This is a genomic window from Rhizobium sp. UBA1881 (genome assembly GCF_002338015.1).
Classification (GTDB): Bacteria; Pseudomonadota; Alphaproteobacteria; order Rhizobiales; family Rhizobiaceae; genus Rhizobium.
In genome coordinates this window covers 64,552-108,310 of sequence record NZ_DDHH01000194.1, presented here as the reverse complement: position 1 = coordinate 108,310, position 43,759 = coordinate 64,552, and the positions used below count along the sequence as shown (strand labels likewise).

Below are 43,759 nucleotides of genomic sequence, written 5' to 3'. Positions count from 1 at the left end.
TCGCGGACATAGGCGGTGAGCACCGCAAACGCCGCCGCCGCCCAGCCGAGCCCCGGCGCCCCGATGCCCGCCCCTGCCCCGACGAGGATCAGGATGTCGGCAACCCGGTCCGGGAATTCATTCCAGAACGGCCCATCGGCTGCCCCCTTCCCGCCCTCGACCGCGACCATGCCGTCGAACAGATTGCAGAGCAGCCGCAGCTGGCAAAACAGTGCAGCTGCGACGAAGAAGGGCGCCTGCGCCCAGCCCGTCCGATATCCCGACAGAAAGAAGGCGCTGCCGGCGAGTGCTGCCGCGATCATGCTTGCCTGCGAGATCTGATTGGGCGTGACGGATTTCGACGCCAGCCATTGCGCAATCGAGCGTGCCCAGTGTGTATCGCGGCTCGCCAGCGGCCTGCGGTCACCTGTTTCGGTCATGCCCGCTCCCCCTTCCGGTACAGTGAGTAATTGTAGATCGCCGCATAGCTGGTCGAGACCGCCAGCGGCAGCGCGATCGTCTTCATAATTTCAGGCGTGCCGCTCAGCGCATGGATGGTCGCCAGGACGGCGCTGGACGCCAGGCAGGCAATGAGCGGCGGCGCCCAGAGGGCTTGCGTTCCATTCATCCGGCGTGACAGCTGCTCGACCGCGGTCTTGAGAAACAGTGTCAGGCAGGCCGACAATGCGCCCTGGACGAGGCCGGCAAGCAGGAAGCGGCCGGGCGGGTAATCCCGGTTTGCAAACATCGCCCAGCCGCCCATGGCGCAGAAGGCGAATGCGACATGGATGATGCTGTTGCCCGCGATACGACGCAGCCTGGTCGTCATGTGGCCGACCACCAGTAGCGGACGAGATGGAAGAAGATCGGTGCGGAAAAGACGACGGAATCGAGCCGGTCGATCAGGCCGCCATGGCCTTCGATCAGGTTGCCCCAATCCTTGACGCCGCGGTCGCGCTTGATCGCCGACATCACCAATCCGCCGAAGAAACCCATCATGGTGATGACGAAAGCCAGCAGCCCGGCCTGTAAGGGCGTGAACGGCGTGATCCACCAGAGGCCGGCGCCGATCAGCGTGGCGCTGGCAACGCCGCCGACAAAGCCCTCGACAGTCTTGGAGGGCGACAGCTTCGGCGCGATCTTTGTGCGGCCGAAAAGCTTGCCCCAGACATATTGGAGCACGTCGCTCAGCTGCACGATGATGACCAGAAAAGCGATGAGCAGCACATTGCGGCCCTCATAGCCCGGAATATCGAGCGTCAGCAGCGCCGGCACGTGGGAGGCGCAGAAGACGCAGATCATCAGCGCCCATTGCACCTCCGCGATCCGGTCGAGAAAGCGCTCGGTGTCGCCGCGCAGCACCGAGATGATCGGCATCAGCAGGAAGGCATAAACGGGAATGAAGATTGCGAAGATGCCGTATTGCTTGGTCCAGAGCAGGAAATACTGCAGCGGCAGCACGACGAAGAAGGCGGTCGCCAGCGCCCAGTGATCGGCGCGCTTCGTGTGCGTCAGCGTGATGAACTCGCGCAGCGCCGCAAACGAGCAGAAGCCGAAGAGGATAAGGATGCCGACTCGGCCGATCATGAAGGCGATGCCGATCAGGATCGCCATCACCCACCACGCCTTGATGCGTGCGTTGAGGTTCTCGATGGAGGCATTGGCGCCATCGGGCGAAAGGCGGCGCTGCAGGATATAGCCGATCGCGGATGCGACGACGAGCACCGCGAGGATGCCGAGCACGAGCGTGAGGAGGTCGGAATTGGCCGTGTTCATTCGCTACCGCCTGGCTGTTTTGGAGAGAGATCGAGAAGGGCCGTCCGCGCCCGGTCGAGAAAGGCCTGCTTGTCTTCGCCTGCATGCATGTGCATCGGCTCTCCGAAGGTGACGGTGCAGATCAGCGGGATCGGAACGATCTCGCCTTTCGGCATGACGCGGTTGAGATTGTTGATCCAGACGGGGACGAGGCGGATATCCGGACGCACTGAGGCGAGATAAAAGAGGCCGCTCTTGAACGGCAGCAGCGACGCGTCCGTCAGATTACGGGTTCCCTCGGGAAAGAGAATGAGCGACGAGCCGGCATCCAGCGCATTCGCCATCACCTCGATTGGATCGCTGGTCCGCTTGTCGCGCTCCCTCTCAATCAACACGGCGTCGAACACATCGCTGCCAATAAAGCGGGTGATCGCGGATTTCAGCCAGTATTCGGCGCCGGCCACAGGGCGCGTTGACCGCCGTAAGCGGGGCGGAAGAACCGCCCAGACCAGAATGAAATCGCCATGGCTCGAATGATTGGCGAAATAGATGCACGTGTCCGTTGTCGGGCCGTCGCTTTTCCAAATGGCGCGCACGGCCGTTATGGCGCGCGCAAACAGAACGATGGCCGTCGCCACCGGCCCCGCGATCATCTTCCGTACCAAATCGATCCCCCATCCACCTGACACATATAAGATGTGTAGCCGTGTTTAAGGCGGATCAAAAGCCCCCGGCTTCGCGCAACCGTCGGCAGGTCGCGACCATACCGGCACAACGCGTCAGATGGTGGAGGAAAGCGTTAACCATGCTTCGGTAGGAATGGTGTCGAACACAACGGAACGAATCGATGTCGGTAAACACAAGCAAGAGTTTGAAGGCCATGACCACAAGTGAAATCGTCCTTTTTCCTGTGGCCTCGCGCGCCGGCGACATCGATCGTAGCGCCGCCGAACTCGAGCGCCTGCATGGTGCCGATGCCGTTCAGTACTGGAAGACCGAGTGCCGGCGTCTGGCGAGCGAACTCGAATCGCTCGGCCTGCCAGAAGCGGAAGTTCGCCATCAGGTCATGGTTTTCCAGACCGAGGTGCAACAGGCCCTCGTTCAGCGCTCGCAGTCGCGCGCGATTTCGCAAAGCCGCAGCGGTCGCGCGCTGAAGCGGTAAGCGGGCGAGGCATAGGCCCTGTTCTACGGCATGGCGATATGGAGCCGAAGCTGCTAGACGCAAGGCCAACCTGCCACGCGAAAAGGAACACGCGATGATCCAGCCAACGGCTTCGTTCAAGGACAATCTGCAACTGCTGCCGTCAGTCGAAGGCCTTGCTCGGATAGACCTTACCGACCCAGCCGGCGTCATTGTCGCGACGATCGAAAACCAGCCGGGCAAACAGGGATCGCTCGCGGTCTACCAATATCTGCAGCAATGCTTCGGCATCCTCGACAAGCAGACCGCAACCTACGCCCTAGACCTCTTCGCCGAGCACACCGACGACGCGAAAACCCGCCCCGGCGCCCATCCCAATATCGACCGCCTGCTCGATATCATCGGCGGCGCTGCGCCATTGGGCATTCAGCTTGTTGCGCAGTGACAAGCGTCATCCAGGCTAGGCCGCGAGTTTGATGACGAGCTGATGAAGCACGTGGGGTCGATGACGTCGCCTTTGGCGCGCCAGCGTCCTGTGATCTGATCTTGAGAATATTGACCTCGAACAATCGACAACCCGTTCGGCACGAGCTTGTCATCTATGTCTCAGGTGCGGATTTTTACCCACGTGTCCTGGTCGGACAAAAGAAATATGGCGGAGAGGGTGGGATTCGAACCCACGATACGGTTGCCCGTATGCCGCATTTCGAGTGCGGTGCTTTCGACCACTCAGCCACCTCTCCGCTTCGCTGGTCGGCGCTTGTTCGGCGCGGGCTGTCTCATAGCGAGAGTTTGGCGGGCTGGCAAGTCGTAATCTCAAGCCATTTCATCCTTTTGTCATCCTTTTACCTTGACAGTTTTTTTATGCTCGCGTATCTGCGCAACCCAATAGGTGTGGATAAGTCCGCGCCTTGTCTGTCCCGCGCCTGCGTGGGGCATCACCGGCAGCCAGAGTTCCTGGGCAAAAGCCCTGAAATCCCTGCTTAACATCGACTGATAAAAAGACGGCCACCTGTTTGATGCGGGTCGAGCCGGAACGAACATGAAAGGATAAAAAATGTTCGCAGTCATCAAGACCGGCGGTAAGCAGTACCGTGTGGCAGCAAACGACGTGCTGACCATCGAGAAGCTTGAAGTCACCGCTGGCGAATCGATCGAATTCACCGAAGTCCTCGTAATCGGCGAAGGCGCCGATGCCGCGATCGGTGCTCCCTTCGTCAAGGGCGCGTCCGTCAAGGCCGAAGTCGTCGAGCACAACCGCGGCAAGAAGGTCATCGCCTTCAAGAAGCGCCGTCGTCAGAACTCGAAGCGCTCGCGCGGCCATCGCCAGCACCACACCGTTGTCCGTATCACGGACATCGTGGCTGCTAAGTAAGATCACGGGACTTAAGGTTTAAAGGAGAACTCCAATGGCACACAAAAAAGCTGGCGGTTCGTCGCGCAACGGTCGCGATTCTGAATCCAAGCGCCTTGGCGTGAAGAAGTTCGGCGGCGAAGCCGTCATCGCAGGCAACATTATCGTGCGTCAGCGCGGTACGCAGTGGCACCCGGGTTCCAACGTCGGCCTCGGCAAGGATCACACGATCTTTGCTCTCACCGCCGGCAATGTGAACTACCGTACGAAGGCCAACGGCCGCGTATACGTATCCGTGATGCCGAAAGCGGAAGCAGCGGAATAAGCCGGTAGCGCTTTATAGCAGCCGGTGTCTCATCGACCCGGCTGAGCGTATCAGGTTCAGTCAAGACAAAAGGGGAGATGGGGCACCACCCATCTCCCCTTTTTCTTTACCCTCAAGGAGGACTGAACCATGCAAGGCGAATTGTTACGGAGAGACCAAAGGTCTCCCCGGGAAGACCAGCGGTCTTCCTTGGAAAGGCTGCGGCCTGAGCGGTTAAGGACCGATTGCCCTGTCTTACTGTCGGAAAGGCTCGTCATGCGCGCGCCCCACGAAGAAGACATCGACGCCCTTGCCCATCTCGCCAACAACGCCAAAGTCGCCACAATGGTGTCGCGCATGCCGCACCCGTATACGGCCAATGATGCCGCCGACTTCGTGCGACGCACGAAAAATGGCGAGATTGGCAAGTGCGTCTATGCGATTACCAAAGCCGAAAACGGCGCCTTTATCGGTTGCTGCGGGGTCGAGCCGCATCTTGACGGTCGTACCGTCGAGATCGGTTACTGGCTGGGCGAGCCTTACTGGAACCAGGGTTTCATGACCGAGGCCTGCCATGCGCTCGTCGACATGGTGTTTCGCACCCGCGAGGATGTCGATCAGATCGACGCCCGTTGCCGGGTGATGAACATCGCTTCGCGCCGCGTCATCCAGAAGTGCGGTTTCCAGTTCCAGGGATCGGGGCTTGCCGCCTCGCTGGCGCTTGGAAGCAACGTGCCGGTCGAATGGTACAGGCTCGACCGCAAGACCTGGATGTCGCTGAGAAGCTGGGGGAGCGTATTATGAGCGCGCTCAGCCTGGAAAGGCCAAGACCCCAGGTCGCCACCGCTGGCTCGCAGCCCGACATCAGGACCGAGCGGCTTTTCCTGCGATCGCACCGGCTGGGCGATGCCGATGCGATCGCGGAATCGCTATCCGATTTCGCGGTGACGCGGATGCTGGCACGGGTGCCTGCACCCTATGACCGGCAGGATGCGCTCGACTGGCTGGTGCCGGTCACGGCCGGCCGGCTGCCGGACTGGCAGATGGCGATCACCAATGGCGACGACGCGCATATCGGCGTGGTGTCGATCGAGCTTCGCCATGGTCGCTGGCATCTCGGCTACTGGCTGAACCGCTACTACTGGCGGCGCGGCTATATGAGCGAGGCGGTTTCCGCCACGCTCGAGCGCTTTTCGCGGCGCATGCCCGAGACCGTCGTGCATTCCGGTGTCTTCGCTGACAATCCGGCGTCGCTGAGGCTGCAGGAAAAGCTCGGCTTCCGCATGACCGGTTGCAGCGAGGTCTTCAGCTTCGCCCGCAACACGATGGTCACGCATGTCGAAACCATGCTGAAGCCCGGCGCGTTGCAGCAGAGCAAGAGTGCCTGATGAGAAACATGGAGGCGCCCCACATTCACCGGGGCGCCTTCTTCAATTGTCGATCTCGACCCAGACGGGGAAGTGATCGGACCCCATGGCCGAGGTGTCGATCTGTGCGGATTTTAACCGGCTTTCGAGGCCAGAACTGACAAAGACGTAATCGAGATGCATGCGCTTGCCATGATTTGCGGGATCCATCCAGCTGTAGCTGTCGGGCTGATAGGCGCGGAGCGCCTCGAGGGCGTCGACAGGCGTGCCGATGCGCGCCGTGCGGCCGTAATATCCGTCCTTTCGGCCCGCGAAAGCGCAGTATTCGGGCGATTCCGGCAGCATGTTGAAGTCGCCCATGACGAGATAGTCTTCGGGCAGCGGAAGCTCCTCGATCTCGAACTCGCGGGCGCCGGTCAGCGATCCGCCCTCGTGGGGGAAGGCGTTGATACGGTCGTTCAGATGCGCGAGTTGGCGGATGCGCTCGTCGCTGGAAACGTGATCGAGATGGACGGAGTAGACGCGCACCGCGCCGCCGGGAAGGTCGATGACGGCCTCGGTGGCGCTGCGCTGCAGGTTGAGCTTGGTGAGCGTCCGGCTGCGCGGCAGAAGCAGCGTGCGGGTCGACAGGATCGGCCAGCGCGACAACACCATGTTGCCGAACTGCATGCGCATGCTGCGCGGCGCGGGACTGCCGTCGATCTCCGCGACATGCAGGTCGCAGCCGGGTCCGTAGACCCAGAAATGGTCGGGGAAGAGGGCGCTAAGGTCGGCCACCATGTCGGCATATCGGTTTCGCGCGAAGCCGCGGGTGACTTCCTGGAGCGCGATGATGTCGGCGCCGGCAAGGCTGTCGGCGATTCGTTTCAGATCGTACGTGCCGTCGAGACCGAAGCCGTACTGTATGTTATAGCTCGCAAACCTAACGATAATCTTTGACCTCCGGCTGAACGGCCTATATCGATCAGGCCAAGACGGGCGTCCAATGACACCGAATGATGGAAGTAAAATGAAATTTCTCGACGAAGCAAAGGTCTATATCAAATCCGGTAGCGGCGGCGCGGGTGCCGTGTCGTTCCGGCGCGAGAAGTTCATCGAGTTCGGCGGGCCTGACGGCGGTGACGGCGGACGCGGTGGTGACGTGTGGGTGGAGACCGTCAATGGTCTCAACACGCTGATCGATTTTCGCTTCCAGCAGCACTTCAAGGCGACGATCGGCACGCACGGCATGGGCCGCAACCGTACCGGCGCCAATGGCGAGCATGTGACGCTGAAGGTGCCCGTCGGAACCCAGATTTTCGAGGAAGACCAGGAAACGCTGATCTGCGACCTGACGGAAGAGGGGCAGCGCTACTGCCTCGCCCGCGGTGGCAATGGCGGTTTCGGCAACGCGCACTTCAAGACCTCGGTCAACCAGGCGCCGGATTGGGCCAATCCCGGTCTCGAGGGCGAGGAAAAGACGATCTGGCTGCGTCTGAAGCTGATCGCCGATGCCGGTCTGGTCGGTCTGCCGAATGCCGGAAAGTCGACATTTCTCGCGGCGGTTACCCGCGCACGCCCCAAGATCGCCAATTATCCGTTCACGACGTTGCACCCCAATCTTGGCGTTGCGACGATCGATGAGCGCGAATTCATTCTCGCTGACATTCCCGGCCTGATCGAAGGCGCACATGAGGGCGTCGGCATCGGCGACCGGTTCCTCGGCCATGTCGAGCGCACGCGCGTTCTGCTGCATCTCGTTTCCGCACAGGAAGAGAATGTCGGCAAGGCCTACAAGACGGTCAAGCATGAGCTCCGGGCCTATAGCGACGAGATCGGCGACAAGCCGGAGATCGTGGCGCTGTCGCAGATCGACGTTCTCGACAAGGCGACACTGACGAAGAAGACCAAGGAACTGGCCAAGGCTTGCGGCAGCACGCCCTACCAGATCTCGGCGGCAACGGGCATGGGCATGACCGAGGTGTTGCGTGCGCTGCGCGATATCATCGTCGAGGCCAATGCAGAGGCCAACATTGCCGAGAAGCCGGCCAAAGCTTTGAAGGTGCGTCATCGCGATGTGATCGCCGACGAGGACGAGGCCAATGACTAGGCAGAAGGCGCTGGGTAGCTACCGGCGCATCGTCATCAAGATCGGCTCCGCGCTGCTCGTCGACCGCAAGACCGGCCTGAAGAAGAGCTGGCTGGACGCTATGTGCGCCGATATCGCGAAGTTGAAAAACAAGGGCGTCGATGTTCTCGTGGTGTCCTCGGGCGCCATCGCGCTTGGGCGCTCGGTTCTCGATCTTCCCTCGGGCGCTTTGAAGCTAGAGGAGAGCCAGGCGGCGGCGGCGGTCGGCCAGATCGCGCTTGCCCGCGATTGGTCCGAGAGCCTGTCGCGTGACAGAATAGTCGCCGGCCAGATCCTGCTGACGCTTGGCGATACGGAAGAGCGTCGGCGCTATCTCAATGCGCGCGCGACGATCAACCAGCTCCTGAAAATCGGCGCCGTTCCCATCATCAACGAGAACGACACGGTTGCCACCAGCGAAATCCGTTATGGCGACAATGACCGTCTGGCGGCGCGCGTGGCGACGATGGCGGGCGCGGATCTCCTGATCCTGCTGTCGGATATCGACGGCCTCTATACCGCTCCGCCGCATCTCGATCCGGATGCACAGTTCCTGGAGACGATTGCCGAGATCACGCCTGAAATCGAGGCGATGGCTGGTGGCGCTGCGTCCGAGCTGTCGCGTGGCGGCATGCGCACCAAGATCGATGCCGGCAAGATCGCGACGACCTCTGGCTGCGCGATGATCATCGCTTCAGGCAAGACCGACAGTCCGCTGTCTGCGATCGAAAACGGCGCGCGGTCTTCCTGGTTCGCGCCTTCGGGCACGCCCGTGACTGCGCGCAAGACCTGGATCGCCGGTCAGCTACAGCCGGCTGGCGAGCTTCATGTCGATGACGGCGCGGTGAATGCGCTGGGTGGTGGCAAGAGCCTGCTGCCCGCTGGTGTCCGCAAGGTTGTCGGCCTCTTCAGCCGTGGCGACACGGTTGCCATCGTCGGCCCGAATGGCCGGGAAATCGCGCGCGGATTGGCCGGCTATGATGCCGAGGAAGCGCGCCAAATCACCGGCCGCAAGTCGAGCGAGATCGAGGCCATTCTCGGCTATGCCGGGCGCGCGGCGATGATCCATCGCGACGATATGGTCATGACCTCGCAAATCAATTCGAAATCGGAAAGGCAGAAGAAGGACGCCGCCCATGCTTGATACAGTCGTGCAAAGCCCTGACATTGACGCGCTGATGAATGACATCGGCCGCAAGGCCAAGGCTGCCGCGCGACCGTTGGCCTTTGCCTCTACCGACGCCAAGAACGCCGCCCTGAATGCCATGGCTGATGCGATCCTGGCGGACAAGGAGCGGATTCTCGCTGAAAACGCGCGGGATCTCGATGATGCGGCGGGCTCCGACATGCTGCCCTCCTTCATCGACCGGCTGACGCTCACCGACAAGCGCGTCGCCGAGATGGCCGATGGCATTCGTGCGATCGCTGCGTTGAAGGACCCTGTCGGCGAGGTGGTCAGCGCCTGGGATCGGCCGAACGGCCTGAAGATCGAGCGCGTGCGCACCCCGCTTGGCGTGATCGGCGTGATCTTCGAAAGCCGCCCGAATGTGACGGCGGATGCCGGCGCGCTCTGCGTCAAGGCGGGTAATGCCGTCATCCTGCGCTGTGGCTCGGATTCCCGTCGTTCATCGCAGGCTATCTATGAATGCATGGTGCGCGGCCTGAAGGCGGCCGGGCTCCCAGAGCATGCTATCCAGCTCGTTCCGACCACGGATCGCGCGGCCGTTGGCGCCATGTTGCGCGGCTTGGATGGGGCGATCGACGTGATCATTCCGCGCGGCGGCAAGAGCCTTGTCGCGCGCGTGCAGAACGAAGCCCGGGTGCCCGTCTTCGCGCATCTGGAAGGGCTCTGCCACATCTATGTCGATGCATCCGCCGATCTCGACATGGCCAAGGAGATTGTCGTCAACGCCAAGATGCGCCGGACGGGGATTTGCGGCGCCGTCGAGACGATTCTGGTCGACAGCGCTGTCAGCGACACGCACCTCGTGCCGCTGCTCGATGTTCTCTCGGATGCCGGCTGCGAAGTTCGCGGCTCCTCGAGCGTCGTCAAGGCGGCGCCGGGAACGAAGGCTGCCACCGAGGAAGACTGGTCCACGGAATATCTCGACGCGATCGTCTCGGTCGCTGTCGTCGATGGCATCGATGGTGCGATCAAGCATATCCAGACCTATTCGTCGAACCACACCGAAGCCGTGATCGCCGAAGACGCAGCTGTCGTGGACCGCTTCTTCACCGAGGTCGATTCCGCCATCCTGCTCCACAACGCATCGACGCAGTTTGCCGATGGCGGTGAATTCGGCATGGGTGCGGAGATCGGCATCGCCACTGGCAAGATGCATGCGCGAGGCCCTGTCGGCGTCGAGCAGCTGACCTCGTTCAAATACCGCGTGCATGGCACCGGCCAAGTCCGGACCTGATGTGATCAACGACGAATTGGACCGACGCTATCTTCGCGTGCCACATGCCGAGCGGGGCATGGTGGTCGGTCTGTTCGGCGGTTCCTTCAATCCGCCGCACCAGGGCCATGCGCTGGTGGCGGAGATCGCCATCAAGCGGCTTGGTCTCGATCAGCTGTGGTGGATGGTCACTCCCGGCAATCCCTTAAAGGATCCGAGCCAGCTGTTGCCTCTGGCGGAGCGGGTGCGGCTCAGCGAAAAGCTTGCCAAGCATCCCGCGATCAAGGTCACCGCATTCGAGAAGAAATTCGGCACGACCTTCACCGCGGAAACACTGGCGCGGATCAAAATCAGCAATCCGCATGTGCATTTCATCTGGATCATGGGCGCCGATAGCCTGAAGACATTTCATCGGTGGCAGCGGTGGCAGGATATCGCCCGCATGTTTCCGATCGCGGTCATCGATCGGCCGGGTGCGACGCTGTCGTTCCTGTCGTCGAAGATGGCCAAGACCTTCGATTTCGCGCGGATCGATGAGGATGATTCGAGAGCGCTCTGGAAGAAGCCGGCGCCGGCCTGGACATTCATCCACGGCCCGCGATCGCGACTGAGTTCGACGGCGATCCGCGCGCAAAACGGCGCTTAGCTCATTTCTCTCAATAATACGCTGGAAAATGAAAAGCCCGACGGGGGAGGATCCGTCGGGCTTAAAACTTGACCGGCAACTGGGAGGAGGAGTGTTGCCGATCCGTTACCGAACAGCTTGGGAGGAGGAGATCGCTGTCCGGTGAGAGACTTGTATGATGAGTATCACAGAAAGGAAAGCGGAATTGGTGCATCGCAGCAATGCATTTCTGGCATGTGTTTAAGTGTCGCACCCATCCAAATGCTCAATATCTGCGCACTACACTGGAGATTTATCAAGTTTGAGGGCCTTTTGTCAGATGGATACTAGCAAATAGCTGCCTCCTGGCCGCGCGCATTGCTGCCTTGCGGCAGTCCCGCGGTCATGACTCATGCCAGTGCGATCAGCTCGGCTGCGGTCCTACGCCACGCGTTGCGTTCGACTGAATATAGCGCTGGTCAATAGCCAAGTTTCCGTTATATCTCTGCAGATATCTCGAAGTGTTGGGGAAACAATATGCACAATCGTCGTCAATGGGTGAAATTCGCAGCCGTCGCGGTCTCCGCTATCTGGCTTGGTGCGACCGCCGGAACGGCCTTCGCCGCTGAAAAGGTTACGGTATTCGCAGCCGCCAGCATGAAGAATGCGCTTGATGCGGCCAATGCCGAATGGGCCAAGGAGAGCGGCAAGGAAGCCGTCGTCTCCTATGCGGCGAGCTCCGCTCTGGCAAAGCAGATCGAAGGCGGTGCGCCGGCGGATGTGTTCATTTCGGCCGACCTCGACTGGATGGATTATCTCGCCAAGAAGAACCTGATCAAGGCGGACACCCGCTCCAACCTGCTCGGCAACAGCATCGTGCTCGTCGCCGCCAAGGACAAGGTCAAGCCTGTCGACATCAAGCAGGGCTTCGATCTGGCCGGCCTGCTTGGCGACGGCAAGCTCGCGATGGGCGAAGTCAAGTCGGTACCGGCAGGCAAGTACGGCAAGGCGGCGCTTGAAAAGCTCGGCGTCTGGTCGTCGGTCGAAGGCAAGGTCGCAGGCGCAGAAAGCGTGCGCGCGGCGCTGGCGCTGGTCTCGCGCGGCGAAGCGCCGTTCGGCATCGTCTACCGGACCGACGTGAACGCCGATCCGGGCGTTGCGGTTGCCGGCACCTTCCCTGCCGACTCGCACCCGCCGATCACTTATCCGATCGCGATCCTGTCCGAGAGCAAGAACGCCGATACGGCCGCCTATCTCGACTTCCTGAAGTCGGAGAAGGCTGCGCACTTCTTCACCGAACAGGGCTTCACCATCCTGAAATAATTGCGGTTTTATACGCAGCTGCCTAGTCTGAAGGCCCGCCACGGTGGGCCTTCGTTTTTTTCAGGAGCATCGCATTTGGAAGCACTTGGTCTGAGCAGTGACGAATGGACGGCGATCATGCTCAGCCTGCGAGTGTCGATCGTAGCGATGCTGGCAAGCCTGCCTTTCGGCATCGGCGTCGCGCTGCTTCTGGCGCGGGGGCGCTTCTGGGGCAAATCCATTCTCAACGGCATCGTGCACTTGCCGCTCATCCTGCCCCCCGTCGTTACCGGTTTCATCCTGCTCGTGCTGTTTGGCCGGCGCGGGGTGATCGGCGCCTTTCTCGATCAATACTTCGGCATCGTCTTTTCCTTCCGGTGGACGGGGGCGGCGCTTGCCTGTGCAGTGATGGCCTTTCCGCTGATGGTGCGCAGCATCCGCCTTTCCATCGAAGCGATCGACCGCAAGCTTGAAGAGGCCGCCGGCACGCTCGGCGCCAGCCCGTTCTGGGTTTTCCTGACGGTGACGCTGCCCCTCACCTTGCCCGGCATCATCGCCGGCATGATCCTCGCCTTCGCAAAGGCCATGGGCGAGTTCGGCGCGACGATCACCTTCGTTTCCAATATTCCTGGCGAGACACAGACGCTGTCGGCCGCGATCTACTCTTTCACACAGGTACCGGGCGGGGATGCAGGCGCGTTGCGGCTGACACTCGTGGCTGTCGTCATTTCCATGGCCGCGCTGCTCGCATCCGAATTCCTGTCACGCCTCATCGGGCGGAGGATCGATCCGCAATGACGCTTGTTGTCCAGGCAAAGCATCGGTTTGACGCGTTCTCGCTCGAGGCGGGGTTCACGTCGGAACGCGGGATTACCGCGCTGTTCGGCCGCTCGGGTTCGGGAAAGACCTCGATGATCCGGATGATCGCCGGGCTGACGCGGCCCGACGAGGGGCGGATCAGTCTCGATGGCGAGATACTGACGGATACCGCCGAGCGCATTTTCGTCGCCAAGCATCGCCGGCGGTTCGGCTATGTGTTTCAAGAAGCACGGCTCTTCCCGCATCTGACCGTGCGCCAGAACCTGACCTACGGTCGCTGGTTCGCGCCGAAGGGGGCGCCACGGGAGAGCTTTGAGCGGATCGTCGGCTTGCTCGATATCGAAAGGTTGCTCGGCCGCAGCCCTGAGCACCTGTCCGGCGGCGAAAAGCAGCGGGTGGCGATCGGCCGCGCGCTCCTGTCTTCACCGCGCCTTCTTCTCATGGATGAGCCGCTTGCCGCGCTCGACGAAGCGCGAAAGGCCGAGGTGATGCCGTTTCTCGAGCGACTGCGCGACGAGATGGATATTCCGATCGTCTATGTCAGCCACTCGGTGGCGGAGGTGGCGCGGCTTGCCGATCAGGTCGTCGTCATGCAGGACGGTCGGGTGAAGGCTGTTGGCGCGGCTACCGAGGTGCTCAGCCTGCCCGCGGCGTCGCTTGATCGGCGCGAGGCGGGTGCCCTGTTGCAGGGGCGTGTCGAGGCCGTGGATGAGAGGCATCGCCTGGCCACCGTTGCGATGACGACCGTGCGACTGCATGTGCCAGATGCCGGTCTTGCGCCGGGCAAGGCGGTGCGTGTCCGTATCCCCTCGCGCGACGTGATGCTTGCCACCGAGCGGCCAAACGGCCTCAGCGCGCTCAACGTGCTTGAAGGTACGATCCTGGCGGTAACGCCTTCCGACGACGCGACCGTAGACGTCACAGTCGATTGCGGTGGTGACGCGATCTTGTCGCGGATCACCAGCTTCTCGGCGGAGCGCATGGCGCTGCGCGAGGGCATGCCGGTGTTCGCCATTATCAAGACGGTTGCTTTGGAACCTTAAACAGCCGGCTCGGTGCCATCGATCAGGCGGTTGCTCTCCAGCCAGGCCAGGTCGTCGGCCAGGGTCACCCGGATCGTTTGCTCCATCTGCCGAAAGCGCGCCAGCAGTTCCTCGCCGAATTCAGTCAGCGCCGCGCCGCCGCCCTTCTGGCCGCCGCGTTGCGATTCGACGACGGGATGCTTGAACATCCGGTTCATTTCGCTGACCAGCAGCCAGGCACGCCGGTAGGACATGTCCATCGCGCGGCCGCCGGCGGAAATCGAGCCGGTCTCTCTGATATGTTCCAGTAGTTCCATCTTGCCGTGCCCAAGGCGATCCTCATGCGGAAAGCTGATGCGAAGGACCGGGACAAGCGTGTTTTCTAAGGTGTTTTTCATTTGTAATCTTCGCACTGGGACGAAGCATCACTTTACTGAGGGCGGCAGCAACTGTACACAGCCCCGCAGGATGCACTTGAGGCTGAGCCATCCGTTGCTGCCGCGCCAAATCCGGCATTCATGCTTTGTGATCGCGGGCGTCTTGAAACATTTATGGTTCGGTGCCTATCTTAACCATGATTTGGTTCGCCAAATCAGTGATGTGCATGCTTTGTCATTCCGAGAAAGGGAAAGCACTGACAACAGTACACGCAAAGGGAAGCACGAAAGTCGTTGTCCCGAAGAGCCCGGAACGTGGCGTTGATGCCGCTGCCCGCGCCCTGCACACCGTCCTCGTCAGCCTCGAGGACTCCAAAGCTGAAGATATCGTTTCCATCGACATTGCCGGAAAATCGGCGCTCGGCGACTTCATGGTCGTTGTCTCGGGCCGCTCGAGCCGCCATGTCATGGCAATTGCCGACCACCTGCTCAGCGACCTCAAGGATGAGGGCTTCGGCTCCGCCCGGGTCGAAGGCCAGGATGCCGGCGATTGGATTCTGATCGATACCGGCGATGTTATCGTGCATGTCTTCCGTCCCGAAATTCGCGAGTTCTACAACATCGAAAAGATGTGGCAGGCTCCCGATCTGGACGAGACGCTGCACTGATACTCCAGCTGGCAGGCTGTCTGGACGCTGCGTCCGGCGCCTGATAGATGGCTGTGATTGGGCCGGCGGTGCTTTAGCCCCGGCCTGCGGCACCTTTGGGCCGCGAAAAGCCTGATAGCAGGAGCGGACACATGCGCGTTGGTCTTTTTGCCGTGGGGCGGCTCAAATCCGGCCCGGAGAAGGATCTTGCGGCGCGTTATTTCGACCGCTTTGCGAAGGCCGGTCCCGCCATCGGCCTTGAATTCTCCCGCGTTGTCGAAGTCGCTGAAAGTCGCGCTTCCAATGCCGATACGCGCAAGCGCGAGGAAGCAGGCATGCTTCAGAAGTCGCTGGCGGATGGCAGTATCCTCATTCTCCTCGACGAGCGCGGCAAGGCGCTCGACAGCGAAGGCTTCGCCACGCTGCTCGGGAACTACCGCGATCAGGGAAAGCGCGACATGTTGATCGCGATCGGCGGCGCCGATGGACTTGATCCGGCGCTCTACGATCGGGCCGACGCAACGCTGTGCCTGGGCAAGATGACCTGGCCGCATCAACTCGTTCGCACGCTGATCGCCGAGCAGCTTTATCGCGCCGTGACGATCCTCTCCGGCCATCCCTACCATCGCGTCTGAGCGCTCACGATCATTCACGCAGGTGTGTGTTGCGCGATCGGGCGGCAGGCCTCAATCTTTCTGGCAAAGATGGTCAAATCAGCTTAATCTTCGCGCGGTTTAAGAGGATTTACCGATCGGCATGCCGGCATCTGCATCCAAGCGAAACTATGTGATCTTGTCGGTTGCCGTGGCGAGCCTCGCCGCGTCGGTTCTCGGCGTGTCCGGGCGGGTTTCCGCTCTGGCGCAGCAGCCGCCGCCCGCTGCCCAACCGGACCCGCAGGTGACAAGCGCGCCCGTTGCGGCTGCGGCACCTGATCCGGCCGTCGAACTGGAAAAGAAGCGGGACCAGACGCGCAGCGAACTGGATGCGCTGTCGAAGACCATCAATCTCTCTTCGAGCAAGGTCGCGGAACTGCAGAAGAGCATCGAGGATCTGGACAAGAGCACCAGCAGTGTTCGCCAGGCGCTGATCGATTCCGCCGCGCGGCGCAAGTCGCTGGAAAAGCAGATATTGGAGAGCGAGAAGAAGCTTGCCGATCTCGGCGTGAAGGAAGATGCGGTTCGCCACTCGCTGCACGAGCGGCGCGGGCTGCTGGCCGAGGTGCTCGCGGCACTGCAGCGGATGGGACGCAACCCGCCGCCGGCGCTTCTGGTAACGCCCGATGACGCGCTTGCCTCGGTGCGCAGCGCCATCCTGCTCGGTGCCGTTGTTCCCGGCATCCGCAAGGAGACCGATAAGCTCGCGGCCGATCTCGGCAACCTGGCCTCGCTGCAGGCCGCAAGTGCCGCGGAGAAGGCCGGCTTGACGACGACGATAACCAATAGCCTCGAGGAAGAGCGGCGCATGGATTTGCTTCTCGCCGAGAACGAGAAATTGAGCCGCAGCAATACTGCCGAGCTCAATGCCGAGCGCCAGCGCTCCGAGGAACTCGCGGGCAAGGCCACGAGCCTGGAGAGCCTCGTGGCATCGATGGAAAGCGAGATTTCATCCGTTCGCCAGGCGACTGCCGCGGCGCGTCAGGCGGAGGAAAATCGCAGGCTGCTGACGGATGAACAGCGCGCGCAGGCCAAGGCTTTGGCCGACAGCGGGGTGCCTGATAAAAACCGCATTGCGCCCGCATATCCGTTCGGAGAATTGAAGGCCAAGCTGGAGTTGCCCGTTGCCGGCGATATCTTGCGCCAGTTCGGCGATGCCGATGGAACAGGCCATGAGGCGATGGGTATGACGCTGGCGACCAACCCGGAAACGGTGGTTACCGCACCGGCGGATGGTCTGATCGTTTATGCCGGCGCGTTTCGCAGCTACGGGCAGATGATCATTCTCGATGCCGGCGACGGATATCACCTGGTTCTCTCCGGAATGGAGACCATGAACGCGCGGCAGGGCAAGTTTGTTTTCGCCGGCGAACCGCTTGCGGTGATGGGTGCGAAAAGAGTGGCCAGTGCGACTGCATTGGCGCTGGAAACAAACCGACCAACGCTTTACATTGAATTTCGAAAAGACGGAAAGCCGGTCGATTCCCGACCATGGTGGACCGCCAAAGACACCGGAAAGGCACGCAATGATTCGTAGGGCTTCTCTTGTTCTGGTTGGCGCATTGATGGGTGCGACGGCCATGAGCGTCATCTATTCCGCCGGTGTGCCCGCGGAAGCGGCGGGGGCGTCCACCTACAAGGAACTGTCCGTTTTCGGTGACGTGTTCGAACGCGTTCGCGCCCAGTACGTGACGCCGCCGGCCGAGGACAAGCTGATCGAAAATGCCATCAACGGCATGCTGTCGTCGCTTGACCCGCATTCGAGCTACATGAACGCCAAGGACGCGGCGGACATGCAGACCCAGACCAAGGGCGAGTTCGGCGGTCTCGGCATCGAAGTCACGATGGAAGACGAGCTGGTCAAGGTTATCACGCCGATCGACGATACGCCGGCCGCCAAGGCAGGTGTTCTCGCGGGTGACTATATCTCCGAGATCGACGGGCAGTCCGTCCGTGGCCTGAAGCTCGAAGACGCTGTCGAGAAGATGCGCGGTGCCATCAACACCCCGATCAAGCTGACGCTGATCCGCAAGGGCGCCGACAAGCCGATCGAACTGACGATCGTTCGCGATGTCGTGGCCGTGCAGGCTGTCAAGTCGCGCGTCGAGGATGATGTCGGGTATCTCCGCATCATCTCGTTCACCGAGAAGACTTATCCGGACATGGAAAAGGCGATCGAGAAGATCAAGAAGACCGTTCCGGCCGACAAGCTCAAGGGCTACGTGCTCGACCTGCGCCTCAACCCGGGCGGCCTGCTCGACCAGGCGATCCAGGTATCGGATGCGCTTCTGCAGCGCGGCGAGGTTGTTTCCACGCGTGGCCGCAATCCGGACGAAACCCGCCGCTTCAATGCCGGCCCTGGTGATCTGACAGATGGAAAGCCTGTGATCGTTTTGATCAACGGCGGTTCGGCTTCGGCCTCGGAAATCGTCGCCGGCGCCCTGCAGGATCTGCGTCGCGCCACGGTTCTCGGCACGCGCTCCTTCGGCAAGGGATCGGTTCAGACCATCATCCCGCTCGGCGAGAACGGTGCTCTTCGCCTGACGACGGCGCTCTACTACACGCCGTCGGGCCGCTCGATCCAGGGCACCGGCATCACGCCTGACATCAAGGTCGAAGAGCCGCTGCCGGATGACCTGAAGGGCAAGATGGTGACCGAGGGCGAATCCGCCCTGCGCGGCCACATCAAGGGCCAGAGCGAGACGGACGAGGGCTCGGGCTCCGTCGCCTACGTGCCGCCGGATCCGAAGGATGACGTGCAGCTCAACTACGCGCTCGACCTTCTGCGCGGCAAGAAGACGGACCCGTCTTTCCCGCCGAACCCTGAAAAGGCCGTTAGCGCAAAGTAACCACCAGATGAGGCGTCAGGCCGGATGAGGATCCGGCCTGACGCCTTTTTGCTGTCCTGATGATGGAAGCAGCCGAAGAATGAATACCGATCTGCACGCGCCCCTTGGACAGAACCGCAAGCCCGGCGGCAAGCGCCCTGGCGTCTTGCGCACGGGGCGGGTGGTCGCCGGGCTTTGCCTCGTGCTGATCGGCGGCTTTTCGGTCTATACCGCCTTTCGTGGCGATGGCCTGAAGCGCGAGACGCCGCCCGCCAAGGAGCAGGCCTCCGCCGTTCCCACCGACACCACTCAACAGGCCGCCACGGCGGATACTGCGCCTCCCAACGGCATGCCGCGCAGCGATCCGAATTCCGGCGCCAATGTCGAGCGGATGACGACGGGTGATGGCTCGGTGGTGACCAAATACAGCCCGAAGACCCGCGACGGAAACGGCCCCGTGCTGATCGATGCGATGCAGGTGGGGCAGGATCCGCGAATGGCCGCATTGCCGAACGATGCCCTGCTCGAGGCGTCGTCGTTCGGGCGCTTGCCGATCGTTGGGCCCGATGGTCGCCGGCCGATGGACCAATATGCCCGACCATGGTCCGGCGCGCATGGAACGCGGATCGCGATCGTCGTGAGCGGTCTTGGTCTCAGCCAGACGGGCACGCAGCGGGCGATCCAGCAGTTGCCCGAGGAGGTGACGCTTGCATTCGCCGCCAGCGGAAACAGTCTGCAGCGCTGGATGCAGGAGGCGCGCCGGTCCGGCCACGAAATCCTGATCCAGGTGCCGCTAGAGCCTTTCGATTACCCGGCGAACGATCCAGGGCCCGATACGCTGCTCACGTCGAAAAGCGTGGCCAAGAATATCGAGAGCCTTCACCGGGCGATGGGCGAAATCACCAACTACACCGGCGTTTTGAACTATCAGGGCGGTCGTTTCCTCTCGGATGCGAACGCGCTGGAGCCCGTCATGCGCGATATCGGCAAGCGCGGGCTGCTGTTTCTCGATGATGGCACCTCGGCGCAGTCGAAGACCGCCGCGATCGCCAAGGGCACGGAGACGCCCTACGCCTTTGCGGACGTGCAGCTCGACGGACAGGTGGATTTCAACGCGATCACCAACAAGCTGGATGAACTCGAGCGCGTGGCCAAGCGTAACGGTCAGGCGATCGGCGTCGCCTCGGCATTTGACGAGAGCATCGATGCCATTTCAAAATGGACGGAAGAAGCGGCGATGCGCGGCATCGAGATCGTCGGGATCGCCGCGCTGACCAATGATCCGAAGAAACCCTAGCAGAGACAACCATGAGCCAATCGACCGTTAAAGCCGAAGATCTGCCCTATCGCCCGTGCGTCGGCGTGATGATCCTCAACCGCGCCGGGCTGGTCTGGGCCGGCCGCCGGATCCCGGCGGAGAATTCGGAATATGACGGCTCGCCGCAGCTGTGGCAGATGCCGCAGGGCGGCATCGACAAGGGCGAGGACCCGCTGACGGCTGCTTATCGCGAGCTCTATGAAGAGACCGGCATGAAGACAGTGACGCTGCTTGCCGAAGCGAAGGACTGGATCAACTATGATCTGCCGCCGCAGCTGATCGGTATCGGGCTCAAGGGCAAGTTTCGCGGGCAGACGCAGCGCTGGTTCGCCTTCCGTTTCGATGGCGATGAGAGCGAGATCGCCATCAACCCGCCGCCGGGCGGGCATTCCGCGGAATTCGACGCCTGGGACTGGAAGCCGATGGCTCAGTTGCCAGAGCTGATCGTGTCCTTCAAGCGCGGTGTCTACGAACAGGTGGTCAGCGAGTTCAGCCATCTCGCGGGATTGCCGGCCGCCTGATTGACGGCTGTGTGATTGGATGCCGGCCGCCTGAGCGGCCGGGTCCAGGGCTTGATTATTCGGCTTGGTCGGCGGAGTCGGCGTTCAGCTGGCCATACTTGGCTTCGCCGATCTTGCCGAGCAGCTCGAGCTGCGTTTCGAGGAAGTCGATGTGGCCTTCTTCGTCCATGAGGAGCTCTTCAAAGAGCTTCATGGAGACGTAGTCGCCTGCCTCATGACAGATATCGCGGGATTTCTTGTAGGCGGTGCGGGCGTCGTATTCGCCGGCGAGATCCGCTTCCAGGACTTCCTTGACGTTCTGACCGATGCGCAGCGGCGCAAGCGTCTGCAGGTTGGGGTGGCCTTCGAGGAAGATGATGCGTGCGACGAGCTTGTCGGCATGCTGCATCTCTTCGATCGATTCAGCGCGCTCCTTCTTGGCGAGCTTGGTGTAACCCCAATCTTCAAGGAGCCGGTAGTGAACCCAGTACTGGTTGACAGCACCAAGTTCCAAAAAGAGGGCCTCGTTAAGCCGCTCGATGACTTTTTTGTCGCCTTTCAATGTCCGCTCTCCTGTTTTCTTCATGGAAGTTTCTGAGGCGGGACATGAAATCAAATATTTCGGCATCCGTCGAGTGCCGACGGGCGTGATAGTCCTCGGTCGTCTGAATGATGATGTCGACCACATTCGGGAAACAACCGCAGCAACGGCCGCGTTTTTCCATGGCATGGTAGACTTTCGCAGGGACAATAAGCTGCCAACAGTCCTCATCGAGAAGGCTGTTGATAACCTCCCGGATTTCGGTGTCGGTTATGTAGTTGCAACTGCAGACAAGCACGTCTTCATTCCAAACATGACAATGACTATCGTCTTTTTGCTAAAGAAGACGCTCATTGTCAAGAAAGATTCATATTCCGGCATTACCGCTTCGCCCGCCTTACGGCTTGCTTACGATCCAATCGAAGCGCATGGCTCTCCGCTTGCGATGACGTCCGAACGGGCCCGCCATTGAAAATCAATGAAAATTACGGCCCTTCGGCATGACCGACGCCGTGGCTTCATTCCACTCCCGATTGTCCCGCTTGGTTATTCTTTTTTCCATCACTGCTTTCTCCAATATCTCGTTGAGCTTCTTCTGCCGGGGATCGGCGGTCGGCCGGCGCGCCTCGTCGGAGCGATCGCAGACGCCGAAGCGGTTGGCCTCCTTCTGGAGCAGCCCCAGGGCGTGCGTCATATCCTCGATGTGATCGACAACCGTGTGGATCACCCCGCTCTGGCTCTGTAGCTTGCCGCGGATTTTGACGAGCCGGGCGCCCATGACGATGGCGCGATATTTCTCGAAGGTCTTCGGCCAGACGATGGCATTGGCCACGCCTGTTTCATCCTCCAGCGTCATGAAGATCACGCCCTTGGCCGAGCCCGGACGCTGGCGCACCAATACGAGGCCGGCAATCGTCACCCATCGACCGTTCGGCACCTTGAGCAGGTCGACGCTGCGGGTGATGCCGACCCCACGCAGTTCGTCGCGCAGGAAGGACAGAGGGTGCGCCTTGAGCGACAGGGACAGATATCGGTAGTCCTCTACCACCTGCTCGCCTGGAAGCATTTCAGGCAGTCTGGCTTGCGGCTCGACCTGCAGGTCGAGATGAGATGCCTGATCGAACAACGGCAAGCGCTCGGCAGCACTCTTCACATCCAGCGCGCGGACCGCCCATAGCGCCTCGCGCCGAGAAAGGCCGATGCTGTTGAAGGCATCGGCATCCGCCAGCCGCTCGATATCGGATTTATCGAGGCCGGAGCGCAGCCATAGATCGCGGATGGAGGTGTAGCCGTATCCGCGCTGTGCCATCAGCTTCTCGCGTATGGCATCCTCGGATAGCCCCTTTACCTGACGAAAGCCGAGACGGACGGCGTGATTGGCCTTGATGACATCGCTCATCTCGCGATGGCGGAAATCAATCCGACGATTGTCGAAGCGTCCGTCTTCCAGCAGGCAGTCCCAATCCGAACTGTTTATGTCGACCGGCCGGATCTCGACGCCGTGTTCCCTGGCATCGCGAACCAGCTGCGCCGGCGCGTAGAAGCCCATCGGCTGCGAGTTCAGCATGGCCGCACAGAAGATATCGGGATAATAGGCCTTCATCCAGGAGGAGGCGTAGACGAGCAGCGCGAAGGAAGCTGCGTGGCTTTCCGGGAAGCCGTATTCACCAAAGCCCTTGATCTGGTTGAAGCATTGCTGGGCAAATTCTTTCGAATAGATTTCCTTCGACATCATGCCATCGATGAATCGTTGTTCGAAATTGCCAATGGTGCCGGTCCGCTTGAAAGTCGCCATCGCTCGCCGCAGTTGGTCGGCTTCAGCAGGTTCGAAGCCCGCTGCAGTGATAGCGATCTGCATCGCCTGCTCTTGGAAGAGCGGAACACCCAATGTTCGCTCAAGGACATTTTCTAACTCTTTGCTGGGATAGCTGGCCGGGATTCCTCGCCTTCGCTCCTCCCGGCGCTTCAGATAGGGGTGGACCATATCCCCCTGAATAGGCCCAGGTCGGACGATGGCGACCTCGATGACGAGATCGTAGAACACTCGCGGCCGAAGGCGCGGCAGCATGCTCATCTGCGCGCGGCTTTCTATCTGGAAGACGCCCAGCGTATCGGCCCGGCACATCATGTCGTAGACCGGCTTTTCGTCCTCATGCGTGTCATTGCCGAGATCGGCCAGCGTCTTCTTCACGTCGTAATGCAGCAGAAGAAGATCGAAGGCCTTGCGCAGGCAGGTCAGCATTCCTAGCGCCAAGACATCGACCTTGAGGATTTTCAGGTTATCGAGATCGTCCTTGTCCCACTCGATCATGTAGCGATCCGACATCGCCGTATTCATGATGGGAACGACCTCGTCGAGCCGGTCGCGGGTGATGACGAAGCCGCCGACATGCTGGGTGAGGTGGCGGGGAAAGCTCAAGAGTTCGGATGCGTATTGCAGGACGTGGTTGGTTACTGGGTTTCCAGTGTCGAGGCCGGCGGCCCTTGCTTCCCGTTCGGACAGCTTGTCATCCGACCAGCCCCATACCAGGCTGCCGATCGCCGATTGCACATCTTCCGACAAGCCGAACGCCTTTGCGACCTCGCGGCCTGCGGAACGGGTGCGGTAGCTGGTGACGGCCGCCGTCAGCCCAGCATGTTCCTTACCGTATCGCTTATAGATGTGCTGGATGACCTCCTCGCGCCGATCATGCTCGAAATCGACGTCGATATCTGGTGGTTCGTCGCGGTCCGTCGACATGAAGCGGTCGAACAGCAGCACGCTTTTTTCCGGGTTAACCTCCGTGACCTCAAGGCAGTAGCAGATCACCGAATTGGCGGCCGAGCCGCGGCCCTGGCAAAGGATCTTGAGCTCATAGCGGGCATGCATGATGATCCGGTGGACCGTCAGGAAATAGGGCGCGTATTGCTTCTCTCTGACGAGGTCCAGTTCGTAGACGATCTGCTCGCGGGTCTTCTCCCTGATGCCTTCAGGAAAGCGCCTTGCCGCTCCCGCCCATGTCAGGCGCTCCAACGTTTCATAAGACGTTTCGCCCGCGTCGTTCTCATCGGGATAATTGTGCTTCAGTTCGTCCAGGCAAAAGCTCAGCTTGGAGAAGAACTTCTCCGTGTTGGCGATGGCATCGGGATATTCCCTGAAAAGCCGTGCCATCTCTCTTCCATGCTTCAGATAGCGTTCGGCATTCGGCGCCAGCAGAAAGCCGGCTTCTGGGATTGGTACGTGCTCCCTTATCGAGGTGACGATATCCGACAAAGGGCGGCGCGCGGTGTCGTGATAGAGCGGCTGGTTAGAGGCGATGAGGGGGACGCGGTTTCTGGAAGCGAGGATCGAAATCACCGCGAATACGCGCTTGTCGCGACCGTCATAGGTTGATGTCATCGTCATGTAGAGCTTGTCACGGAAGCGGGCGCGGAGACGACCGACGCAGGCTTCGAATGTGTCGCAGCGCAGGGGATCGTCGGCAACCAAAGGATCAGGGATGATCGCCAGCATCATCTGGTCGCCCCATTCCATAAGGTCCTCCTCCACCAAGGTGCAGTTGCCCTTCTCCGCGCGCAGATTGCCGGCGCTCAGCAGGCGGCAGAGATGTGCCCAACCCTTTCGATTTTGAGGGTAGGCCAGAATATCGGGTGTTTCGTCCGAAAAGACCAATCGGGCGCCGGGTTGAAGCCGGACCGGGTCAATGACGTCCTCGGGGTTCTCGCCCTTTTCCAGCAGGCCCTGTTCTTTCCGCTCGAATTTCTTTCGAAGCGCCGTTACCTGGGCGTGCGCCCTGACCACGCCGGCGACCGAATTACGGTCGGCGATGCCGATGCCGCCTAGCCCCAGGACCGCGGCCTGCAGCACCATTTCCTCAGGCTTGGAGGCCCCTTCCAGAAAGGAAAAATTGGTTTTGGCGCCGATCTCGAAGAAAGCCCGCGTCATGCGAATATCCCGTGCATGTACCAGCTCTGCGTTTCGTCCTGGCCGTATAGACCCTTGCGGTAGATCCAGAAGCGGTGGCCCTGATCATCCTCGACGCGGAAATAGTCGCGGGGCTGTGTATCCTTGCCGTCGAGCCACCATTCCATGGCAAGCCGCTCCGGCCCCTCGCTTTTGACGATACGGTGGCGCATGCGGCGCCAGTGAAAATTGGCCGGCGCGCCATCCGGAACCTCGATGGCGAAGGCATCCATCGGCTCCGCCCTTTCCAGGAGACGCGCGGGTCTCTCGCCGCGTGAGGGAGCGGGATTGCCTGGCGGGATCTTCGCGGAGAGGCCATCGATGGCGGGAACCGAAATCACCGCCCTTTCCGGTAGGTGGCTTTCGCGCAGCTGGAAGGTCTGCAGGCAATCTGATCCCAATCGCGCGGAGACGCGATCGACGAAGGCTGCCAGCGAGGCATCCTTCTGCTGATGTCCCTCAAAGTCGCTCTGGGCCGTATCGAAGGCTTCGTGGCGCAGGACATTGAGGCGCAGGATCTCGAATCCATAGCCGGCATCGAGATCGTCATGGACCGCCTGCAGGCGTTCGGTGAAGAGGACGGCGATGCGCCTTGGTTCCCGCAGCGGTCTTGTCGTGCCGGCCGCGATGCGGAAGACCTTGCCGTCGACGCGAAACAGGACGAGTTCGAAAACGCGGCCGCCGACGCCGCGCGCCTCCAGCGAGGGTTTCAGCGCATGGGCGATCTGGTCGGTGACGGCCAGAATCTCCTCTTCCGCAGCGACCGGTTCCATCAAGCGGCGCTCGGCCGAAAGGCTGGCGACGGGCAGGCGCGGCGATATCGGCTCCTCGTCCGTTCCAAGTACCTGGTCAAGCCGCAACAGCACGCTTGCGCCGAAACGGCGGGTCAGCGGCGCGCGCGGGGTTTCCATCAGGTCGCCGATGTATTTCAGGCCCATCTTGGTGAGTGCTGCGACCGTGTCGTCCGAGAGGCGAAGTGCGGCAACCGGAAGGGGAGCAACGACCCGTTCCGTCTCATCCGCGTCGATCACGCCTCCCTGGCCGAAGCGGCTGACCGCCCAGGACAGGCCCGGGGAGGCGGTGATGGCGCCCCGGACGTCGATACCCATTTGAAAGAGCCTGGACAGAATATCCTTGAGGAGCGCCTTTTCGCCGCCGAAGAGATGGGCGCAGCCGGTGATATCGAGAAACAGGCCATCCCTGCCGTCGAGCGCCACCAGCGGCGTATAGCGGTCGCACCAGTCGGCAATGCCTTCGAGAAAGCGCAAGTCGGCGGCCGGATCCTCCTCGATCACCTCGATCGTCGGATGGATGGCGCGGGCTTCGGCGACACCCATGTTCTTTTTCAGGTTGATCGCCTCGGCTGCCTCGTCCAGCGCCGTCAGACGCATGGTGTTGGCGTGGCGGCCGGAGCAGACGATCGGCGGCGTCTCAGGACGATTGCGCAAACGCCAAGCGAGACCCCACTTCTTCCTGGATATGCGATCGGTCGGCAAATGCGGGAAATGCAGTGCCAGAATGCGCTGAGCGTTCGCCTGGAAAGCGAGTGTTGGCTGATGGGCGGACAGGGAAAAACCGGCGGTCATGGGGGTTCCACTCCAGAAGAATGGAGAAGGGAGCCGGGTTTCGGCTCTTCTCCAGGGTGATGCGAAAGATCGGATTGCCGATGCTGCCGCCCAGCATCGAACCATCAGGCAAGGACCGCGCCGCAGATGGCGCGGGTTCGGCAAGAAAGCGGAAGATGGCGCTGCTGGCCTCTTCCTCCGCTGCCTGCCGCAACAGGAAAAGCGGGCGGCGAGACGCCTTTGCCCGCAGGTTGAGACGGCGGCTTTCCGTCAGGCCGAAGGGCCTGGGATTACCGCGAACTTCGAGAATGGTGGCCGGAAAGACGCCGCTTTCGACAGCGGTTTCCGCCAGCCACAGCGCGTCCTCCAGCTTTTTTGGCGCGGCGTGCAGGAAGAGCCGCGGCTTCAGGCCGAAATCGCTGAGGCCAACGGCATAGGGCCGCCCGGCCTCCATCGTCGCCACCGTGTCGGCGATCCAGAGGATCGGCAGGTGCGCGTTCGCCCCCTCCTCTTGCCCATGCTGGAGCATGGCCGCGATCGCCAGAACGAAGCCGCTGCTTGCGCCGGCATTGCGCAACAGCGTCGTGCGGACTTCGGTCAGGCCATCGAGCGGCAGGCCGCCGTCGAGCGCTTCATCCAGAGCGGGGATTCCGAGCGGCAGGCGCAAGGCGTCTTCGCTCTTCGGCTTGTCGAGAACGGTGTCGGCCAAAGCCTGATTTTCCGCCGCCGCCAATGCCGGCACCGGTTTTCCTTCAAGCTTTGCAATGGTTTCGCGGAGCGCAAAAAGCCGCTCGCGCGCCACGGCCGACTGTGCCACGACGTCGCTCCATCTATCGGATGTTCCTATTATGTTCTTATGGATTCCAGAGCTCGACCGAAGAGTCAACAGCCGTTTGATGTGAATTTATTCCTGCCTTTGATTCCGCTCTCGAAAATCAGCTGCAAAGGCTCTATATGGGCGGCAAAGGAAAGGAGCTTTTATGGCTCGCATAGACCAGAGCGACAATTGGCAGGATCGCCACGCTCCGACAATCAGCACGTTCGAGTCCCTGGCGATGGAGGCTTACAGCCACCTGCCGGAAGAATTCCGTGCGCTGACCACCAATCTGACGATCGAGATCGAAGACTTCCCTGATGACGAGGTGTTCGAGGACATGGCGCTGGAAACTCCGTTCGATCTTTTAGGCCTGTTCGAGGGGCGCGGGATTTCCGAGCGCTTCACCATGGAAACGGGCGAACTTCCCAATCGCATCCGGCTCTACCGGCGGCCGATCCTCGATTATTGGGCCGAGAACGACGAAACGCTGGGCGATATCATCACCCACGTGCTGATCCACGAGATCGGCCACCATTTCGGTCTCAGCGACGACGATATGGAGCGGATCGAGGCGAGCGCGGAAGAGGCGGCCGAGCGCTAGGCGCCGGGTCTTCAGGCGCGCCCCGACAGCAAATCTTATTGCTCGGAAAGCTTCATGTCGGGGTGGTAGTCCTTGCCTTCGACATGCTTGACGATCGCCTGGGCGCACATCACCTGGCCGGTCTGCGAGTTGAAGGTCATGGCTGGCGAGCCGTTCAGCGACCAGCCCTTGTTGAGGGCGTCGGTTACGCGGTGGCAGAAGGCGGCGTCGTCCTGGCCGGTCAGAAGGCGGTAGAGCTTCATCACATCGTCTTTCAGTTTGCCGTCTGGCCTTTTGGCTTCTGGCGTTCTGCAATCAGGCGGGCTTTATGAACCAGAGTTTCCGCCTGGACAAGATGCAGCCGCTCGATCATGCGGCCGTCGACATTGATGACGTTGAGGCCATCCGTGGCGGGGTCGGCGAAGGCTTTCATGATCGCCTCAGCTTCGGCGATGGCGGATGCGTCCGGGCCGAAATGCCGGTTGGCGGGTTCGATCTGCGCGGGATGGATCAGCATCTTGCCATCGAAGCCCATGGCGCGTGCCTCGGCGCATTCGGTGTCGAAGCCATCGATATCCTTGAAATCGTTGAAGACGCTGTCGATCGCACAGAGGCCGTAAGCGCGCACGGCCAGGATCACCTGCATCAGCCAGGGCACGAGATACTGCCGGCCGGGCTGCGGCAGTACGCCGGTTTCCTTGCGCAGGTCGTTGAGGCCGACGACGAGGCAATCGAGCCTTGAGCCCGCCGTTCGCCCGGCCTCGGCGATCGCCGCGGCATTGAGGATGCCGCGTGGGGTCTCGATCATTGCCCAGATCCGCAGTTCGTCCGGCGCATCGGCATCCGCGAGAAGATCACTGACCGACATCACGTCCTGCGGTTCGTTGACCTTCGGCAGCAGAACAGCATCCGGCTCCAGCGCGCTCACGAGTTCCATGTCGGCTCGGCCCCAGTTGGTGTCGAGGCCGTTGATGCGGATGATGCGTTCCTTGCCCTCGAGCGGTTTGCCTTGGAGGAAGGCGGCCAGGTTTTCGCGCGCTTCGGCCTTCTTCTCGGGCGCCACGGAATCCTCGAGGTCGAAGATCACCGTATCGCAATCGAGCTGATGGGTCTTTTCAAGCGCGCGAGGATTGATCGCGGGAACGCTCAGCACCGAGCGGCGCAGGTTCATCGAACGGGTGAGGGGAGACTGGCTCATCACGAATGTGTGTCAAGCTTTGTGACTGATGGCAAGACAACAAAAAGCCATGCTTATCTTGCAGAAGACAAGACGAAGGACCACATTCCTTTCCTAGAAAGGTTTCAAACCCATGCAGAATATTCGTTCCGTCTTCCTTTTGCTTGCAGGCATCACCGCATTCGCAGCATTGGCGCTCCTCACCTTTTCGGTGACGCTCGCCGTCGGCGCCATTCTGACGGTGCTGATGGTCGGCCGCGCGCTCTCGCTGAAGATGAAGGCGGCTCCGGTCTGTGCAAGGGCGAAGTCCAAGACGCGCGATGGTCAACCCATGCGCATCTGGAACGACGGTCGCGGCACGATCATCGATCTCTGATCGTCCTATCTGATCGCTTCTGGCGTCCCGAATTTATTTCATTCGGTCTGTCGGCTGGCGTTTTGCTCGCGCGTCCTAGATGCGGCAAGGCTTGTGGCTGCACAAGCATCACGCCCAGGCATCAATGGAGGACTGCATGGAAAGCGAAACGCAAACCGGCCAGATGGCCATGCCGCCGGTCAAGAACGGGCTGCTCCCCTACATCACTGTCGATGGCGCGCTGAAGGCGGCGGAATTCTACGGAAAAGCTTTCGGCGCCGAGCAGGCATTCGTCGTGCCGCCTGATGAAAATGGACGCACCATGCATGTGCATCTCTATATCAACGGCAGCTCACTGATGCTGAGCGACGCCTATCCCGAACACGGCCACCCTTTCCGGCCGCACCAGGGCTTCTCGCTGCAGCTCGTCGTCGACGATATCGATCTCTGGTGGGATCGGGCGGTGAAGGCCGGTGTAGAAGTGGTCATGCCCGTCGAGCGCATGTTCTGGGGCGATCGCTATGGTCAGCTGCGTGATCCCTTCGGCGTCTCCTGGGCGATGAACGAGCCCGCCAAGGCCGGCTAGATCAGCCGCGCCCGGCCGGACGATTCTTCGGGGCGCTGGCCGGGGCTGCAGATTCCCCTTCATTTTGCCGGGAAACTGGACTAAACGCTGATCAACACACTATCTCTGCCGAACTGGAGGCCAGGCCATGGAAAAATTTACCAAGCTGACGGGCGTCGCCGCCCCTCTGCCGTTTGTCAACATCGACACCGACATGATCATCCCGAAGGATTACCTGAAGACGATCAAGCGCACCGGCCTCGGCAAGGGTCTCTTCGCGGAAGCCCGCTACAATGAAGACGGCACCCCGAACGAGGATTTCGTTCTCAACAAGCCGGCCTACCAGAACGCCAAGATCCTCGTCGCCGGCGACAATTTCGGCTGCGGCTCTTCGCGCGAGCATGCACCGTGGGCGCTGCTCGATTTCGGCATCCGCTGCGTGATCTCCACCAGCTTCGCCGACATTTTCTACAACAACTGTTTCAAGAACGGCATTCTGCCGATCAAGGTCAGCCCGGAAAATCTTGAAAAGCTCCTGGACGACGCCTCGCGCGGCTCCAACGCCATCCTGACGGTCGACCTGGAAAACATGGAAATCACCGGCCCCGACGGCGGCTCCATCAAGTTCGATCTCGATGCCTTCAAGCGTCACTGCATGCTGAACGGTCTCGACGATATCGGCCTGACGATGGAAAAGGGCAAGGAAATCGACCAGTTCGAAAAGGCCAACGCCGCTTCCCATCCTTGGGCCGCCTAAGCGCCTCGACAGGATTGCATGATCAAGCCGGTGGGTTCTCCCGCCGGCTTTTTCTTTGGCTCAGGGCAGCCGTTCTCTCCACATCTTGAGCTTCTCCAGCGACACGCCGATGCCGCCGCAGACCTCGATCAGCGGGTTCTTGAAGCGGGCGAGGAGGTCGGGGTGGGTGTCGGCGACGGCAAGGGCGGCGCCGCAGGCGGGTTCGACGAGGATGCGATAGGCGTCGGCGAATTTCAGGCAGGCGGCGACGGCTTCGGCGTCGGTCACCGTCACGCTCTCGATCGGATGATGTCTGGGAAGGTCGAAGACATGCTGGGCGACCTGGCGGGCGCCGAGCGAGGTGGCGATCGATGTGATGGCGGGCAGGGTGATGCGTTCGCCGGCGGCCAGGCTGGCGTTGAAGGATGCGGCCCCTTCGGTCTCGACGGCGATGACGGGCACATTATCGAGGCCGTTGCGCTTTAGGCCGGCGACGATGCCGGCAAGCAGGCCGCCGCCGCCGACACTGGCGATCACGCAGTCGAATTCGGCGCCCTTGGCCACCACTTCGTCAATCAGCGTGCCGTGGCCTTCCCAGAGCAGCGGATGGTCGAAGGGGTGCACATAGGCGGCCTTGCGCTCTGCGGCGAGATTGACGGCATGGGCGTTGGCCTCGTCGAAGACGGAACCATGGACGAGGACGGCGGCGCCTGTCGCGGCGATTGAGCGGCGGACCTCCTCGGAGGTGGTTTCCGGCACGACGATGGTGACGGGAACGCCGAGCGCGCGGCCCGCATAGGCTGCGGCGATGCCGGCATTGCCGCCGGAGGCGCAGAAGATTTCTTTTGCGCCGTTTTCCACCTCGTGCTGGCACAATCTGCCAACGCCGCGCAGCTTGAAGCTTCCCGCCGGTTGCAGCGCATCGAGCTTCAGCCAGAGTGGCCGGTTTGCGGCGCTATAGTCGGCGGATGTCTGAAAGAGCGGGGTGTCGAGATGGAGCGGTGCGGCGGGCATGGGCGTTTTCCGGAACATGGTCACGATGCCCTTCTTGTTGCCCAGGCAAATCGCGGGGTCAACCGATCGCTCAACCGATCGTTCAACTCTGGCGCCAACCGTACCGAAACGGCCTCTTGGTCGCTTGAAATGCCTTCTGCCGAGGGATAATAAGCCGCAACTTGTTTTTCCCGGAGGTTTCCATGACGACGCGCAATCTTTTCCTGCTGCCGGGTGACGGCATCGGTCCCGAGGCCATGGGCGAGGTCCGCAAGATCATCGCTTACATGAACGAGGAAATGTCCGCCGGCTTCGTCACCGACGAAGGTCTGGTCGGCGGCAGCGCCTATGACGCGCATGGCGCGGCGATCTCTGAAGCCGACATGCAGAAGGCGCTTGCAGCGGACGCGGTTCTCTTCGGCGCCGTCGGCGGCCCGAAGTGGGACGACGTTGCCTATGAAGTGCGCCCGGAAGCCGGCCTGCTGCGCCTGCGCAAGGATCTCGAGCTGTTCGCCAACCTGCGTCCTGCCATCTGCTACCCGGCGCTCGCTGCCGCTTCCTCGCTGAAGCCGGAGCTGGTCGAAGGTCTGGATATCCTGATCATCCGTGAACTGACGGGTGGCGTCTATTTCGGCGAGCCGAAGACGATCACCGATCTCGGCAATGGCCAGAAGCGTGCCATCGACACGCAGGTCTACGATACCTACGAAATCGAGCGTATCTCGGCCGTGGCCTTCGAAATGGCCCGCACGCGCCAGAACCGCGTCTGCTCCATGGAAAAGCGCAACGTCATGAAGTCGGGCGTTTTGTGGAACCAGGTCGTGACCGCGACGCACAAGGACAAGTATTCGGACGTCAAGCTCGAGCACATGCTGGCGGATGCCGGCGGCATGCAGCTGGTGCGCGCACCGAAGCAGTTCGACGTCATTGTCACCGACAACCTGTTCGGCGACATGCTGTCCGACGTTGCCGCCATGCTCACGGGCTCGCTCGGCATGCTGCCGTCGGCTTCGCTCGGCGCGCCTGACGGCAAGACCGGCAAGCGCAAGGCGCTTTATGAGCCGGTGCACGGTTCGGCTCCAGATATCGCCGGCAAGGGCATTGCCAACCCGATCGCGATGATCGCCTCGTTTGCCATGTGCCTGCGCTACTCCTTCGGCATGGTCAAGGAAGCCGACAACCTTGAGAAGGCGATCGCAAACGTGCTCGACAAGGGCATTCGCACCGCCGATATCATGGCCGACGGCGCCAGGAAGGTTGGCACGGTCGAGATGGGAGAAGCGATCCTCTCCGAGTTCAAGGCGCTTTCAGCCTGATTTTTCACGTGAAACACCTTTCAGGCCCTTCGCATCTCAGGATGCGGAGGGCCTTCGCATTGAAGGCAACCGCCGCAGCCCCTATCTCCCTCCTCTATTGATAAAAGAGCGGGAGTGGAATGAGCGAGAGCGTCGATCGAAGGCCGGGTTTCTGGGGCTATCTGAAAAAGCGCTACCAGGCGCGCCGCACGATCCATCGCCGGGTTCCCTGGAAGGGGTTTGCCTTTTCCGCGATCAACGCCGTGGCCATCGCCTTTTTCGTGTTCGATCGCCCGCTCGGTATTGCGGCCAAGGAACTGGCGCAGCCGCTGGTCACGCTTGCCGGCGATGTCACCGACATCGGCAGGCTTGCCTGGATTCTCGCCGGGCTTACAACCGTTGTTGCGACCGCTTATCTGGTCCGACGGCGCTTGTGGAAAGTGCGCGAGCGCTTCCGGATGATCTATTTTGGGCAGATGACCGCCTATGTCGCGCTATCCGTCCTGTTCACCGCCATCATCGCCAACTCCCTGAAGTTTGCGATCGGGCGCGCGCGACCGCTGATTTATGATCAGGAGGGAATCTTCAGTTTCGCGCCGTTCAACATGGATTTTCTGCACCAGAGTTTTCCGTCCGGGCATTCGGCGAATATCGGGGCGCTGTTCATGGCGCTGGCGCTACTCTTTCCCCGTTTTCGCCTCGGCTTCGTGGCCATTGGTCTCTGGCTCGGCGCAACCCGCATCATCATCGGCGTGCACTATCCGAGCGACGTTACGGCGGGGCTGGCGCTTGGCGCGTGGATCGCTTTTGCCACATCGGTCCTGTTTGCACGCTTCGGTCTGGTGTTCTCCATCGGGCGCGATGGCGGGTGGCCGATACCGCGGCTTAGCCGTTTGTTGTAAGCGCCTCCGTAAAAATTCTGTAGTCTGCTTCTGCTAGGTCTCGGTCGTTGATCGACAACCCCTGACCAGGACCGCCGACAGACATGAAATCCTTTCTCTCTTCGCTTGAGAAACGCAGGCTCCGCTGTCGTCACGGCATGCCGCATCTGCGTTGGCAATCCTGTCTGTTCGTCACCGTCAACGCCGTTATCCTCTCGCTTTTGTTGTTCGATGGTCCTGTCGGCGGCGATCACGTGCCGCCAACTATTCGCAGGATCGGCCTGATGTTGACCGATTTCGGCAAGTCCGACTGGATCATTATCGTCACCGCCTTCCTTCTGTTCCAGGGCTGGGCATCGTCGCGCACCGCCACCAGCGTACGTCACCGCCTGCAGGCGCTCAGGGTCAGCTGGATCGGCTGCTATCTCCTGACCTCGATCGCGCTGTCGGGATTGGTCGCCAATCTCCTGAAGCGGCTGATCGGGCGGGCCCGGCCGGAGCATTTCCAGGACTACGGCATTTTCTCGTTTTCGTCCTTCTCCGGTCATTCCTTCGAAAGCTTTCCATCAGGCCACGCAACGACGATCGGCGCCTTCTTCGCCGCCTTCGCGCTGCTCTTTCCGCGCTATCGCATTGCTTTCTTGGCTTGCGCGCTGTGGTTCGGCATGACGCGGGTGATGGTGAGCGCGCATTATCCAAGCGATGTGATCGCCGGCCTGGCGCTCGGCGGGTGGTTTTCGCTGATGATTGCCATCGTCTATGCGCGCCACAATCTTCTGTTTCGCCCAGGCGTCGGCGGCTGGCCGCAACCCAAGCGGCTGTTTCCGGCAATAGAAAACCCGGCGCCTTTGGAGCGCCGGGCGTGGTCTGTCTTCTCAGCGATGGTCAATCCATTGCGTGGATATCGCGGTTCTTGGTTTCCGGCAGGAAAATCAGGCCGATCACAAGCGTGATCGCGGCGAAGATGATCGGGTACCAGAGGCCGAAGTAGATGTCGCCGGTGGCCGCACTCATCGCGAAGGCCGTTGCCGGCAGCAGACCGCCGAACCAGCCGTTGCCGATGTGATAGGGCAGCGACATGCCGGTGTAGCGGATGCGGGTCGGGAAGAGCTCGACCAGCAATGCGGCGATCGGGCCGTAGACCATTGTCACATAGAGAACCAGCACGAACAGGATGGCAATCGTGCCGATCCAGTTGACGCGTGCAGGATCGGCCGCCATGGCGAAGGTGCCGCCGCCGGCGATGTTGTAGACCGCCATGTCGGTGACGCCGTTGGCCTCATCCGTCGTCAGCAGCTTGGCCGCTACCAGCTTGTCGGCCGGCATCGTCTCCTTGGTCCCTGCGCGGATCGCATCGGCGTTCAGCGCAAGTTCCGGATTGGCGGCGATGAAGGCATCGAGCTTCGCGTCCGGAACCTTGATGGCGCCGCGGTTCAGCGGGTAGCCACCGTCGTGGAGCGCGATGTTGGCGCTTTTCTCGAAGGCCGCCGTCAGGCCCTTGGCCTTGTCGCCGGCTGCGACCGCGTCGAAGCTGGTGATGGTTTCATCGCCGATCTTCACAGTCGCCGGCTGGCCGGCAGGGCCGGGGACGACATCATAAGGCACCGAGTTCTTGGTCAGGAAGGCTGTCGCCACGTCACAGGAGCTGGTGAACTTCGACGTGCCTGTCGGGTTGAACTGGAACTTGCAGTCCGTCGGATCGGCCGTCACCGTTGCCCGGACAGATGCCTGGGCTTCGGCGAGCGCCGGGTTGGCGGTCCAGGTCAGGGCCTTGAATAGCGGATTGTAAGTGACGGCGGCGATCAACAGGCCAGCCATGATGATCGGCTTGCGGCCGATCCTGTCCGATAGGCCGCCGAAGATGACGAAGAACGGTGTCGCAAGAATGAGGGCGACGGCGACCATGATATTGGCTGCCTGCAGGTCAACCTTCAGAACGTTCTGCAGGAAGAACAGCGAGTAGAACTGACCGCCGTACCAGACGACCGCCTGGCCCATAGTGGCGCCGAGCAGGGCGATAAGTGCGATCTTGGCGTTCTTCCACTGTCCGAATGCTTCCGTCAGCGGCGCCTTGGAGCCCTTGCCTTCCGCCTTCATTTTCTGGAAGGCGGGGGATTCGTTCATCCGCACGCGGATCCAGACGGAGACGCCGAGAAGGACGACCGAGACCAGGAACGGAATGCGCCAGCCCCAGGCGGCGAAGGCTTCCTTGCCCATGATGAACTGGACGCCGACGATGACGATCAGCGACAGGAAAAGGCCGAGCGTTGCCGTGGTCTGGATCCATGAGGTGAAGTAGCCGCGGCGGCCATTCGGCGCGTGCTCGGCCACGTAGGTGGCTGCCCCGCCATATTCACCGCCGAGCGCCAGGCCCTGCAGCAGGCGAAGTGCGATCAGGATGATCGGAGCGGCGATGCCGATCGTGGCGGCACCGGGGAGGATACCGACCAGGAAGGTCGAGAGACCCATGATCAGGATCGTCACCAGGAAGGTGTATTTACGCCCGACGAGATCGCCGAGGCGGCCGAAGACCAGCGCGCCGAACGGGCGTACCAGGAAGCCGGCGGCAAAGGCCAGCAGCGTGAAGATGTTGCGGGTGGCTTCTGGATATTGGGTGAAGTAGGTCGCGCCGATATAGGTGGCGAGGGACCCGTAGAGATAGAAATCGTACCACTCGAATACGGTGCCAAGCGAGGAGGCGAAGATGACCTTCTTCTCCTCCGATGTCATCGGTCCGGCTTTCGCGCCCCCGACGCTTGCGACATTTGCCATGTTCTGTCCTCCACAGAATGATGTGAAATGCGGCGCGCGACCATACTCTCCTCAAAGCATACCCCTGGTCGCGGTTCGCCCGAGGAAAGTGTGCCAGAAAATACCTCGCTTACGGAGAGCGGCTTTGGGATTATGACTTTAGTCTAAGGCTTTGCAGTCAGGCCGGGCCGCAGCAGCTCAGGTTCAGGCACGAAAAAAGCCGGATGGCGGACCATCCGGCTTCGATCGTTTTCGTGAAGTGCCTGCCTTAGGCGGCTTCGGTCGTGTGTGCCTTGCGGACTTCCTCGTCCGTCAGGATACCACTGGCGCGGAGCAGTGCGGCGAAGCGGCCGTTGCTTTGGCTGAGCTCGTCGAAGCTGCCTTCTTCGACGACGCGGCCGTTGTCGAGGAAGAGAACCTTGTCGGCTTCGCGAACCGTCGACAGGCGGTGGGCGATGATAAAGGTGGTGCGGTTCTGACGAAGATTGTCGATCGCAGCCTTCACGCGGTTCTCGGTTTCGACGTCGAGCGCACTCGTTGCTTCGTCCAGCACCAGGATCGGCGCATCCTTGAGGATGGCGCGGGCGATGGCCACACGCTGGCGCTCGCCGCCTGAAAGCCTGTTGCCGCGTTCGCCGACATGGGTGTCGTACTGGTCTTCGCGGGTCTCGATGAAGTCGGCTGCAGCGGCGGCTTCAGCCGCACGGCGCATGTCTTCATCCGAAGCGTTCTCCCGGCCGAGGCGAATGTTGTCGCTGATCGAGCGGTTGAGCAGACCGGCGTCCTGGAACACGGTGGCGATATAACGGCGCAGCGACTTGCGAGTGACCTTCGTCGTGTCATGACCGTCGACGAGGATCTGGCCGCTGTCGGGGTCGTAGACGCGCTGCAGCAGGTTGATCATCGTGGTCTTGCCCGAGCCGGTCGGACCGACGATCGCAACCGTCTGGCCAGCCTTGGCGGTGAAGGACACGTTGTGCAGGCCCTGTGCCGTGTTGCCGAAGCGGAACGACACGTTGCGGAACTCGACCTCGCCCTTCACGTCGGTGATGTCGGCGTTGCCGGCAGGCTCTTCGCGATCACGGACCGAGTCTTCGAGAGCATAGAAGTCCTCGAGCTTGGAACGGGCCTCGAAAATCTGCGAGGCGAACTGGCGCATCTGGTCGAGACGCGAGATCAGGAGGTTGGCAAAGCCGATGAAGGCGATGACGTCACCGATGCGCAGCTCGCCGGCCTGGACCATGACGGTACCAATGACGAGAATGATCATCATGGCGATCGTCGAAGCCATGCGGTTCATCGCGCCGGCCAGCGCCCACCAGTCGAGAACCGGGTACTGGGCCTGCAACAGGCGTTCGGTGAAGGACTTCAGGGCCTTGGTTTCAGCTTCGATACGGTTGTAGCTGTGCAGCACCGAGACGTTGCTGATCGAGTCGCTGACATGCGAGAAAACCGTGTGGTAGTGGTTTTCGACCGAAGCCTGACCATCCTTCGTGCGGCTCATGACGAGACGGCCGATCAGCCAGTAGGCGATACCAAGCACGACAAGCACGCCGGACAGACGGACGTCCATCGAGATCGCCGTCGGGATGAGAATGGCGATGGCGACGGCGGTCGCAAGGTGATTGCGCATGAATTCGAGCCAGAGGCCGAACAGCGTCTCACAGGCGCGCAGCAGCGTATGCAAGGCATTGGACGTGCCACGCTGATGATGCCAGGAGAGCGGCATGGAGATGATGCGGCCGAACGCTTCCGTCAGAAGCGTCGCGCGACGTCCATGCGCCAGCCGGTCAGCCTCGCGGGCGACCAGGACGAAGGCGATCGTGTTGAAGACGGCGAAACCGGCCCACATGAACAAGATCGGCTTGACCTCGCCTTTGCCGGAAATTGCATCTATAATGCGGCCGAAAAGGATCGGCTCGGCGATGGTGATCGCTGCGAGCACGATGTTCGCGATAACGACCAGGGATACGCGGAACTTATAGGCGCCAAGATAGCGCAAAGCTCTTGCATAGACCTTGAAAAGCGACACGGCGAATTCCTCTTTGTGCATCTGCGAAATAGCGGATGTTGCGATGCTACAAAAACCTATCTGAACTGGCGATTAACAAGGCATTCATTGTTGGAATTTCGCCGTCTCGCTCATGCTCGGTTTCATGAGCGGATACCAGATATGGAAAAATTTCTTAGTGAAATGAAAAGGCTCGACATTTAACCCTTGCGTTGTCGCGTCAAACTGGCACAACCATAAACGATATTCTGAACTCTAATTTAATTGCATCGATAACCGTTCGCTATCGGGGCAAGTCCTGTCGCAGCGGCTTCACTTAAAAGCCTGTGATGGGATGGGGGCATTTTAGTGAATATTCATTCATTAATTCAATTACTTGTCGTTCTTGAAGAGTGCCGGAAGCCGGAGGCGGTGGTCGAGGAGCTGCGGCACGTCGTCCTGTCTTATGGCTTCGAGTTTCATGGGCTGCTCCGGTATCCGAAGCATAGCGAGGATATGACCGGAGCGGTGCTCGCCGGCGAATGGCCCGAGGGCTGGCCGCAGGTCTATGTCAGCAAGAAATACATGCTGAGCGATCCGACGATCCGCTATCTGGCTTTCGCGCAACAGCCGTTCCGCTGGAAGGATGGCCTGGCGGCGTTCCGCAAGGATCCGCACTATCGGCGGATGGAGCAGATGATGTCGGCTGCTTTGGGCTATGGCTTGAAGGATGGCTACACATTTCCAGTGCATGGAAGAAGCGGCGTGCTCGGCTATCTGACCATTGGCGGCAAGCCCGTCGATCTGTCTCCGCTCGAAATGACCCTCTTCGATGCGATCGCCAAGCGTGCATTCTGGCGCATTCTCGAACTGCGCGGTGAAGACGGTCTGGTATCGGACGATCTCTCCGGTGCGGACACGCGGCTCACGCGCCGGGAAATGGAAATCCTGCAATATCTCGCGGAGGGCCTGACGTCGGTCGAGATCGGCAAGCTCTTGCAGATCTCCAACCATACGGTCGACTGGTACATGAACGGTCTGCAGGACAAGCTGAAGGCAAAGAACCGCCAGCATGCCGTGGCCGTTGCGTTCCGCCATGGGCTCATCAGCTAGCTAGTTTAGAGAAATTCGATCTTGCGTCGTCGTGGGAAATTGAACTTTCCGTGACAGCGGGTTAAGACTCCTTTCGCGGGTGCAGCATTGCCCGTTTTTATGCCGTGAGGAGACTGCATTTGCCCATTTCCAAGATCCTTGTCGCCAACCGTTCCGAAATTGCCATTCGCGTGTTTCGCGCTGCCAACGAGCTCGGGATAAAAACGGTCGCGATATGGGCTGAGGAAGACAAACTGGCGCTGCATCGCTTCAAGGCGGACGAGAGCTACCAGGTCGGCCGCGGCCCGCATCTTGCGCGCGATCTTGGCCCGATCGAGAGCTATCTGTCGATCGACGAAGTCATCCGCGTCGCCAAGCTTTCCGGCGCTGATGCCATCCATCCGGGTTACGGCCTGTTGTCGGAAAGCCCCGAATTCGTCGATGCCTGCAACAAGGCCGGCATCATCTTCATCGGCCCGACCGGCGATACGATGCGCCAGCTCGGCAACAAGGTGGCGGCCCGCAATCTCGCGATCTCGGTCGGCGTTCCCGTGGTGCCGGCAACCGATCCGCTGCCGGATGATATGGCCGTCGTTGCCAAGATGGCCGACGAGATCGGCTATCCCGTCATGCTCAAGGCCTCCTGGGGCGGTGGCGGTCGCGGCATGCGCGCCATTCGCGATCCGAAGGACCTTGCCCGCGAGGTGACGGAAGCCAAGCGCGAGGCGATGGCCGCCTTCGGCAAGGACGAGGTCTATCTCGAAAAGCTCGTCGAGCGCGCCCGCCACGTCGAAAGCCAGATCCTTGGCGACACCCACGGCAATGTCGTGCACCTCTTCGAGCGCGACTGCTCGATCCAGCGCCGCAATCAGAAGGTCGTCGAGCGCGCCCCCGCCCCTTATCTCTCTGAAGCGCAGCGCCAGGAACTGGCCGCCTATTCGCTGAAGATCGCGGGTGCCACGGGCTATGTCGGCGCCGGCACCGTCGAATATCTGATGGATGCCGATACCGGCAAATTCTACTTCATCGAAGTCAATCCGCGCATCCAGGTCGAGCACACGGTGACCGAAGTCGTCACCGGCATCGATATCGTCAAGGCGCAGATCCATATCCTCGACGGCTTCGCGATCGGCACGCCGGAATCGGGCGTGCCCGCACAGGCCGATATCAAGCTCAATGGCCATGCCCTGCAGTGCCGCATCACGACCGAGGATCCGGAGCACAACTTCATCCCGGATTACGGCCGCATCACTGCTTACCGTTCGGCTTCCGGCTTCGGCATTCGTCTTGATGGCGGCACGTCCTATTCGGGCGCCATCATCACCCGCTATTACGATCCGCTGCTGGTCAAGGTCACGGCGTGGGCGCCGAGCCCGTCGGAAGCGATCTCGCGCATGGACCGCGCGCTGCGCGAATTCCGTATCCGTGGCGTTGCCACCAACCTGACCTTCCTGGAAGCGATCATCACGCATCCGAAGTTCAAGGACAACAGCTACACCACCCGCTTCATCGACACGACGCCGGAGCTGTTCCAGCAGGTCAAGCGTCAGGACCGCGCGACGAAGCTGCTCACCTACCTGGCCGACGTCACCGTCAACGGTCATCCCGAAGCCAAGGACCGGCCGCGCCCGACTGCGGATGCCGCAGAGCCTGTCGTGCCCTACACCAACGGCACGACGATCAAGGACGGCACCAAGCAGCTGCTCGACACGCTGGGTCCGAAGAAATTCGGCGAATGGATGCGCAACGAAAAGCGCGTGCTGATGACCGACACGACGATGCGCGACGGCCATCAGTCGCTGCTCGCGACCCGCATGCGCACCTACGACATCGCCCGCATCGCCGGCACCTATGCGCATGCGCTGCCGAACCTGCTCTCGCTGGAATGCTGGGGCGGCGCGACCTTCGACGTCTCCATGCGCTTCCTGACCGAAGATCCGTGGGAACGCCTGTCGCAGGTACGCGAGGCAGCGCCGAACCTGTTGCTGCAGATGCTGCTGCGCGGCGCCAACGGCGTCGGTTACAAGAACTACCCCGATAACGTCGTCAAATACTTCGTCCGCCAGGCTGCGGCCGGCGGTATCGATCTATTCCGCGTCTTCGACTGCCTGAACTGGGTCGAGAACATGCGTGTCTCGATGGATGCGGTGGCGGAAGAGAACAAGCTTTGCGAAGCGGCAATCTGCTATACCGGCGATATCCTGAATTCGGCGCGTCCGAAGTATGATCTGAAGTACTACACCGATCTCGCCGTGCAGCTCGAAAAGGCCGGCGCGCATATCATCGCGCTGAAGGACATGGCGGGCCTGTTGAAGCCGGCAGCCGCCAAGGTGCTGTTCAAGGCGCTGCGCGAGGCAACCTCGCTGCCGATCCACTTCCATACGCACGACACCTCGGGCATTGCGGCCGCGACCGTTCTGGCTGCAGTCGACGCCGGCGTCGATGCCGTCGATGCGGCCATGGATGCGCTGTCGGGCAATACCTCGCAGCCTTGCTTGGGCTCGATCGTGGAAGCGCTGCGCGGTTCGGAGCGTGATCCGGGTCTCGATCCGGAATGGATCCGCCGCATCTCCTTCTACTGGGAAGCGGTGCGCCACCAGTACGCGGCTTTCGAAAGCGATCTCAAGGGACCGGCGTCGGAAGTCTACCTGCATGAGATGCCGGGCGGCCAGTTCACCAATCTCAAGGAACAGGCACGCTCGCTCGGCCTCGAGACCCGCTGGCACCAGGTGGCACAGGCCTACGCCGACGCCAACCAGATGTTCGGCGATATCGTCAAGGTGACGCCGTCCTCCAAGGTGGTCGGCGACATGGCGCTGATGATGGTCTCCCAAGACCTGAGCGTCGCCGACGTCGTCAGCGCCGACAAGGAAGTGTCCTTCCCCGAATCCGTCGTCTCGATGCTGAAGGGCGATCTCGGTCAGCCGCCGTCGGGCTGGCCGGCAGCACTGCAGAAGAAGGCTTTGAAGGGTGACGCTCCCTATACGGTGCGTCCGGGCTCGCTGCTCGAAGACGCCGATCTCGATGCCGAGCGCAAGACGATCGAAACCAAGCTGGAGCGCGAGGTCAACGACTTCGAGTTTGCCTCCTACCTGATGTATCCGAAGGTCTTCACCGACTTCGCGCTGGCATCCGACACCTACGGCCCGGTCTCGGTTCTGCCGACGCCTGCCTATTTCTACGGCCTCGGCGACGGCGAGGAGCTGTTTGCTGACATCGAGAAAGGCAAGACGCTCGTCATCGTCAACCAGGCGATGAGCGGCACCGACAGCCAAGGCATGGTCACGGTGTTCTTCGAGCTCAACGGCCAGCCGCGCCGCATCAAGGTTCCGGATCGCGCCCACGGCGCCACCGGAGCTGCTGCCCGCCGCAAGGCGGAGCCGGGCAATGCCGCCCATGTCGGCGCGCCGATGCCTGGCGTCATCTCTCGCGCCTTCGTCTCGGCCGGCCAGACGGTCAGCGCCGGCGACGTGCTGGTGTCGATCGAAGCCATGAAGATGGAAACGGCGATCCATGCCGAGAAGGACGGCACGATCGCCGAAGTCCTCGTCAAGGCCGGCGACCAGATCGATGCCAAGGATTTGCTGGTGACGTACGCGGGCTGATATCCAGCCAATGAATTGAAAAAGGCGGCCTTGGAGCCGCCTTTTTCATGTCTGCTTCGTCGGGATGTCTGCCTCAAATATCGTAGGTATGCGCGGCGTTGATCGTCGAGATGAAGCGCTTGGTGCGGTCGCGTTCCGGGGCGGTGAAGATGTTCTTCGCGCTGCCGGTCTCGACCACGCTGCCCGCTTCCAGGAAGACGACGTCGTTAGCGATCTTCGAGGCGAGCCTCAGGTCGTGGGTGGCCATGACCATGGTCGTGCCCTCGCTGGCGAGGCGGCCAAGGACGTCGACGACTTCGGCGGAGAGTTCCGGGTCGAGCGCGGATGTCGGTTCGTCGCAGAGGAGGACGCGGGGAGAGGGGGCCAGCGCCCGGGCGATTGCCACGCGCTGCTGCTG

The 43,759-nt window shown here is 61.3% G+C and carries 42 protein-coding genes, 1 tRNA gene and 3 pseudogenes; 28 read left to right on the top strand and 18 right to left on the bottom strand.

Annotated elements, in window-relative coordinates; translation table 11 throughout:
- From B3605_RS24525 to B3605_RS24510, 4 genes and pseudogenes are all read right to left on the bottom strand, one after another.
- Positions 1-419, bottom strand: a pseudogene (locus tag B3605_RS24525) (CDP-alcohol phosphatidyltransferase family protein); the annotation flags it as partial.
- Positions 416-808, bottom strand: a complete 393-nt coding sequence (locus tag B3605_RS24520; RefSeq protein WP_112942722.1) for a hypothetical protein — start codon at positions 806-808, stop codon at positions 416-418. The pseudogene B3605_RS24525 and the gene B3605_RS24520, both read right to left, overlap by 4 nt.
- On the bottom strand, positions 805-1,755 hold the full coding sequence (locus B3605_RS24515) for a phosphatidate cytidylyltransferase (RefSeq protein WP_112942721.1): 951 nt from the start codon (positions 1,753-1,755) through the stop codon (positions 805-807). Before B3605_RS24515 ends, B3605_RS24520 begins: the two co-directional genes overlap by 4 nt.
- Positions 1,752-2,387: a lysophospholipid acyltransferase family protein gene (locus B3605_RS24510; RefSeq protein WP_112942720.1), complete on the bottom strand. Its 636-nt coding sequence runs from the start codon at positions 2,385-2,387 to the stop codon at positions 1,752-1,754. Before B3605_RS24510 ends, B3605_RS24515 begins: the two co-directional genes overlap by 4 nt.
- A gap of 227 nt (positions 2,388-2,614) precedes the next feature.
- Between B3605_RS24510 and B3605_RS24505 the strand changes: the two genes are divergently transcribed.
- Both B3605_RS24505 and B3605_RS24500 read left to right on the top strand, forming a co-directional pair.
- Complete coding sequence (locus B3605_RS24505; RefSeq protein ID WP_409457180.1) at positions 2,615-2,896, top strand: DUF6074 family protein; 282 nt, start codon at positions 2,615-2,617, stop codon at positions 2,894-2,896.
- Positions 2,897-2,990: 94 nt separating this feature from the next.
- Complete coding sequence (locus tag B3605_RS24500; protein WP_112942719.1) at positions 2,991-3,320, top strand: DUF2322 family protein; 330 nt, start codon at positions 2,991-2,993, stop codon at positions 3,318-3,320.
- Between the two features lie 208 nt (positions 3,321-3,528).
- Here the strand turns inward: B3605_RS24500 and B3605_RS24495 are convergent.
- Positions 3,529-3,618: transfer RNA gene (locus tag B3605_RS24495), tRNA-Ser, on the bottom strand.
- A 314-nt stretch (positions 3,619-3,932) separates the two neighbouring features.
- Here B3605_RS24495 and rplU point away from each other — a divergent pair.
- The 4 genes from rplU (at position 3,933) to B3605_RS24475 (ending at position 5,921) form a co-directional block, all read left to right on the top strand.
- A complete protein-coding gene (rplU, locus tag B3605_RS24490) occupies positions 3,933-4,250 on the top strand; it encodes a 50S ribosomal protein L21 (RefSeq protein ID WP_018901071.1) in 318 nt (105 codons plus the stop codon).
- Between the two features lie 34 nt (positions 4,251-4,284).
- Positions 4,285-4,554, top strand: coding sequence for a 50S ribosomal protein L27 (rpmA, locus tag B3605_RS24485; protein WP_004127267.1), 270 nt, complete (start codon positions 4,285-4,287; stop codon positions 4,552-4,554).
- A gap of 129 nt (positions 4,555-4,683) precedes the next feature.
- On the top strand, positions 4,684-5,337 hold the full coding sequence (locus B3605_RS24480; protein ID WP_026283459.1) for a GNAT family N-acetyltransferase: 654 nt from the start codon (positions 4,684-4,686) through the stop codon (positions 5,335-5,337).
- The gene (locus B3605_RS24475) at positions 5,334-5,921 is read left to right on the top strand and encodes a GNAT family N-acetyltransferase (RefSeq protein WP_112942718.1); all 588 of its coding nucleotides are present in this window, start codon (positions 5,334-5,336) and stop codon (positions 5,919-5,921) included. Before B3605_RS24480 ends, B3605_RS24475 begins: the two co-directional genes overlap by 4 nt.
- A 42-nt stretch (positions 5,922-5,963) precedes the next feature.
- Here B3605_RS24475 and B3605_RS24470 read toward each other — a convergent pair whose 3' ends face one another.
- Positions 5,964-6,830, bottom strand: a complete 867-nt coding sequence (locus B3605_RS24470; protein ID WP_112942717.1) for an endonuclease/exonuclease/phosphatase family protein — start codon at positions 6,828-6,830, stop codon at positions 5,964-5,966.
- A 79-nt stretch (positions 6,831-6,909) separates the two neighbouring features.
- Between B3605_RS24470 and obgE the strand changes: the two genes are divergently transcribed.
- From obgE to modC, 7 genes are all read left to right on the top strand, one after another.
- On the top strand, positions 6,910-7,989 hold the full coding sequence (gene obgE, locus B3605_RS24465; RefSeq protein WP_018901066.1) for a GTPase ObgE: 1,080 nt from the start codon (positions 6,910-6,912) through the stop codon (positions 7,987-7,989).
- On the top strand, positions 7,982-9,151 hold the full coding sequence (proB, locus tag B3605_RS24460; protein WP_112942716.1) for a glutamate 5-kinase: 1,170 nt from the start codon (positions 7,982-7,984) through the stop codon (positions 9,149-9,151). Before obgE ends, proB begins: the two co-directional genes overlap by 8 nt.
- Positions 9,144-10,427 carry a glutamate-5-semialdehyde dehydrogenase gene (locus tag B3605_RS24455; protein ID WP_112942715.1) on the top strand — a complete coding sequence of 428 codons (1,284 nt, stop codon included), beginning with the start codon at positions 9,144-9,146 and terminating at the stop codon, positions 10,425-10,427. Before proB ends, B3605_RS24455 begins: the two co-directional genes overlap by 8 nt.
- Positions 10,402-11,052: a nicotinate-nucleotide adenylyltransferase gene (locus B3605_RS24450; protein WP_112942714.1), complete on the top strand. Its 651-nt coding sequence runs from the start codon at positions 10,402-10,404 to the stop codon at positions 11,050-11,052. Before B3605_RS24455 ends, B3605_RS24450 begins: the two co-directional genes overlap by 26 nt.
- A 495-nt stretch (positions 11,053-11,547) precedes the next feature.
- The gene (gene modA / locus B3605_RS24445; protein WP_112942713.1) at positions 11,548-12,333 is read left to right on the top strand and encodes a molybdate ABC transporter substrate-binding protein; all 786 of its coding nucleotides are present in this window, start codon (positions 11,548-11,550) and stop codon (positions 12,331-12,333) included.
- Positions 12,334-12,408: 75 nt separating this feature from the next.
- A complete protein-coding gene (modB, locus tag B3605_RS24440; RefSeq protein WP_047509033.1) occupies positions 12,409-13,110 on the top strand; it encodes a molybdate ABC transporter permease subunit in 702 nt (233 codons plus the stop codon).
- The gene (gene modC, locus B3605_RS24435) at positions 13,107-14,174 is read left to right on the top strand and encodes a molybdenum ABC transporter ATP-binding protein (protein WP_112942712.1); all 1,068 of its coding nucleotides are present in this window, start codon (positions 13,107-13,109) and stop codon (positions 14,172-14,174) included. The genes modB and modC overlap by 4 nt, the downstream gene beginning before the upstream one ends.
- Here modC and B3605_RS24430 read toward each other — a convergent pair.
- Positions 14,171-14,551, bottom strand: a complete 381-nt coding sequence (locus tag B3605_RS24430) for a winged helix-turn-helix domain-containing protein (RefSeq protein ID WP_112942711.1) — start codon at positions 14,549-14,551, stop codon at positions 14,171-14,173. The genes modC and B3605_RS24430 overlap by 4 nt on opposite strands.
- Before the next feature lie 206 nt (positions 14,552-14,757).
- On the opposite strand from B3605_RS24430, the gene rsfS reads away from it, so the two are divergent.
- The 6 genes from rsfS (at position 14,758) to B3605_RS24400 (ending at position 20,497) form a co-directional block, all read left to right on the top strand.
- Positions 14,758-15,198 carry a ribosome silencing factor gene (rsfS, locus tag B3605_RS24425; protein ID WP_037112036.1) on the top strand — a complete coding sequence of 147 codons (441 nt, stop codon included), beginning with the start codon at positions 14,758-14,760 and terminating at the stop codon, positions 15,196-15,198.
- Between the two features lie 131 nt (positions 15,199-15,329).
- Entirely contained in the window at positions 15,330-15,812 is a 483-nt protein-coding gene (gene rlmH, locus B3605_RS24420) for a 23S rRNA (pseudouridine(1915)-N(3))-methyltransferase RlmH (RefSeq protein ID WP_112942710.1), read from the top strand.
- A gap of 121 nt (positions 15,813-15,933) precedes the next feature.
- The gene (locus B3605_RS24415; RefSeq protein ID WP_112942709.1) at positions 15,934-17,367 is read left to right on the top strand and encodes a murein hydrolase activator EnvC family protein; all 1,434 of its coding nucleotides are present in this window, start codon (positions 15,934-15,936) and stop codon (positions 17,365-17,367) included.
- Positions 17,357-18,679, top strand: coding sequence for a S41 family peptidase (locus B3605_RS24410; protein ID WP_047509025.1), 1,323 nt, complete (start codon positions 17,357-17,359; stop codon positions 18,677-18,679). The genes B3605_RS24415 and B3605_RS24410 overlap by 11 nt, the downstream gene beginning before the upstream one ends.
- Positions 18,680-18,758: 79 nt before the next feature.
- Positions 18,759-19,955, top strand: a complete 1,197-nt coding sequence (locus B3605_RS24405; protein WP_112942708.1) for a divergent polysaccharide deacetylase family protein — start codon at positions 18,759-18,761, stop codon at positions 19,953-19,955.
- 11 nt (positions 19,956-19,966) lie between these two features.
- Positions 19,967-20,497 (top strand): RNA pyrophosphohydrolase, encoded by a 531-nt coding sequence (locus B3605_RS24400; protein WP_112942707.1) that lies wholly within the window; start codon positions 19,967-19,969, stop codon positions 20,495-20,497.
- 55 nt (positions 20,498-20,552) lie between these two features.
- Here the strand turns inward: B3605_RS24400 and bfr are convergent, their stop codons facing one another.
- The 5 genes and pseudogenes from bfr to B3605_RS24375 all read right to left on the bottom strand — a co-directional run bounded on the left by bfr (position 20,553) and on the right by B3605_RS24375 (position 27,342).
- Positions 20,553-21,038, bottom strand: a complete 486-nt coding sequence (gene bfr / locus B3605_RS24395) for a bacterioferritin (protein ID WP_018901052.1) — start codon at positions 21,036-21,038, stop codon at positions 20,553-20,555.
- Positions 21,004-21,398: pseudogene (locus B3605_RS24390) on the bottom strand ((2Fe-2S)-binding protein). Before B3605_RS24390 ends, bfr begins: the two are co-directional and overlap by 35 nt.
- A gap of 94 nt (positions 21,399-21,492) precedes the next feature.
- Complete coding sequence (locus B3605_RS24385) at positions 21,493-24,942, bottom strand: error-prone DNA polymerase (RefSeq protein WP_112942706.1); 3,450 nt, start codon at positions 24,940-24,942, stop codon at positions 21,493-21,495.
- Complete coding sequence (locus B3605_RS24380; RefSeq protein WP_349677272.1) at positions 24,939-26,351, bottom strand: Y-family DNA polymerase; 1,413 nt, start codon at positions 26,349-26,351, stop codon at positions 24,939-24,941. The genes B3605_RS24385 and B3605_RS24380 overlap by 4 nt, the downstream gene beginning before the upstream one ends.
- 40 nt (positions 26,352-26,391) lie before the next feature.
- Positions 26,392-27,342: an ImuA family protein gene (locus tag B3605_RS24375; RefSeq protein WP_112942704.1), complete on the bottom strand. Its 951-nt coding sequence runs from the start codon at positions 27,340-27,342 to the stop codon at positions 26,392-26,394.
- A 163-nt stretch (positions 27,343-27,505) separates the two neighbouring features.
- On the opposite strand from B3605_RS24375, the gene B3605_RS24370 reads away from it, so the two are divergent.
- Positions 27,506-27,943 (top strand): metallopeptidase family protein, encoded by a 438-nt coding sequence (locus B3605_RS24370; protein ID WP_112942703.1) that lies wholly within the window; start codon positions 27,506-27,508, stop codon positions 27,941-27,943.
- A 35-nt stretch (positions 27,944-27,978) separates the two neighbouring features.
- Here the strand turns inward: B3605_RS24370 and B3605_RS24365 are convergent, their stop codons facing one another.
- On the bottom strand, positions 27,979-28,185 hold the full coding sequence (locus tag B3605_RS24365) for a DUF1737 domain-containing protein (protein ID WP_018901046.1): 207 nt from the start codon (positions 28,183-28,185) through the stop codon (positions 27,979-27,981).
- 11 nt (positions 28,186-28,196) lie between these two features.
- Positions 28,197-29,120 (bottom strand): HpcH/HpaI aldolase/citrate lyase family protein, encoded by a 924-nt coding sequence (locus B3605_RS24360; protein ID WP_112942702.1) that lies wholly within the window; start codon positions 29,118-29,120, stop codon positions 28,197-28,199.
- Positions 29,121-29,232: 112 nt separating this feature from the next.
- Between B3605_RS24360 and B3605_RS24355 the strand changes: the two genes are divergently transcribed.
- The 3 genes from B3605_RS24355 to leuD all read left to right on the top strand — a co-directional run bounded on the left by B3605_RS24355 (position 29,233) and on the right by leuD (position 30,776).
- Positions 29,233-29,475, top strand: a complete 243-nt coding sequence (locus B3605_RS24355; RefSeq protein ID WP_018901044.1) for a hypothetical protein — start codon at positions 29,233-29,235, stop codon at positions 29,473-29,475.
- A gap of 136 nt (positions 29,476-29,611) precedes the next feature.
- The gene (locus B3605_RS24350; protein WP_112942701.1) at positions 29,612-30,040 is read left to right on the top strand and encodes a VOC family protein; all 429 of its coding nucleotides are present in this window, start codon (positions 29,612-29,614) and stop codon (positions 30,038-30,040) included.
- A gap of 127 nt (positions 30,041-30,167) precedes the next feature.
- On the top strand, positions 30,168-30,776 hold the full coding sequence (gene leuD, locus B3605_RS24345) for a 3-isopropylmalate dehydratase small subunit (protein ID WP_296436768.1): 609 nt from the start codon (positions 30,168-30,170) through the stop codon (positions 30,774-30,776).
- Positions 30,777-30,836: 60 nt separating this feature from the next.
- Here leuD and B3605_RS24340 read toward each other — a convergent pair whose 3' ends face one another.
- The gene (locus tag B3605_RS24340; RefSeq protein WP_112942700.1) at positions 30,837-31,769 is read right to left on the bottom strand and encodes a pyridoxal-phosphate dependent enzyme; all 933 of its coding nucleotides are present in this window, start codon (positions 31,767-31,769) and stop codon (positions 30,837-30,839) included.
- Positions 31,770-31,951: 182 nt separating this feature from the next.
- Between B3605_RS24340 and leuB the strand changes: the two genes are divergently transcribed.
- The 3 genes and pseudogenes from leuB to B3605_RS24325 form a co-directional block, all read left to right on the top strand.
- Entirely contained in the window at positions 31,952-33,064 is a 1,113-nt protein-coding gene (gene leuB / locus B3605_RS24335; RefSeq protein WP_112942699.1) for a 3-isopropylmalate dehydrogenase, read from the top strand.
- Positions 33,065-33,183: 119 nt separating this feature from the next.
- A complete protein-coding gene (locus B3605_RS24330; protein WP_112942698.1) occupies positions 33,184-33,945 on the top strand; it encodes a phosphatase PAP2 family protein in 762 nt (253 codons plus the stop codon).
- An 83-nt stretch (positions 33,946-34,028) separates the two neighbouring features.
- Positions 34,029-34,757 (top strand): annotated as a pseudogene (locus B3605_RS24325) (phosphatase PAP2 family protein); the annotation flags it as partial.
- Between the two features lie 52 nt (positions 34,758-34,809).
- On the opposite strand, the gene B3605_RS24320 reads toward B3605_RS24325, so the two are convergent.
- Positions 34,810-36,696, bottom strand: a complete 1,887-nt coding sequence (locus B3605_RS24320; RefSeq protein ID WP_112942696.1) for an MFS transporter — start codon at positions 36,694-36,696, stop codon at positions 34,810-34,812.
- Positions 36,697-36,943: 247 nt separating this feature from the next.
- Complete coding sequence (locus B3605_RS24315; RefSeq protein WP_112942725.1) at positions 36,944-38,707, bottom strand: glucan ABC transporter ATP-binding protein/ permease; 1,764 nt, start codon at positions 38,705-38,707, stop codon at positions 36,944-36,946.
- A gap of 402 nt (positions 38,708-39,109) precedes the next feature.
- Here B3605_RS24315 and B3605_RS24310 point away from each other — a divergent pair, with 402 nt between their 5' ends.
- Both B3605_RS24310 and pyc read left to right on the top strand, forming a co-directional pair.
- The gene (locus B3605_RS24310; RefSeq protein WP_210297295.1) at positions 39,110-39,778 is read left to right on the top strand and encodes a helix-turn-helix transcriptional regulator; all 669 of its coding nucleotides are present in this window, start codon (positions 39,110-39,112) and stop codon (positions 39,776-39,778) included.
- Between the two features lie 119 nt (positions 39,779-39,897).
- The gene (gene pyc, locus B3605_RS24305) at positions 39,898-43,362 is read left to right on the top strand and encodes a pyruvate carboxylase (protein WP_018901033.1); all 3,465 of its coding nucleotides are present in this window, start codon (positions 39,898-39,900) and stop codon (positions 43,360-43,362) included.
- Positions 43,363-43,435: 73 nt separating this feature from the next.
- Here pyc and B3605_RS24300 read toward each other — a convergent pair.
- Positions 43,436-43,759, bottom strand: a 324-nt coding sequence (locus tag B3605_RS24300) for an AAA family ATPase (protein ID WP_349677271.1), incomplete at its 5' end; no start/stop codon positions are given.

What these genes read in the sequence shown, in the direction of transcription:
- B3605_RS24520 (WP_112942722.1), bottom strand. Translation starts at nt 808, where the DNA reads ATGACGACCAGGCTGCGTCGTATCGCGGGCAACAGCATCATCCATGTC.
- B3605_RS24515 (WP_112942721.1), bottom strand. Translation starts at nt 1,755, where the DNA reads ATGAACACGGCCAATTCCGACCTCCTCACGCTCGTGCTCGGCATCCTC.
- B3605_RS24510 (WP_112942720.1), bottom strand. Translation starts at nt 2,387, where the DNA reads ATGATCGCGGGGCCGGTGGCGACGGCCATCGTTCTGTTTGCGCGCGCC.
- B3605_RS24505 (WP_409457180.1), top strand. Translation starts at nt 2,615, where the DNA reads ATGACCACAAGTGAAATCGTCCTTTTTCCTGTGGCCTCGCGCGCCGGC.
- B3605_RS24500 (WP_112942719.1), top strand. Translation starts at nt 2,991, where the DNA reads ATGATCCAGCCAACGGCTTCGTTCAAGGACAATCTGCAACTGCTGCCG.
- rplU (WP_018901071.1), top strand. Translation starts at nt 3,933, where the DNA reads ATGTTCGCAGTCATCAAGACCGGCGGTAAGCAGTACCGTGTGGCAGCA.
- rpmA (WP_004127267.1), top strand. Translation starts at nt 4,285, where the DNA reads ATGGCACACAAAAAAGCTGGCGGTTCGTCGCGCAACGGTCGCGATTCT.
- B3605_RS24480 (WP_026283459.1), top strand. Translation starts at nt 4,684, where the DNA reads ATGCAAGGCGAATTGTTACGGAGAGACCAAAGGTCTCCCCGGGAAGAC.
- B3605_RS24475 (WP_112942718.1), top strand. Translation starts at nt 5,334, where the DNA reads ATGAGCGCGCTCAGCCTGGAAAGGCCAAGACCCCAGGTCGCCACCGCT.
- obgE (WP_018901066.1), top strand. Translation starts at nt 6,910, where the DNA reads ATGAAATTTCTCGACGAAGCAAAGGTCTATATCAAATCCGGTAGCGGC.
- proB (WP_112942716.1), top strand. Translation starts at nt 7,982, where the DNA reads ATGACTAGGCAGAAGGCGCTGGGTAGCTACCGGCGCATCGTCATCAAG.
- B3605_RS24455 (WP_112942715.1), top strand. Translation starts at nt 9,144, where the DNA reads ATGCTTGATACAGTCGTGCAAAGCCCTGACATTGACGCGCTGATGAAT.
- B3605_RS24450 (WP_112942714.1), top strand. Translation starts at nt 10,402, where the DNA reads ATGGCACCGGCCAAGTCCGGACCTGATGTGATCAACGACGAATTGGAC.
- modA (WP_112942713.1), top strand. Translation starts at nt 11,548, where the DNA reads ATGCACAATCGTCGTCAATGGGTGAAATTCGCAGCCGTCGCGGTCTCC.
- modC (WP_112942712.1), top strand. Translation starts at nt 13,107, where the DNA reads ATGACGCTTGTTGTCCAGGCAAAGCATCGGTTTGACGCGTTCTCGCTC.
- B3605_RS24430 (WP_112942711.1), bottom strand. Translation starts at nt 14,551, where the DNA reads ATGAAAAACACCTTAGAAAACACGCTTGTCCCGGTCCTTCGCATCAGC.
- rsfS (WP_037112036.1), top strand. Translation starts at nt 14,758, where the DNA reads ATGCTTTGTCATTCCGAGAAAGGGAAAGCACTGACAACAGTACACGCA.
- rlmH (WP_112942710.1), top strand. Translation starts at nt 15,330, where the DNA reads ATGCGCGTTGGTCTTTTTGCCGTGGGGCGGCTCAAATCCGGCCCGGAG.
- B3605_RS24415 (WP_112942709.1), top strand. Translation starts at nt 15,934, where the DNA reads ATGCCGGCATCTGCATCCAAGCGAAACTATGTGATCTTGTCGGTTGCC.
- B3605_RS24410 (WP_047509025.1), top strand. Translation starts at nt 17,357, where the DNA reads ATGATTCGTAGGGCTTCTCTTGTTCTGGTTGGCGCATTGATGGGTGCG.
- B3605_RS24405 (WP_112942708.1), top strand. Translation starts at nt 18,759, where the DNA reads ATGAATACCGATCTGCACGCGCCCCTTGGACAGAACCGCAAGCCCGGC.
- B3605_RS24400 (WP_112942707.1), top strand. Translation starts at nt 19,967, where the DNA reads ATGAGCCAATCGACCGTTAAAGCCGAAGATCTGCCCTATCGCCCGTGC.
- B3605_RS24385 (WP_112942706.1), bottom strand. Translation starts at nt 24,942, where the DNA reads ATGACGCGGGCTTTCTTCGAGATCGGCGCCAAAACCAATTTTTCCTTT.
- B3605_RS24380 (WP_349677272.1), bottom strand. Translation starts at nt 26,351, where the DNA reads ATGCGTCTGACGGCGCTGGACGAGGCAGCCGAGGCGATCAACCTGAAA.
- B3605_RS24370 (WP_112942703.1), top strand. Translation starts at nt 27,506, where the DNA reads ATGGCTCGCATAGACCAGAGCGACAATTGGCAGGATCGCCACGCTCCG.
- B3605_RS24365 (WP_018901046.1), bottom strand. Translation starts at nt 28,185, where the DNA reads ATGAAGCTCTACCGCCTTCTGACCGGCCAGGACGACGCCGCCTTCTGC.
- B3605_RS24360 (WP_112942702.1), bottom strand. Translation starts at nt 29,120, where the DNA reads ATGAGCCAGTCTCCCCTCACCCGTTCGATGAACCTGCGCCGCTCGGTG.
- B3605_RS24355 (WP_018901044.1), top strand. Translation starts at nt 29,233, where the DNA reads ATGCAGAATATTCGTTCCGTCTTCCTTTTGCTTGCAGGCATCACCGCA.
- B3605_RS24350 (WP_112942701.1), top strand. Translation starts at nt 29,612, where the DNA reads ATGGAAAGCGAAACGCAAACCGGCCAGATGGCCATGCCGCCGGTCAAG.
- leuD (WP_296436768.1), top strand. Translation starts at nt 30,168, where the DNA reads ATGGAAAAATTTACCAAGCTGACGGGCGTCGCCGCCCCTCTGCCGTTT.
- B3605_RS24340 (WP_112942700.1), bottom strand. Translation starts at nt 31,769, where the DNA reads ATGCCCGCCGCACCGCTCCATCTCGACACCCCGCTCTTTCAGACATCC.
- leuB (WP_112942699.1), top strand. Translation starts at nt 31,952, where the DNA reads ATGACGACGCGCAATCTTTTCCTGCTGCCGGGTGACGGCATCGGTCCC.
- B3605_RS24330 (WP_112942698.1), top strand. Translation starts at nt 33,184, where the DNA reads ATGAGCGAGAGCGTCGATCGAAGGCCGGGTTTCTGGGGCTATCTGAAA.
- B3605_RS24320 (WP_112942696.1), bottom strand. Translation starts at nt 36,696, where the DNA reads ATGGCAAATGTCGCAAGCGTCGGGGGCGCGAAAGCCGGACCGATGACA.